The organism is Streptomyces sp. NPDC006435 (assembly GCF_040612315.1).
Classification (GTDB): domain Bacteria; phylum Actinomycetota; class Actinomycetes; order Streptomycetales; family Streptomycetaceae; genus Streptomyces.
This window is the reverse complement of sequence record NZ_JBEXPY010000006.1, coordinates 170,400-227,187: the sequence shown is the minus strand read 5'-3', so window position 1 is coordinate 227,187 and position 56,788 is coordinate 170,400. Positions and strand designations below refer to the sequence as shown.

Annotated in this window: 51 protein-coding genes and 1 tRNA gene (2 of these 52 only partly in view); 37 read left to right on the top strand and 15 right to left on the bottom strand. The window is 71.1% G+C overall.

The annotated features are described in order from the left end of the window. A protein-coding gene (locus ABZZ04_RS10045) for a DUF3631 domain-containing protein (protein WP_356931775.1) crosses the window boundary here: on the bottom strand, positions 1 to 482 show its beginning. The gene continues 883 nt to the left of window position 1, outside the view; 482 of the gene's 1,365 nt are visible here — the first part of the coding sequence; it begins with the start codon at positions 480 to 482; its stop codon lies off the left edge, out of view. A gap of 270 nt (positions 483 to 752) precedes the next feature. On the opposite strand from ABZZ04_RS10045, the gene ABZZ04_RS10040 reads away from it, so the two are divergent. From ABZZ04_RS10040 to ABZZ04_RS10030, 3 genes are all read left to right on the top strand, one after another. Beyond that, positions 753 to 1,265 carry a helix-turn-helix transcriptional regulator gene (locus ABZZ04_RS10040; protein WP_356931699.1) on the top strand — a complete coding sequence of 171 codons (513 nt, stop codon included), beginning with the start codon at positions 753 to 755 and terminating at the stop codon, positions 1,263 to 1,265. 134 nt (positions 1,266 to 1,399) lie between these two features. Further along, complete coding sequence (locus tag ABZZ04_RS10035; protein WP_356931698.1) at positions 1,400 to 1,672, top strand: excisionase family DNA-binding protein; 273 nt, start codon at positions 1,400 to 1,402, stop codon at positions 1,670 to 1,672. Beyond that, positions 1,672 to 2,856, top strand: coding sequence for a site-specific integrase (locus tag ABZZ04_RS10030; RefSeq protein WP_356931697.1), 1,185 nt, complete (start codon positions 1,672 to 1,674; stop codon positions 2,854 to 2,856). The genes ABZZ04_RS10035 and ABZZ04_RS10030 overlap by 1 nt, the downstream gene beginning before the upstream one ends. 72 nt (positions 2,857 to 2,928) lie before the next feature. Here the strand turns inward: ABZZ04_RS10030 and ABZZ04_RS10025 are convergent, their stop codons facing one another. Continuing rightward, a complete protein-coding gene (locus tag ABZZ04_RS10025; RefSeq protein WP_356931696.1) occupies positions 2,929 to 4,584 on the bottom strand; it encodes a hypothetical protein in 1,656 nt (551 codons plus the stop codon). A gap of 170 nt (positions 4,585 to 4,754) precedes the next feature. After that, positions 4,755 to 4,828: transfer RNA gene (locus ABZZ04_RS10020), tRNA-Gly, on the bottom strand. A gap of 465 nt (positions 4,829 to 5,293) precedes the next feature. Between ABZZ04_RS10020 and dcd the strand changes: the two genes are divergently transcribed. Together dcd and ABZZ04_RS10010 are read left to right on the top strand one after the other, a co-directional pair. Further along, the gene (dcd, locus tag ABZZ04_RS10015; RefSeq protein ID WP_283852536.1) at positions 5,294 to 5,869 is read left to right on the top strand and encodes a dCTP deaminase; all 576 of its coding nucleotides are present in this window, start codon (positions 5,294 to 5,296) and stop codon (positions 5,867 to 5,869) included. Between the two features lie 6 nt (positions 5,870 to 5,875). Then, entirely contained in the window at positions 5,876 to 6,391 is a 516-nt protein-coding gene (locus tag ABZZ04_RS10010) for a phosphoribosyltransferase (RefSeq protein WP_356931695.1), read from the top strand. 169 nt (positions 6,392 to 6,560) lie between these two features. Here ABZZ04_RS10010 and ABZZ04_RS10005 read toward each other — a convergent pair whose 3' ends face one another. The 3 genes from ABZZ04_RS10005 to ABZZ04_RS09995 form a co-directional block, all read right to left on the bottom strand. Then, positions 6,561 to 7,550, bottom strand: a complete 990-nt coding sequence (locus tag ABZZ04_RS10005) for a Yip1 family protein (protein ID WP_356931694.1) — start codon at positions 7,548 to 7,550, stop codon at positions 6,561 to 6,563. Positions 7,551 to 7,733: 183 nt separating this feature from the next. After that, positions 7,734 to 10,001: a (Fe-S)-binding protein gene (locus tag ABZZ04_RS10000; RefSeq protein WP_356931693.1), complete on the bottom strand. Its 2,268-nt coding sequence runs from the start codon at positions 9,999 to 10,001 to the stop codon at positions 7,734 to 7,736. Between the two features lie 88 nt (positions 10,002 to 10,089). Further along, complete coding sequence (locus ABZZ04_RS09995) at positions 10,090 to 10,815, bottom strand: sugar transferase (protein WP_356931692.1); 726 nt, start codon at positions 10,813 to 10,815, stop codon at positions 10,090 to 10,092. Between the two features lie 365 nt (positions 10,816 to 11,180). On the opposite strand from ABZZ04_RS09995, the gene dnaK reads away from it, so the two are divergent. From dnaK to ABZZ04_RS09970, 5 genes are all read left to right on the top strand, one after another. Continuing rightward, positions 11,181 to 13,034, top strand: a complete 1,854-nt coding sequence (gene dnaK, locus ABZZ04_RS09990) for a molecular chaperone DnaK (protein ID WP_148836358.1) — start codon at positions 11,181 to 11,183, stop codon at positions 13,032 to 13,034. Beyond that, positions 13,031 to 13,681 carry a nucleotide exchange factor GrpE gene (gene grpE / locus ABZZ04_RS09985; RefSeq protein WP_356931691.1) on the top strand — a complete coding sequence of 217 codons (651 nt, stop codon included), beginning with the start codon at positions 13,031 to 13,033 and terminating at the stop codon, positions 13,679 to 13,681. Before dnaK ends, grpE begins: the two co-directional genes overlap by 4 nt. A gap of 93 nt (positions 13,682 to 13,774) precedes the next feature. Next, positions 13,775 to 14,956, top strand: coding sequence for a molecular chaperone DnaJ (gene dnaJ, locus ABZZ04_RS09980; protein WP_356931690.1), 1,182 nt, complete (start codon positions 13,775 to 13,777; stop codon positions 14,954 to 14,956). A gap of 1 nt (position 14,957) precedes the next feature. After that, positions 14,958 to 15,404, top strand: a complete 447-nt coding sequence (locus tag ABZZ04_RS09975; RefSeq protein ID WP_148836355.1) for a helix-turn-helix domain-containing protein — start codon at positions 14,958 to 14,960, stop codon at positions 15,402 to 15,404. 342 nt (positions 15,405 to 15,746) lie between these two features. After that, positions 15,747 to 16,250, top strand: a complete 504-nt coding sequence (locus ABZZ04_RS09970) for a hypothetical protein (protein WP_356931689.1) — start codon at positions 15,747 to 15,749, stop codon at positions 16,248 to 16,250. Positions 16,251 to 16,487: 237 nt separating this feature from the next. Here the strand turns inward: ABZZ04_RS09970 and ABZZ04_RS09965 are convergent, their stop codons facing one another. Then, on the bottom strand, positions 16,488 to 17,477 hold the full coding sequence (locus ABZZ04_RS09965; RefSeq protein ID WP_356931688.1) for a helix-turn-helix transcriptional regulator: 990 nt from the start codon (positions 17,475 to 17,477) through the stop codon (positions 16,488 to 16,490). Between the two features lie 128 nt (positions 17,478 to 17,605). Between ABZZ04_RS09965 and ABZZ04_RS09960 the strand changes: the two genes are divergently transcribed. Beyond that, positions 17,606 to 17,935 carry a hypothetical protein gene (locus ABZZ04_RS09960; protein WP_356931687.1) on the top strand — a complete coding sequence of 110 codons (330 nt, stop codon included), beginning with the start codon at positions 17,606 to 17,608 and terminating at the stop codon, positions 17,933 to 17,935. After that, positions 17,932 to 18,252: a (2Fe-2S)-binding protein gene (locus tag ABZZ04_RS09955; protein WP_148836352.1), complete on the top strand. Its 321-nt coding sequence runs from the start codon at positions 17,932 to 17,934 to the stop codon at positions 18,250 to 18,252. Before ABZZ04_RS09960 ends, ABZZ04_RS09955 begins: the two co-directional genes overlap by 4 nt. A 187-nt stretch (positions 18,253 to 18,439) precedes the next feature. Here the strand turns inward: ABZZ04_RS09955 and ABZZ04_RS09950 are convergent, their stop codons facing one another. Then, the gene (locus ABZZ04_RS09950; RefSeq protein ID WP_356931686.1) at positions 18,440 to 18,844 is read right to left on the bottom strand and encodes a TIGR03618 family F420-dependent PPOX class oxidoreductase; all 405 of its coding nucleotides are present in this window, start codon (positions 18,842 to 18,844) and stop codon (positions 18,440 to 18,442) included. 387 nt (positions 18,845 to 19,231) lie between these two features. Here ABZZ04_RS09950 and clpB point away from each other — a divergent pair, with 387 nt between their 5' ends. From clpB to ABZZ04_RS09930, 4 genes are all read left to right on the top strand, one after another. Beyond that, positions 19,232 to 21,844 carry an ATP-dependent chaperone ClpB gene (gene clpB, locus ABZZ04_RS09945; protein ID WP_356931685.1) on the top strand — a complete coding sequence of 871 codons (2,613 nt, stop codon included), beginning with the start codon at positions 19,232 to 19,234 and terminating at the stop codon, positions 21,842 to 21,844. Positions 21,845 to 22,268: 424 nt separating this feature from the next. Further along, positions 22,269 to 23,534: an MFS transporter gene (locus tag ABZZ04_RS09940; RefSeq protein WP_356931684.1), complete on the top strand. Its 1,266-nt coding sequence runs from the start codon at positions 22,269 to 22,271 to the stop codon at positions 23,532 to 23,534. 83 nt (positions 23,535 to 23,617) lie between these two features. Then, positions 23,618 to 24,178, top strand: a complete 561-nt coding sequence (locus tag ABZZ04_RS09935) for a YbjN domain-containing protein (RefSeq protein ID WP_356931683.1) — start codon at positions 23,618 to 23,620, stop codon at positions 24,176 to 24,178. 309 nt (positions 24,179 to 24,487) lie between these two features. Further along, complete coding sequence (locus ABZZ04_RS09930; protein ID WP_356931682.1) at positions 24,488 to 24,973, top strand: prevent-host-death family protein; 486 nt, start codon at positions 24,488 to 24,490, stop codon at positions 24,971 to 24,973. Positions 24,974 to 25,398: 425 nt separating this feature from the next. Here the strand turns inward: ABZZ04_RS09930 and ABZZ04_RS09925 are convergent, their stop codons facing one another. Beyond that, on the bottom strand, positions 25,399 to 26,580 hold the full coding sequence (locus tag ABZZ04_RS09925) for a pyridoxal phosphate-dependent aminotransferase (RefSeq protein ID WP_356931681.1): 1,182 nt from the start codon (positions 26,578 to 26,580) through the stop codon (positions 25,399 to 25,401). Between the two features lie 155 nt (positions 26,581 to 26,735). Here ABZZ04_RS09925 and ABZZ04_RS09920 point away from each other — a divergent pair, with 155 nt between their 5' ends. The 17 genes from ABZZ04_RS09920 (at position 26,736) to ABZZ04_RS09840 (ending at position 45,414) form a co-directional block, all read left to right on the top strand. Next, positions 26,736 to 27,020, top strand: a complete 285-nt coding sequence (locus ABZZ04_RS09920; RefSeq protein ID WP_356931680.1) for a hypothetical protein — start codon at positions 26,736 to 26,738, stop codon at positions 27,018 to 27,020. Positions 27,021 to 27,485: 465 nt separating this feature from the next. Then, positions 27,486 to 28,007 (top strand): DUF2617 family protein, encoded by a 522-nt coding sequence (locus ABZZ04_RS09915; RefSeq protein WP_356931679.1) that lies wholly within the window; start codon positions 27,486 to 27,488, stop codon positions 28,005 to 28,007. Between the two features lie 84 nt (positions 28,008 to 28,091). After that, the gene (locus ABZZ04_RS09910; RefSeq protein ID WP_356931678.1) at positions 28,092 to 29,690 is read left to right on the top strand and encodes a polyamine aminopropyltransferase; all 1,599 of its coding nucleotides are present in this window, start codon (positions 28,092 to 28,094) and stop codon (positions 29,688 to 29,690) included. Between the two features lie 132 nt (positions 29,691 to 29,822). Continuing rightward, on the top strand, positions 29,823 to 31,025 hold the full coding sequence (locus ABZZ04_RS09905) for a hypothetical protein (RefSeq protein ID WP_356931677.1): 1,203 nt from the start codon (positions 29,823 to 29,825) through the stop codon (positions 31,023 to 31,025). Between the two features lie 25 nt (positions 31,026 to 31,050). Further along, entirely contained in the window at positions 31,051 to 31,851 is an 801-nt protein-coding gene (locus ABZZ04_RS09900; RefSeq protein ID WP_356931676.1) for an aldose 1-epimerase, read from the top strand. 53 nt (positions 31,852 to 31,904) lie between these two features. Continuing rightward, on the top strand, positions 31,905 to 32,444 hold the full coding sequence (gene pyrE, locus ABZZ04_RS09895) for an orotate phosphoribosyltransferase (protein WP_356931675.1): 540 nt from the start codon (positions 31,905 to 31,907) through the stop codon (positions 32,442 to 32,444). Between the two features lie 223 nt (positions 32,445 to 32,667). After that, positions 32,668 to 33,699, top strand: a complete 1,032-nt coding sequence (gene fbaA / locus ABZZ04_RS09890) for a class II fructose-bisphosphate aldolase (protein WP_356931674.1) — start codon at positions 32,668 to 32,670, stop codon at positions 33,697 to 33,699. A 168-nt stretch (positions 33,700 to 33,867) separates the two neighbouring features. Further along, positions 33,868 to 35,040 (top strand): MalY/PatB family protein, encoded by a 1,173-nt coding sequence (locus ABZZ04_RS09885; RefSeq protein ID WP_356931673.1) that lies wholly within the window; start codon positions 33,868 to 33,870, stop codon positions 35,038 to 35,040. A 31-nt stretch (positions 35,041 to 35,071) separates the two neighbouring features. Next, positions 35,072 to 35,899 carry an ankyrin repeat domain-containing protein gene (locus tag ABZZ04_RS09880; RefSeq protein ID WP_356931672.1) on the top strand — a complete coding sequence of 276 codons (828 nt, stop codon included), beginning with the start codon at positions 35,072 to 35,074 and terminating at the stop codon, positions 35,897 to 35,899. A 107-nt stretch (positions 35,900 to 36,006) separates the two neighbouring features. Continuing rightward, on the top strand, positions 36,007 to 37,659 hold the full coding sequence (locus ABZZ04_RS09875) for an MFS transporter (protein ID WP_356931671.1): 1,653 nt from the start codon (positions 36,007 to 36,009) through the stop codon (positions 37,657 to 37,659). Positions 37,660 to 37,781: 122 nt separating this feature from the next. Next, on the top strand, positions 37,782 to 38,195 hold the full coding sequence (locus ABZZ04_RS09870) for a DUF3151 domain-containing protein (RefSeq protein ID WP_356931670.1): 414 nt from the start codon (positions 37,782 to 37,784) through the stop codon (positions 38,193 to 38,195). Positions 38,196 to 38,419: 224 nt separating this feature from the next. Continuing rightward, on the top strand, positions 38,420 to 39,268 hold the full coding sequence (locus ABZZ04_RS09865; RefSeq protein WP_356931669.1) for a tryptophan 2,3-dioxygenase family protein: 849 nt from the start codon (positions 38,420 to 38,422) through the stop codon (positions 39,266 to 39,268). Beyond that, positions 39,261 to 40,553: a kynureninase gene (gene kynU / locus ABZZ04_RS09860; protein WP_356931668.1), complete on the top strand. Its 1,293-nt coding sequence runs from the start codon at positions 39,261 to 39,263 to the stop codon at positions 40,551 to 40,553. The genes ABZZ04_RS09865 and kynU overlap by 8 nt, the downstream gene beginning before the upstream one ends. A gap of 229 nt (positions 40,554 to 40,782) precedes the next feature. Then, positions 40,783 to 41,724, top strand: coding sequence for an alpha/beta hydrolase (locus tag ABZZ04_RS09855; protein WP_356931667.1), 942 nt, complete (start codon positions 40,783 to 40,785; stop codon positions 41,722 to 41,724). 214 nt (positions 41,725 to 41,938) lie between these two features. After that, positions 41,939 to 43,285: a histidine kinase gene (locus ABZZ04_RS09850; protein ID WP_356931774.1), complete on the top strand. Its 1,347-nt coding sequence runs from the start codon at positions 41,939 to 41,941 to the stop codon at positions 43,283 to 43,285. Continuing rightward, complete coding sequence (locus ABZZ04_RS09845) at positions 43,282 to 43,959, top strand: response regulator transcription factor (protein ID WP_356931666.1); 678 nt, start codon at positions 43,282 to 43,284, stop codon at positions 43,957 to 43,959. The genes ABZZ04_RS09850 and ABZZ04_RS09845 overlap by 4 nt, the downstream gene beginning before the upstream one ends. Before the next feature lie 225 nt (positions 43,960 to 44,184). Beyond that, entirely contained in the window at positions 44,185 to 45,414 is a 1,230-nt protein-coding gene (locus ABZZ04_RS09840; RefSeq protein ID WP_356931665.1) for a cytochrome P450, read from the top strand. A gap of 131 nt (positions 45,415 to 45,545) precedes the next feature. Here ABZZ04_RS09840 and ABZZ04_RS09835 read toward each other — a convergent pair whose 3' ends face one another. The 3 genes from ABZZ04_RS09835 to ABZZ04_RS09825 all read right to left on the bottom strand — a co-directional run bounded on the left by ABZZ04_RS09835 (position 45,546) and on the right by ABZZ04_RS09825 (position 48,594). Continuing rightward, complete coding sequence (locus ABZZ04_RS09835) at positions 45,546 to 45,833, bottom strand: hypothetical protein (protein ID WP_356931664.1); 288 nt, start codon at positions 45,831 to 45,833, stop codon at positions 45,546 to 45,548. Positions 45,834 to 46,039: 206 nt separating this feature from the next. Further along, entirely contained in the window at positions 46,040 to 47,674 is a 1,635-nt protein-coding gene (locus tag ABZZ04_RS09830) for an ABC transporter permease (protein WP_356931663.1), read from the bottom strand. After that, positions 47,671 to 48,594 (bottom strand): ABC transporter ATP-binding protein, encoded by a 924-nt coding sequence (locus ABZZ04_RS09825; protein WP_356931662.1) that lies wholly within the window; start codon positions 48,592 to 48,594, stop codon positions 47,671 to 47,673. Before ABZZ04_RS09825 ends, ABZZ04_RS09830 begins: the two co-directional genes overlap by 4 nt. A 100-nt stretch (positions 48,595 to 48,694) precedes the next feature. On the opposite strand from ABZZ04_RS09825, the gene ABZZ04_RS09820 reads away from it, so the two are divergent. Next, entirely contained in the window at positions 48,695 to 49,225 is a 531-nt protein-coding gene (locus ABZZ04_RS09820; protein ID WP_356931661.1) for a MarR family transcriptional regulator, read from the top strand. 322 nt (positions 49,226 to 49,547) lie between these two features. Here the strand turns inward: ABZZ04_RS09820 and ABZZ04_RS09815 are convergent, their stop codons facing one another. Next, on the bottom strand, positions 49,548 to 50,408 hold the full coding sequence (locus tag ABZZ04_RS09815; RefSeq protein ID WP_356931660.1) for a diacylglycerol kinase: 861 nt from the start codon (positions 50,406 to 50,408) through the stop codon (positions 49,548 to 49,550). Between the two features lie 186 nt (positions 50,409 to 50,594). Here ABZZ04_RS09815 and ABZZ04_RS09810 point away from each other — a divergent pair, with 186 nt between their 5' ends. From ABZZ04_RS09810 to ABZZ04_RS09800, 3 genes are all read left to right on the top strand, one after another. Then, positions 50,595 to 51,878, top strand: a complete 1,284-nt coding sequence (locus tag ABZZ04_RS09810) for an adenylosuccinate synthase (protein ID WP_148840609.1) — start codon at positions 50,595 to 50,597, stop codon at positions 51,876 to 51,878. 265 nt (positions 51,879 to 52,143) lie between these two features. Next, on the top strand, positions 52,144 to 53,010 hold the full coding sequence (locus ABZZ04_RS09805) for a glycoside hydrolase family 19 protein (RefSeq protein ID WP_356931659.1): 867 nt from the start codon (positions 52,144 to 52,146) through the stop codon (positions 53,008 to 53,010). Between the two features lie 211 nt (positions 53,011 to 53,221). Next, positions 53,222 to 54,112 carry a glycoside hydrolase family 19 protein gene (locus ABZZ04_RS09800; protein ID WP_356931658.1) on the top strand — a complete coding sequence of 297 codons (891 nt, stop codon included), beginning with the start codon at positions 53,222 to 53,224 and terminating at the stop codon, positions 54,110 to 54,112. 118 nt (positions 54,113 to 54,230) lie between these two features. Here ABZZ04_RS09800 and ABZZ04_RS09795 read toward each other — a convergent pair whose 3' ends face one another. Next, positions 54,231 to 55,784, bottom strand: a complete 1,554-nt coding sequence (locus tag ABZZ04_RS09795; protein WP_356931773.1) for a helix-turn-helix domain-containing protein — start codon at positions 55,782 to 55,784, stop codon at positions 54,231 to 54,233. Positions 55,785 to 56,077: 293 nt separating this feature from the next. Then, positions 56,078 to 56,788 carry the 3' end of a protein kinase gene (locus tag ABZZ04_RS09790; RefSeq protein WP_356931657.1) on the bottom strand. 1,266 nt of this gene lie beyond the right edge of the window, so only the last 711 of its 1,977 coding nucleotides appear in the window; the start codon falls outside the window, past its right edge — the gene reads right to left on this strand; its stop codon occupies positions 56,078 to 56,080.

Below are 56,788 nucleotides of genomic sequence, written 5' to 3'. Positions count from 1 at the left end.
TTGAGCAGGCCGCGCATCTCCTCGTTCTTCTCCGCGACCTTGGCCGACCCGAAGAGGGTGTCGGCCTCGTCGACGAGCAGGGTCGGCGGGTTCTCGGTGATCGACCGGAAGACCGCGGCGGCCGAGGCGTTGACCGTGATCAGCGGGTCGTGGACGGTCTCGGTGACCACGTCCAGGAGCCGCGACTTCCCGCACCTCTTCGCGGGTCCGACGACCGCGAGGCGAGGGGCGTGCTGCCACGCGGTCTGCAGGTGCGTGGCCGCGACCCACAGCGTCACCGCCGTGAGGGCGTCCTCGCTCGGCAGGACGACGTAGCGGCGGAACTGCGCTTGGAGGTCGGACAGCGCCTGGTCGCCCTCGGAGGGCGGTACGGGACCGGGCTCGGGCGACGGCTTCGGCTCGGGTGTGGCGGGTCGACCGGGTATGGCCACCGGAGGCCACGCGGCGCGAAGCGATGGCGCGTGGGGTGCGGCTTCGTCCATACTGGACATTGAGCTCCTCGATCTGCGGGCCATACGGGACGGCAATCCCGGCCATGCAGGTAGTCATTCAGGGATGGGTGGCGTGAGGTTTGCGCTTGAGCCCCTCGGTGTCGCTAGCACCGGGGGGCTTTTTGCATGCCGGAGCGCAGGGAACCGGCATGTTCATCACTATGCACCACGCAGTGGTGCTTTGCAAATCGCAGCATGTGGTGTACTGTTTCACTGGCCCTGCAAGGTGCAGCGGCGCGCTGCGAGAGGAAGGGGGGATCGATGTCGGACGACGAGCGCGTGCAGGAGCGCGAGCAAGAGCCGGAAGGTGTCCTGCTCCAGGGCGAGGAGAACGCCGCCAAGCGCATCAAGTTCGAGCGCGAGCGGCGCGGCTGGAGCACCACGACGCTCTCCGACCGCCTCAACGAGGCCGGCTACGAGATGAACCCGTCGGGCGTCTGGCGTATCGAGAACGGCAAGCGCCGCATCAACCTCGACGAGGCCATCGGCTTCGCCGACGTCTTCGGGGTCTCTCTGTCCAACCTCGTCGGCCCGCCGGGCCTCGCTGCCGCTGGCCGTGCCGTGGAGCTGATCGACACCGTGGTGGCCGCCAACGCCGCTGCCCAGAGAGCCCAGCACGCGTACCGCAGGGCGAACAACGAGCTCATCGCCTACCTCGATGAGCACCCGGAAATCCGCCGGGAGGCCGACGTGATGGTCAGCAACGCCATCGCCGAGAACATCAACAAGATCAATATCGAGGAGTTCGGGACCCCGAACCCGCTCCTGCCGTAGCCACTTCTAGTGGCCGCCCTGGCCCGCAAACCCCAGGACCCGGCCTCATTCGCAAACCCAGCCCATCCCATCCCTGAACGACCGGCCCGGCCGGGGTTGCCGCCCCACACGCCGAGGCCAGCAGAGGACCCCACTTGCGCCACACCGCGATACCCCACGCCTCCGCCCAGCCCCGCACGGCGGGGGAGGCGAACACCACTGACCGCCTGCTCACGGTCGACGAAGCCGCCGCACGTCTCGGCACCGGAGTCCGCTTCGTCCGCCGGCTGATCCAGGAACGCCGGATCCGGTACGTGAAACTCGGCAAGCACGTCCGCATCGCCGACAGCGTTCTGACCGCCTACATCGTGGAACGGACCGTCGAACCCGTCCGCGCCCGGCGCTCCCGCTATGGGGTGGCCGCCTGATGCCCCCTTCCCGCAAGCGAGCCCCTCGTCGCACCTTCGGGGCGATCCGCAAACTGCCCTCGGGCCGCTGGCAGGCGCGCTACCCCGGCACCGACGGCGTCCTGCGGCCCGCCCCCGAGCCGTACGAGACGAAGCGCGAGGCCGAGGTGTTCCTCGCCCAGGTCCAGGCCGACCAGTCGCGCGGCGACTGGATCGACCCGACCGCCGGTGAAGTGCTGTTCGCCGAGTACGCCGCGCGCTGGATCGACGAGCGCGGGGTCGCGGCCACGACCGAGGAGCTGTACCGGCGGCTGCTCCGCCTCCACCTAGAGCCGACCTTCGGGGAGCAGTACGTCAACGCCGTCAGCCCTGCCAAGGTCAGGACCTGGCGCGCGGAACGGCGGAAGGCGACCGGCGCCACCACGGTCGCTAAGTCGTACCGCCTGCTCAAGTCCATCATGCAGACGGCGGTCGAGGACGACCTGCTCCGTCGGAACCCCTGCTTCATTCGCGGGGCTGGCCGCGAGGATGCGGACGAGCGGCCGGTGGCCACGGTCGAGGAGGTCTTTGCGCTCGCCGAGGCCATCGGCATCCGCTGGCGGCTGATGGTCCTTCTCGGGGCCTTCGCCTCCATGCGCCCGGAGGAACTGGCCGAGCTGCGCCGCTCGGACGTCGACCTCGACGCCGGTTCGGTACGGGTACGGCGCGCGGCCCCGGAACTGAACACGGGCCGGCGGGTCATCGGCGACCCCAAGTCCCGAGCGGGCAAACGGGAGATCATGCTCCCTTCCTTCATCCTCCTCGACGTCCGCCGGCACCTGGAATGGTTCGCCCAGGACGGTCCCGACGGCCTCGTCTTCGTGGGGGAGCGGGGAGCCGCCCATCGGGGCACCACCTTCGGCCGCAAATGGCGCAAGGCCCGCGACACGGTCGGCCTACCGAAGGAGTTCCGCTTCTACGACCTCCGGCACACCGGCAACACCCTCGCTGCCGACACCGGCGCAAAGCTGAAGGACCTGATGGTCCGCGCCGGCCAGTCCTCGGAGCGCGCCCAGCTGATCTACCAGCACTCCACCAAGGCCCACCAGCGCAAGCTCGCAGACGACATCGACGCCGACGTCCGCCGCCAGCGGGCAGAGATCAAGCGCAGTACTGCGGGCAACGCGTCTGCGCACGTGCCTCGTGGTGCGCGCCTAGAAAGGTGATGTGAGGGCTCCAGCTCGTCGGCCCGCCGTCTTGGCCGGCTTGACGAGCTGGCTGCCTGTTGGAGGCGTCGGTCAGGTACTTTCCGGTTCGGCATTGAGCAGCCGTACCGTCCTGCGTGTGCGAGAAGTGAACGGCCGTGCGGTGATGATGTCCGCACCGCCGTCCTCAGCCGGGGTGACAGCCGTGATCTGAGCAGCTGGCATTGTTACTTCAGCCGTTCCGAGAGGCACCGGCTGGCCGAAGATCTCCAGACTGAACTCGCGCTCTTGCACCGCGAACTCGAGGCACTCACCGACCACCAAGAGCTGGTTGGCGGCCTCCGGGAGATCGGCAGGTCGTGCGAGGTTCCAATGAGCCAGGGACGGTGGCACTTCGACGCTCATCCCGCAGAGAAGCTGATGAGCTTGTCGGATGGCTGCCACGTCTGCCGGAGAGATGGATCGCGGCACGTCAAAAGGAGTGCTTGTACGCCGCTGGACCTCGCTGAGGTCCTCCATGAGTGTGATCTCCTCGTCCAGGACGTGGTCACTGATCGTGTCGTTCTTCACCTCTCCGCAGGGGACGGAAGGCCCCACGGCCTTGTTGTTCAGGTGGAGCTGGAATCGGTGTGGCGCGCGTGCCTGTCGTGCGAACCGGAGCAGAGACAACCGGTCGTGAGGCTGAAGTCCAGGCACCGGCGACATGGACAGGGAAGTCTCTGCGGTCTGATTCTGCACGTCCAGCCGCAAGACGATCTTCAGTGAGCCCGTGCGGTCGGTACCAGTGGCAACCGCGCCTCGCCTGCCTCTGTGGCGTACCTGGAGATCCACGGGCAGTGATGCCAGCCGACGCCCGTCCGCGTCCTCGATCAGAGCCCGCGCAAGGATGACCGGGCCTGATTGCTGGTTTGCTCCCAGGCGAAGGAGCGTGGAAGGGGTCGGAGGATCGCTGTGAACGCCGAGGCCGGCGGGGAGGTCAAGGACCAACCGCGAGAGGTGGTCGCCGGTGAGCTCGACAGGGTCGCCGAAATCTGTGAAGCGCTCCCACGCCTCACGCGCGTCGCGCCCAGCGGGAGTGTCAGGGAATGACGCCTGGAAACTGAGGGTTGTCGGGCGGTCTACTTCGGCGCCTCGGTAGGCGGGCTCCATAGAGATGCTCTCCCCGGTCGGTCCCGCGGTCACGGTGAACCGGTAATGCGGCTCGATTCTGTTGAGCTGCTCCACGGTTTCTCTTACGCGGGCGAGCGCGGCCGGCCCGTCTGCCACGCTGACGAGTTCCCCGTCGGCGAGGCGGCGCATGACCTCCTGCGTGGTCCAGTGGCCCTCGTGGAGGTAGTAGTGCGCGAATGCCGGCTGTTCGATCTCTCGTGCCTTCAGCCAGTTCAACCCGCACCAGGACAGCGGGAACTGGGAGCGGGAACGAAGCCCGTCGAACCAGTCCAGTTCCTTTGGGTTGGGGTCGATCGGGACCACAAGCGTCCAGCACGTGGGCCGGTGCTGGGCGGCACGGGCCAGCGATCGCTCGACCTTCGTGCGCCGGGCGGGAGTCATCCTGCCCGTAAACGACTTCATCTCGTAGATGGCCAGCGTGCTGCCGTCGCGGAAGAGAGCGTCCCTCCCGCCGTCTCCGCCGACGCCGTCGACGCGGAGCACCTCAGGGTTGAGCAGGTTGAGGAGCACGGCGACTGCTGTCTCGTAGTCGTCTGCTCGCTGTGCCACGAGCTCCCAGCGTGATGTGGCGCTTGCCATGTAGCCCTCCTCCCGCCAGTTTGTCGTGCGCGCCGTCGCAGAGGGAGGGGAATCAGGCACGGGCTCAGGCTGATGGATTCCCGAGGTCTCGAATGGCACGCGAATGGCACGCGACCCCCGACAGGTCTAAACAACAAAGAGGCCCTGGTCTCCGACCAGGGCCTTCGTCATGGAGCGGGTGACGAGAATCGAACTCGCGCTCTGAGCTTGGGAAGCTCATGTTCTACCATTAAACTACACCCGCGAAGCGTGCCGCCCGAGCGGCTCGTATCGCTCGATACTGTACCCCATGCCAGGTCCCCGGCGTTTGAGCCGTGGGGCTTTTTTGTTGTGGGGGAGGGTGGACGCGGGTTCTGTGGGCGGGAGTTGAGGGCGTAGCGTGAGGGGCGGAGTGCCGAATGGAGCGACGTCCCGTTCATCCCCTAATGTGGCGGTCTTGTCCAAGGCTTGTTGGGGAAGGGACTTGATGGACTCCATGGATCGCACCGTCGTCCGCTGTGCCGAAGGGCACGTTTTCGCTACCTCCTCGTTCCCGATGCAGCAGCTCGGGGCCGGGCGGATCGGGCCCGGGCGGCTCATTCGCTGTCCGCGCTGTGCGCGGTTGCGGCATGCCGTGCCGGTGGTGTTCGAGCGGCGGTAGGAGCGGGTGGCAGGCGCGCGGGCGGTCCCTGGGTGGGGAGGGCCCGCGCGTTTTGCGTATCCTCGGGACGTGCTTCTCTCAGACAAGGACATCCGGGCCGAGATCGACGCCGGACGTGTTCGCATTGATCCATTCGACGCGTCGATGGTGCAGCCCTCCAGCATCGATGTGCGGCTCGACCGCTACTTCCGGGTGTTCGAGAACCACCGCTATCCCCACATCGACCCGGCCGTCGAGCAGGCGGATCTGACCCGCATGGTCGAGCCGGACGGGGACGAGGCGTTCATTCTGCATCCCGGTGAGTTCGTGCTCGCCTCCACGTACGAGGTCATCTCGCTGCCCGACGATCTCGCGTCGCGGCTGGAGGGAAAGAGTTCGCTGGGGCGGCTCGGGCTGGTGACGCATTCGACCGCGGGGTTCATCGACCCCGGTTTCTCCGGGCACGTGACCCTGGAGCTCTCGAATCTCGCGACGCTGCCGATAAAGCTGTGGCCGGGAATGAAGATCGGCCAGCTGTGCATGTTCCGGCTGAGCTCGCCCGCGGAGTTCCCGTACGGCTCGGAGCGGTACGGGTCGCGGTACCAGGGCCAGCGCGGGCCGACCGCGTCGCGGTCGTTCATGAATTTCCATCGGACCCAGGTGTGATGCCCCATGACCAGCAGCAATGACGTGGACGACGTGCGGGAGAACCTGACCTACGAGGGGTTCGGCCATGCCGTGCGGGAGCTGGCGCAGACCATCGCGGACGACGGGTTCGAGCCCGATGTCGTGCTGAGCATCGCCCGCGGCGGGGTGTTCGTCGCCGGTGGGCTGGCCTACGCGCTGGACTGCAAGAACATCCATCTGGTGAACGTCGAGTTCTACACCGGCGTGGGCACCACCCTGGAAATGCCGGTCATGCTGGCGCCCGTTCCGAACGCGATCGACTTCTCGGACAAGAAGGTCCTGATCGCCGACGACGTCGCCGATACCGGGAAGACGCTGAAGCTCGTGCATGATTTCTGCATCGATCATGTCGCCGAGGTGCGCAGCGCGGTCATCTACGAGAAGTCGCATTCGCTCGTGAAGTGCGAATACGTGTGGAAGAAGACCGACCGCTGGATCAATTTCCCGTGGAGCGTGGAGAAGCCCGTGGTGCGGCGCAGCGGGCAGGTTCTCGACGCCTGACCGGGCGGAGGATCCGAAGGAAAGCATCGGTGGGGAAGCCAGGGCCCCCGGCACATTTCGTGTCGGGGGCCTCTTCGGTGCCGGTGCGGCGGAATTCCGTGCGGTGCGGTTCCGCGGATGCGGTTCCGCGCGGTGGGGGTTCCGTGCGGTGCGGTGGTGGCCGCGTGCGTCAGAGCGTGCCGAGCTTGAGGATCGACAGCAGGGCGATCAGCTGGATCGCGGACGCGCCCAGCGCCTTCGGCCACGGCAGGTCGTGCGACTTGCTCACCATCGTGGTGAACAGCGCGGCCGAGGCCAGCCAGGTGACCCAGCCGAGGATCTGGACCAGGGAGTTCTCGCCGCCGAGGAAGAGCGCGAAGATCAGCCGGGGCGCGTCCGTGATCGACATGATCAGCATGGACAGGCCCACGGTCGGCTGCCAGGCGCCGTCACCGCCCAGCTGGCGGGCGAGCGTGTGGGTGACCGCGCCCATGACCAGACCGCCGATGACGAAGCCGACGCCCGTGAGGACGACGTAGGGCACCGCCGAGGAGATCGTCGCGTTGATCGCGTCGTCCCGGGCCTGGTCGAAGCCGAAGAGGGCGAGCAGGCCGTACAGGAACGTGACGATCAGCGCCGGGCCCCAGACGGGGTAGTCGCGCATCTGCAGGAACGTCGGCCCCGGGCGCAGCACGATCCCGGAGAGCAGTTCCTTCCAGGGCAGCCGCGGGCCCGTGGGCTGGGCGGGTGCCTGGCCGGCGCGGTAGGTGTCGCCGTCGTTGTAGTTGTAGGGGTCCTCACCGATGCTGAACGCCCGGGTGTGACCGGGGGCGTCGGCGGCGAAGGGGTCGTCCTGCCGGGGGGCGCCGTGGGGGTGCTGGGGCGGGTTGTACGGGTCGCCGAAGTACTCCGGCTCCCCGTGGCCGCCCTGGCCGTGACCGCCCTGGCCGTGACCGGGCTGAGGAGCGCCGGGATAGCCGTTCCCGTGGTTGCCGTAGCCGCCGTTGCCCGGGGCGCCGTTGTTGTACGGGGGCGGGGCGGCGTTGCCTCCTGCCGGAGGCCAGGGCTGCTGCCCGTACGGCGGTGGTGCCTGCGTGCCGTACGGCTGCTGCCGCGGTTGTTGTTGCCCTTGCTGCGGGGTGCGGTTGTCCCGGCCGCGTCCGATCCTGAATCCAGCCACTCGTCGAACGTACCTGGTCCGCGCGGGTGCGGTCAGAGGGCCTGGGGCCACTGCCCGCCATTGCGGCCGAGCTGTGACATCCCCTAGGGGGAACCCCGGGCGCCCCGGCGGGGGTTGCCGGAACGCGGAAGCGGCCGGTCCGCCGGGTGGCGGGCCGGCCGCTTCACGCGTACCGCGGTCGGGTCACTTCGCCGGTTCGGGCTCCGGAGCGTCCTCCGCCTCGGCCTCCCCGGCCGGGTCGACCGGGGTCTTGACCGAGTCCAGCAGGAGCTGCGAGACGTCGACGACCTGGATCGATTCCTTGGCCTTGCCGTCGTTCTTCTTGCCGTTGACCGAGTCGGTCAGCATGACGAGGCAGAACGGGCAGGCGGTGGAGACGATGTCGGGGTTGAGGGAGAGGGCCTCGTCGACGCGCTCGTTGTTGATGCGCTTGCCGATCCGCTCCTCCATCCACATCCGGGCGCCGCCGGCGCCGCAGCAGAAGCCGCGCTCCTTGTGGCGGTGCATCTCCTGCTGGCGCAGACCGGGGACCTTGTCCATGATCTCGCGCGGCGGGGTGTAGATCTTGTTGTGACGGCCCAGGTAGCAGGGGTCGTGGTACGTGATCAGGCCCTCGACCGGGGTCACCGGGATCAGCTTGCCCTCGTCGATGAGGTGCTGGAGCAGCTGGGTGTGGTGGATGACCTCGAACTCGCCGCCGAGCTGCGGGTACTCGTTGGCGATGGTGTTGAAGCAGTGCGGGCAGGTCGCGACGATCTTCTTGGCCGACTTGGCCTTCTTCGTGGAGTCGTCCTCGTCGTCCTCGCCGAACGCCATGTTCAGCATCGCGACGTTCTCCTGGCCGAGCTGCTGGAACAGCGGCTCGTTGCCGAGGCGGCGGGCCGAGTCACCGGTGCACTTCTCGTCGCCGCCCATGATCGCGAACTTGACGCCCGCGATGTGCAGGAGCTCCGCGAAGGCCTTGGTGGTCTTCTTGGCCCGGTCCTCCAGGGCGCCGGCGCAGCCGACCCAGTAGAGGTAGTCGACCTCGGTGAGGTCCTCGACGTCCTTGCCGACGATCGGGACCTCGAAGTCGACCTCCTTGGTCCACTCCACGCGCTGCTTCTTGGCGAGGCCCCAGGGGTTGCCCTTCTTCTCCAGGTTCTTGAGCATCGTGCCCGCCTCGGACGGGAACGCGGACTCGATCATCACCTGGTAGCGGCGCATGTCGACGATGTGGTCGATGTGCTCGATGTCGACCGGGCACTGCTCGACGCAGGCGCCGCAGGTGGTGCAGGACCACAGGACGTCCGGGTCGATGACGCCGTTCTCCTCGACGGTGCCGATCAGCGGGCGCTCGGCCTCGGCCAGGGCGGCCGCGGGGACGTCCTTGAGCTGCTCCTCGGTGGCCTTCTCCTCGCCCTCCATGGTCTTGCCGCCGCCGGCCAGCAGGTACGGGGCCTTGGCGTGCGCGTGGTCGCGCAGCGACATGATCAGGAGCTTGGGGGAGAGCGGCTTGCCGGTGTTCCAGGCGGGGCACTGCGACTGGCAGCGGCCGCACTCGGTGCAGGTGGAGAAGTCGAGGAGGCCCTTCCAGGAGAACTGCTCGATCTGCGGGACACCGAAGACGGCGTCCTCGGCCGGGTCCTCCCAGTCGATCTCCTTGCCGCCCGAGGTCATCGGGAGCAGCGCGCCGAGCGCGGTCCCGCCGTCGGCGTTCCGCTTGAACCAGATGTTCGGGAAGGCCAGGAAGCGGTGCCAGGCGACACCCATGTCCTGCTTCAGGGCGACCGTGATCATCCAGATGAAGGAGGTCGCGATCTTCAGGCCGGCGAAGAAGTAGGTGAGGTTCTGGAGGGTGGAGACGTCCATGTCCCCCAGCCAGCTGACGACCGGGTACGAGATGAAGAACGAGGCCTCGTAGCTGTCGACGTGGTGCTGGGCGCCTTCGAGGGCGTGCAGCATGAAGATGCAGACGCCGACGATGAGGATGACGGCCTCGACGAAGTACGCCTGGCCGAAGTTGGACCCGGCGAAGCGGGACTTGCGGCCCGGCTTGCGCGGATGGGCCAGCTGGCGGATGACGATCAGGGTCAGGATGCCGAGCACGGTCATGGTGCCGATGAACTCGACGAAGACGTTGTACGGCGCCCAGTCGCCGATGATCGGCAGGATCCAGTCGGCCTTGAAGAGCTGGCCGATGGCGTTGACGATCGTCAGCAGCAGCGAGAAGAAGCCCACCGCCACGAACCAGTGCGCGACACCGACGACGCCCCAGCTGTTCATCCGGGTGTGGCCGAGGAACTCCCTGACCACGGTGACGGTGCGCTGTGCGGGCTCGTCCGTGCGGGTGCCCGCGGGCACGTTCTGGCCGAGCCGCATGAAGTTGAAGATCTGCAGGAGGGCGCGGAGGAACAGTGCCACGCCTACCACGATCAGAACCAGCGACACGATGATCGCGGCGAGTTGCATTTGGGGGCTCCTCGGGCCTGCGAGGGTGGAATCCAGTGTCAATGAGCGAGTACTGGCAATTATCTGGTCTTACTAAGCAGTAACTTAATCAGTCCGTGCTGACACTATCCACTTCTTCCGGTGGGCTGTAGCCGCACCGGCGGTGATCTGTGTCGCTCAGGCGTGCCTTGCCGCGCCGGGTCAGTGCTCGGACCGTCCGGTGCAGCGGGGCGTGGGCGGCCCTCGCCAGAATGGCCAGGTCCATTCCCACGTGGTGATGCTCGGCGTAGTGCTGGTCGAGCAGGTCCGGCTCGTCCCAGGGCATTCCGGAGCGGGAGCGCACCTGCGCCAGGCCGGTGAGGCCCGGTTTCAGTTCCTGCCGCCAGTGTCTCGCGGCGGGGGATCCGCCGGGACCCGGGGTGCAGGTTCCGCCCTGTACGGGTGACCCGTCCCCCTGGTGCGGGGGCAGGGGTTCGGGGCCGACCAGGGAGAGGTCGCCCCGCACGACGTGCGGCAGCCGGGAGAGCGTGTCCAGTCGCAGCCGCCGGGTGCGCAGCGAGTACAGGACGAAGACGCGACCGCCGGGGCCGGTCCGGGGCGAGCGGTCCAGTACGCCGCCCGGGGGCCGGCGGGCGGCGAGCGCGAGGGCGCCCGCGGCGAGCAGGGGTGCGGCCAGGACCAGCAGGACCGAGCCGAGGGTCAGGTCCAGTACGCGCTTGGCCGAGGGGCGCTCCCGCCGCCGTCCCGGCCGGGACGGTGCTTCTGTCCCCTCCGCTCCCGCCCCTGCCCGTGTCCACCGCCGTCCCCGCGGTCGCCTCTGCCTCTGCGTCTGCATCGTTCGCACCTGCCTGGGGTCACGGCCCTGTCGGGGGCGGGGGTCACGGCGGATCGATTGCCGGTTTTGCGTGGCTCACAGCATTTTGTGACAGAACGATCCCATGGGCCGATGATGAGAAGGGGTTGCGCCGCCCGGGGGACGGGGGAGTGTCGTCCGCGATCGCCCCGTATGCGCCGTTGTGAGGGTGGAGGTGCGGGGGTGTGGGTGCGGGGGTGCGAGGGGTACGGGGTCGGGAGTGCGTGGATGGCGCGAGGCGCGTGCACGATAGTTGAGTCGACTCGACTCAGGTCTGTTGACAGTGTGGCGGGGGTCGTGCATCCTTGAGTCAGATCCACTCAAGTAGTCAAGCTGGAGGAACTGAAATGGCACGTGCGGTCGGCATCGACCTGGGCACGACTAACTCCGTCGTCAGCGTTCTCGAAGGCGGCGAGCCCACCGTCATCACCAACGCAGAGGGCGCCAGGACCACGCCGTCCGTCGTCGCCTTCGCGAAGAACGGCGAGGTTCTCGTCGGAGAGGTCGCCAAGCGCCAGGCGGTCACGAACGTCGACAGGACGATCCGTTCGGTCAAGCGCCACATGGGCACGGACTGGAAGATCGAGCTCGACGGCAAGAACTTCAACCCGCAGCAGATGAGCGCCTTCATCCTGCAGAAGCTGAAGCGGGACGCCGAGTCGTACCTGGGCGAGAAGGTGACCGACGCGGTCATCACCGTCCCCGCGTACTTCAACGACTCCGAGCGCCAGGCCACCAAGGAGGCCGGCGAGATCGCGGGCCTGAACGTCCTGCGCATCGTCAACGAGCCGACCGCCGCCGCGCTGGCGTACGGGCTCGACAAGGACGACCAGACGATCCTCGTCTTCGACCTCGGTGGCGGCACCTTCGACGTGTCGCTCCTGGAGATCGGTGACGGCGTCGTCGAGGTGAAGGCCACCAACGGTGACAACCACCTCGGTGGTGACGACTGGGACCAGCGCGTCGTCGACTACCTGGTGAAGCAGTTCGCCAACGGGCACGGCGTGGACCTGTCCAAGGACAAGATGGCCCTCCAGCGTCTGCGCGAGGCCGCCGAGAAGGCGAAGATCGAGCTCTCGTCCTCGACCGAGACCACGATCAACCTGCCCTACATCACGGCCTCCGCCGAGGGCCCGCTGCACCTGGACGAGAAGCTCACGCGCTCGCAGTTCCAGCAGCTGACCGCGGACCTGCTGGAGCGGTGCAAGACCCCGTTCCACAACGTCGTCAAGGACGCGGGCATCCAGCTCTCCGAGATCGACCACGTCGTTCTCGTCGGTGGCTCGACCCGTATGCCGGCCGTCGCCGAGCTCGTCAAGGAGCTGACCGGTGGCCAGGAGGCCAACAAGGGCGTGAACCCGGACGAGGTCGTCGCCATCGGCGCCTCGCTCCAGGCCGGTGTCCTCAAGGGCGAGGTCAAGGACGTCCTGCTCCTCGACGTCACCCCGCTGTCCCTCGGCATCGAGACCAAGGGCGGCATCATGACCAAGCTCATCGAGCGCAACACCACGATCCCGACCAAGCGGTCCGAGATCTTCACGACGGCCGAGGACAACCAGCCGTCCGTGCAGATCCAGGTCTACCAGGGCGAGCGCGAGATCGCGGCGTACAACAAGAAGCTCGGCATGTTCGAGCTGACCGGTCTGCCGCCGGCCCCGCGCGGCGTCCCGCAGATCGAGGTCGCCTTCGACATCGACGCCAACGGCATCATGCACGTGGCCGCGAAGGACCTCGGTACCGGCAAGGAGCAGAAGATGACCGTCACCGGCGGCTCCTCGCTGCCGAAGGACGAGGTCAACCGGATGCGCGAGGAGGCCGAGAAGTACGCGGAGGAGGACCACGCCCGCCGCGAGGCCGCCGAGTCCCGCAACCAGGGCGAGCAGCTCGTCTACCAGACGGAGAAGTTCCTCAAGGACAACGAGGACAAGGTCCCCGGCGACGTGAAGACGGAGGTGGAGACCGCGCTCACCGAGCTGAAGGAGAAGCTCAAGGGCGAGGACACCGCCGAGATCCGTACCGCCACCGAGAAGGTCGCGGCCGTCTCCCAGAAGCTCGGCCAGGCGATGTACGCCAACGCCCAGGCCGACGGTGCCCCGCAGGACGCCCCGCAGGCGGGTGCCCAGCAGGCCAAGGCCGATGACGACGTCGTCGACGCCGAGATCGTGGACGACGAGAAGGACACCAAGGGCGGTGCGGTGTGACCGAGGAGACTCCGGGCTTCGAGGAGAAGCCCGACGTCCCCTCCGACGCCACCCCTGACGGAGCTGAGCCGAAGGACGCCCCCTCCTCCTCGGAGAAGGAGGCGTCCCCGGCCGGGGACGCAGCACAGAACGTCGGCCTGACGGCCCAGCTGGACCAGGCGCGCAGCGCGCTCAACGAGCGCACCGGCGACCTCCAGCGGCTCCAGGCCGAGTACCAGAACTACCGCCGTCGCGTCGAGCGGGACCGGACCACGGTCAAGGAGATCGCAGTCGCGGGTCTCCTCTCCGAGCTCCTGCCCGTGCTCGACGACGTCGGCCGGGCCAGGGAACACGGCGAGCTCGTGGGCGGGTTCAAGTCGGTGGCCGAGTCCCTGGAGACGGTCGTCGCCAAGCTGGGCCTGCAGCAGTTCGGCAAGGAGGGCGAGCCCTTCGACCCGACGATCCACGAGGCCCTGATGCACTCGTACGCGCCGGACGTCACGGAGACGACCTGCGTGGCGATCCTGCAGCCGGGGTATCGGATCGGCGAGCGCACCATCCGCCCCGCGCGGGTGGCGGTGGCCGAACCGCAGCCGGGTGCGACCCCGGCCGCGGCCAAGGAAGAGAAGGCAACCGACGAGGAGAGCGGTGGCACCGAGGAGGTCTGACAAACCGTCTGACCACCTCGCGGCCCACCGCCCGGCCGTGCGGAAGGCCCACGGGCCGGCCGCACGGCCGATCGTCCGGAAGGAGGGACGTCGATGAGCACGAAGGACTTCGTCGAGAAGGACTACTACAAGGTCCTCGGCGTCCCCAAGGACGCCACCGACGCCGAGATCAAGAAGGCGTACCGGAAGCTCGCCCGCGAGTTCCACCCGGACGCCAACAAGGGCGACGACAAGGCGGAGGAGCGCTTCAAGGAGATCTCCGAGGCGAACGACGTCCTCGGCGACGCCAAGAAGCGCAAGGAGTACGACGAGGCGCGCGCCCTCTTCGGCAACGGCGGCTTCAGGGCCGGACCCGGGGGTGCCGGGGGCAACTTCAACTTCGACCTGGGCGACCTCTTCGGGGGCTCCCAGGGCGGTGGCCAGGGCGGCACCGGCGGATTCGGCGGCGGCGGTCTGGGCGATGTCTTCGGCGGCCTGTTCAACCGGGGCGGTACGGGGACGAGGGTCCAGCCGCGGCGCGGCCAGGACATCGAGTCCGAGGTGACGCTCAGCTTCATCGAGGCGGTCGAGGGGGCCACGGTCCCGCTGCGGATGTCCAGCCAGGCGCCCTGCAAGGCGTGTTCCGGCACCGGTGACAAGAACGGCACCCCCAGGGTCTGCCAGACCTGTCTCGGCACCGGCCAGGTGTCGCGCGGCACCGGCGGCGGCTTCTCGCTCACCGACCCCTGCGTGGACTGCAAGGGCCGGGGCCTGATCGCCCAGGACCCCTGCGACGTCTGCAAGGGCAGCGGGCGGGCGAAGTCCTCCCGGACCATGCAGGTCAGGATCCCGGCGGGCGTCTCGGACGGCCAGCGGATCCGGCTGCGCGGCAAGGGCGGACCGGGCGAGCGGGGCGGCCCGGCCGGCGACCTGTACGTCGTCGTCCACGTCGACGCCCACCCGGTCTTCGGCCGCAGGGACGACAACCTCACGGTCACCGTGCCCGTCGACTTCACGGAGGCGGCGCTCGGCGGCGAGGTGAAGGTCCCCACGCTCGGCGGGCCCCCGGTCACGCTGAAGCTGCCGGCCGGCACGCCCAACGGGCGCACGATGCGTGCTCGGGGCAAGGGTGCCGTGCGCAAGGACGGCACCCGGGGCGACCTGCTGGTCACCGTCGAGGTGGCGGTGCCCAAGGACCTCGGCGACGAGGCCAGGGAAGCCCTGGAGGCCTACCGCAAGGCGACCGCGGGCCACGACCCGCGGGCGGCACTGTTCCAGGCGGCGAAGGGAGCTTGAGGTGGACGGCCGACGACGCAATCCGTACGAACTGACCGATGAGACACCGGTGTACGTGATCTCGATCGCGGCCCAGCTCTCGGGTCTCCATCCACAGACACTGCGCCAGTACGACCGGTTGGGCCTGGTCTCGCCGGACCGCACGGCCGGGCGCGGCAGGCGCTACTCGGCCCGCGACATCGAGCTGCTGCGCACCGTGCAGCAGCTGTCGCAGGACGAGGGCATCAACCTCGCCGGCATCAAGCGCATCATCGAGCTGGAGAACCAGGTCGCCGCGCTCCAGCAGCGCGTCGCCGAGCTCTCGGCGGCCGTGGACGGCGCGGCGCAGGCGATGCAGCAGCGCGAGGCGCAGGTGCACGCCTCGTACCGGCGCGACCTGGTGCCGTACCAGGACGTGCAGCAGACCAGCGCACTGGTGGTCTGGCGGCCGAAGCGGTCCAAGGACTGAACCGGGGGACGGCCCGGCGCCGCACACCGGGCGCCGGGCCGGTCCCGACGGGCGAAGGGGCGGGGAACGAACCACGGTTCGTTCCCCGCCCCTTCGGCGTGTCCCGGTCCCCTGCTGCGGGGGCGCGGTGGTCGTGGTGACCGGTGAGAGCGGCCGGTACGGGCGGTCGGCACAGGTGGCCGGTACGGGCGGTCGGCACAGGTGTTGTCGGGATGTTCGACCGAAATCGGATCACTGATCCGATCGTGCCTCGCCACAATGGGCAGGGGCCCGTCGGCGCCTTCTTTCGTCCACCACCGGCGCCGGACCCGTGCGGTCCGGCGGCGGAGTCGGGAGTCACGCATGTCCATGGTCGGCCTCTTCTGGATCACCGGATCGACGGTCCACATAGGCGCCCCGCCGAACGAGCCCCACGCCGGTGTCCTGGTCACCGAGGAGGGGCTGACGGGGATCGGCGAGGAGCAGAGCGGCCAGTGGGCGTGGGAGGACGTCCGGAACATCGAAGTCCTTGCCGCGCCCGTGCGTTCCACGGTGGGGAAGACGGCCGGAATTCTCCTGGACATGGTGATCACATCGGCGCTGGGCGGGGTCGACGACGGCCCCGCGATGTTCGTGCACTTCGAAACCCCGCAGGGAAAAGTGAAGTTGACCGCCTTCGCTGCCGCCCTCTCCTACGGCACCGAGGAGTTCGGCCTGTCGAGTGCCCTCCTCGAAGCCTTCGCCGACGGCCGGGCCACCCCCGCCGCCCTGTTCGCCTGGGGGCGCGACCACCAGGACGGCACCCCTCAGCGCGCGGAGCGCGAGAGGCTGCTGGCGGAGTGGGGCGGGGACGCGAAGAAGGCGTGAGGGCCCGTGGGAGCCCGTGGGGCCCGTGGGGCGCGTCGAGCGGGAACCGCCGCCTCCCCCGGGGCGGCAGGCGGCGGGAAACGGGCTGCCGGCGGGCACACGGGGCCGGAGCGGGCGATGCACGGGCCCCGTGGGGCCGGAACGGGTGATGTGCGGGCCCGCGGGGCGGGTTCGTCCCGCCGCCCGGTCCGGTCCGCCGTCCCGGGCGTTCTCCGTCGTGCCGCGGGCGCGGCCCGGTCAGCCCTGTCCCTCTTCCTCCAGGATTCCCGACCGGGCTATCAGATAGCCGAGCTGGGCCCGGCTGTTGCTGCCGAGGGCGGCGGCGAGCTTGGCGACGTGGGCCCGGCAGGTGCGGACGTTCATGCCGAGGCGGCGGGCGATGGAGTCGTCCACGTGCCCCTCCACGAGGAGTTGGGCGATGGAGCGCTGCACCCCGCTGATGCCCAGGGAGGTCGGTTCGTACTTGACCTCCTCGCGCAGGGGAGCCGCTCTGGTCCACAGCTGCTCGAACACGTTGGCCAGGTACTCGACCAGCCCGGGATGACGGAGTTCCAGGGCGACCTGGTCGTCGTCGCTGGCCGGGATGAAGGCGACGGTCCGGTCGAACACGATCAGACGGCCGATGAGCTCTTCGAGGGTGCGTATCTCCATGTTGTCGTCGGCCATGCGTTCCGCGTACGCGAGCGTGCTGGGGCTGTGGCGCGCGGTGTGCTGGTAGAGGGTGCGGATGCCGATGCCGCGGTGGACGACGGACAGGCCGCGCTCCAGCGACTTGCTGAGACGGTCCTCGCTGCGGCCTCCGCCGGGCTGGACGGTGAGCACTTCGGTGCGGCACTCTGCGGTGGCGAGATCCAGGGCGGCGTTGATCCGGTTCACACCCTCCAGCACGGTGATGGCGTGCGTGGTCGGTGGTCCCAGGGTGCTGATGTCCATGAACGGCTCGAACGATTCCGTCAGCTCGACCGAGTGCCGACGGCGTTCCAGGATCTCGCGCTCGATGGGGTGCAGATGTTGCGCAAGGGCGGTGGACGGCGGAACGGGCCGGAGCCAGGCCGGGTCGTCCGGATCGGGATGCAACAGCGCGAATTCCATCAGGCAGGGCGCCGGCCCTACTTCGGCGCGAGCGATGCGTCCCAGCCGCAAAGCACTGGTGTAAAGCCGTGCTCCCGCGTCGCACAGTTCGGTGATCCCATGAGAATGTGTCGGATTTGCGTTGCTTATGGTCATATCGTCACCCCCCAGGTTCTTGCACATGCAAGAACATGATGCATCTACGCGGTGGTGCTTGCGTGCCCAGGTGAGACATCGTCTTAGGTGCGGGGGAGAAGAATCCACAAGTGAGGACGAAGCCGACTATGTATAAGCGAGTGCATCGCTCGGCGCTTGCCGTCTCGTTCGTCGCGGCCCTGGGGGTCGGGCTGGTGGGCGGCAGCGACATTGGCTGGAGCGAGGACAGCGTTGCCGGTGGCGACATCGGGTGGGCCGTCCAGGCCGCAGCCGACGGTGACATCGGTTGGCCGGTCGCGCCCGCCAAGTCGTCCGACATCGGGTGGGTCGTCCAGGCCTCGGCCGAGGGTGACATCGGCTGGGTCTCGCCCACCGACATCGGCTGGGTCTCGCCCACCGACATCGGTTGGGTCTCGCCCACCGGCACCGGCTCCGCCACGGCCCGCACAAGCGCATGACCATCCCGCCGGACGACCGGACCTTCCGGCGTGAGATGGCTACGGCCTACCGATCAGGCTGGCATTTCATCGATCTCGTCACAGCCCTTCCCCGCCGTGGCGACTCGCTGATGGTCACTCTGTTCGGCGACCCCATCGTTGTTGCACGTGAAGAAGACGACGAAGTACGCGCCTACCGGTGCCTCCGCAAGCCGCGTGGAGCTCCGCAGCCCGTCCGCTGCGCGATCCGGTACGACATGATCTTCGTCAACCTCGACCGGCGTGACCACCAGCTGTTCGAGCCAGAGACTATTTCCGCCACCCCCCGCAGTGCCTGAGCGATCCCCCGTCGTTCCATGTCGCTCAGTCACTCCCCCACACAACGGCGCCATCGTGACCTGAACACGATGGCGCCGTTGTGCTTTTCCCGTGCGCTTTTCCTGCCGGGTGCCCGAGGTGCCCGGCCGGCCCGGTCGGACGGGCCGGATCCGGTCGGACGGGCCGGATCCTGTCGGGCGGGGGCGGTCAGGCCCTGCCGAGCGCCCGGTCCACGGCGATCTCTATGACGATCCGGTCCGGGTTCGGCCGCGGCGTGCGCCCGTAGCGTTCCGTGTAGCGGCGTACGGCGTCGGCCACCGCCTCCGGTTCCGTGCGCACCGTCGCACGCCCCTCCAGCGTCGCCCAGTGGCGCCCGTCGATCTGGCAGACGGCGACCCGTGCCCCCTCCGGCCCGGCGGCCAGGACGTTGGTGGCCTTGCGGGTGTTCCTGCCGGTGATGACCCGCGCCAGCCGGGTCTCCGGGTCGTACGTCACGCCCACCGGCACCACGTGCGGAGTGCCGTCGGGGCGGGGCGTGGTCAGGGTGCACACGTGCCGCGCGCGCCAGAAGGCGAGGTATTCGGGGCCGGGGTTCGTCACGTCGACTGCCATGGGGACAGCGTAGGCAGTGCGCTCGCGGCCCTGCCCCCGCCCCTGCCCCCGCCCTCCCCTCGCCCCCGCCCTCGCCCCCGCCCTCCCCTCGCCCTCGCCCCCGCCCTCCCCTCGCCCGGCTCCGGCTTTGCCCGCCCGGTCCCCGCTCCGGTCCCGGGCGCCGGGTTCCGCTGCGGTGGCGGAGGGGCGGGTCGGCCGGTTCACTCGACATGTCGGGCCGGGGCGCGGGGGCGGGTGCCGGACGAGGGGAGGGCGGTACGGGAGGGCGGCAACAAGTTGAGCGGAGTGGACTCAACATTGCCATGAGTGAGGTAGACTCAACTTTGTGCACGTTGACTAAGTCAGTGTTGTGGAGAGGGCAGTCACCGCAAGGAGGAGAAAGCGCACGTGGACGCCGAGCTGACCAACAAGAGCCGGGACGCCATCAACGCGGCCACCAACAGGGCCGTGAAGGACGGGCACCCCGATCTGACCCCCGGGCACCTGCTGCTCGCGCTGCTCGCGGGCGAGGACAACGAGAACATCACCGATCTGCTCGCCGCCGTCGAGGCCGACCAGATCGCCGTACGCACCGAGACCGAACGACTCCTGGGCGCGGAGCCCAGCGTCACGGGCTCGACGGTCGCCCCGCCGCAGCCCAACCGCGAGCTGCTCGCCGTCATCGCGGACGCCGCGCGACGCGCGAAGGAGCTCGGCGACGACTACCTCTCCACCGAGCACCTGCTGATCGGCATCGCCGCCGAGGGCGGCCGCGCCGGTGAGATCCTCGGCGGGCAGGGCGCCAGTGCGAAGAGGCTGCTGGACGCATTCGAGAAGAGCAGGGGAGGACGCCGGGTGACCACACCCGACCCGGAGGGCCAGTACAAGGCGCTGGAGAAGTTCGGCACGGACTTCACGGCGGCCGCGCGCGAGGGCAAGCTCGACCCGGTCATCGGCCGCGACCAGGAGATCCGCCGGGTCGTCCAGGTCCTGTCCCGCCGCACCAAGAACAACCCGGTGCTCATCGGTGAGCCCGGCGTCGGCAAGACCGCCGTCGTCGAGGGCCTCGCCCAGCGCATCGTCAAGGGCGACGTCCCCGAGTCCCTGAAGAACAAGCGGCTCGTCTCGCTCGACCTCGGCGCGATGGTCGCGGGCGCCAAGTACCGCGGCGAGTTCGAGGAGCGGCTGAAGACCGTCCTCTCCGAGATCAAGGAGAGCGACGGGCAGATCATCACCTTCATCGACGAGCTGCACACCGTCGTGGGCGCGGGCGCCGGGGGCGACTCCGCCATGGACGCCGGCAACATGCTCAAGCCGATGCTGGCCCGCGGCGAGCTGCGGATGGTCGGCGCGACGACGCTCGACGAGTACCGCGAGCGCATCGAGAAGGACCCGGCCCTGGAGCGCCGCTTCCAGCAGGTGCTGGTGGCCGAGCCGAGCGTCGAGGACACCATCGCGATCCTGCGCGGGCTCAAGGGCCGGTACGAGGCGCACCACAAGGTCTCCATCGCGGACTCCGCGCTGGTGGCCGCCGCGACCCTGTCCGACCGCTACATCACCTCCCGCTTCCTGCCCGACAAGGCCATCGACCTGGTCGACGAGGCTGCGTCCCGGCTGCGCATGGAGATCGACTCCTCGCCCGTCGAGATCGACGAGCTCCAGCGCGCCGTCGACCGCCTCCACATGGAGGAGCTGGCGCTCAAGAACGAGACCGACCCGGGCTCCAGGGAGCGCCTGGAGCGGCTCCGCCGCGACCTCGCCGACAAGGAGGAGGAGCTGCGCGGCCTCAACGCCCGCTGGGAGAAGGAGAAGCAGGGCCTCAACCGCGTCGGTGAGCTGAAGGAGCGCCTCGACGGGCTGCACGGCCAGGCCGAGCGAGCCCAGCGCGACGGCGACTTCGACACCGCGTCCAAGCTGCTCTACGGGGAGATTCCCGGCCTGGAGCGGGAGCTCGCGGAGGCCAGCGAGGCCGAGCAGGAGGCCGCGAAGGACACGATGGTCAAGGAGGAGGTCGGCCCGGACGACATCGCCGACGTCGTCGGCTCCTGGACCGGCATCCCGGCCGGACGCCTGCTGGAGGGCGAGACCCAGAAGCTGCTGCGCATGGAGGACGAGCTCGGCAAGCGGCTCATCGGACAGGCGGAGGCGGTGCGGGCGGTGTCGGACGCGGTGCGTCGCACCCGCGCCGGGATCGCCGACCCCGACCGGCCCACCGGATCGTTCCTCTTCCTCGGCCCGACCGGGGTCGGCAAGACGGAGCTGGCGAAGGCGCTCGCCGACTTCCTGTTCGACGACGAGCGGGCCATGGTCCGCATCGACATGAGCGAGTACGGCGAGAAGCACAGCGTGGCGCGGCTGGTCGGCGCCCCGCCCGGATACGTCGGCTACGAGGAGGGCGGCCAGCTCACCGAGGCGGTCCGCCGCCGCCCGTACAGCGTCGTGCTGCTGGACGAGGTCGAGAAGGCCCACCCCGAGGTCTTCGACATCCTGCTCCAGGTCCTCGACGACGGCCGGCTCACCGACGGGCAGGGCCGGACGGTGGACTTCCGCAACACCATCCTGATCCTGACCTCCAACCTCGGCAGCCAGTTCCTGGTCGACCCCCTGACCAAGCCCGAGGAGAAGAAGGCGCAGGTCCTGGAGATCGTGCGGGGCTCGTTCAAGCCGGAGTTCCTCAACCGGCTCGACGACCTGGTGGTCTTCTCCGCGCTGTCCGGCGACGAGCTGGGGCACATCGCGCGGCTCCAGATCGACCGGCTCGCCAAGCGGCTGGCCGATCGCCGGCTCACCCTCGACGTCACGCCCGAGGCCCTGGCCTGGCTGGCGGAGGAGGGCAACGACCCGGCGTACGGGGCACGGCCGCTGCGCCGCCTCATCCAGACGTCCATCGGCGACCGGCTGGCGAAGGAGATCCTCGCGGGCGAGGTCAGGGACGGGGACACCGTCCGGGTGGACCGGGTCGGGGACGACCTGCTCGTCGGGCCCGCGACCTCGGGCGGGGCGTCGGGCGCGACCGCGTAGGAGGGCGCACGGCCTGCCGATGACGGGCCCCGGCCCGAGGACCGCACGGTTCTCGGACCGGGGCCCGTCGTTCGCGCCGTCGGTCCCCCGTGGGCCCGCCCCCATTCCTTCGGCATTCCCCCGCCAGGCAGGGGGCGAGGAATTGAGGTGATTTCGGGAGAAAGGCGAAAACGGTCACCGCCATCGGTGATCCATCGTTCAACATCGATATCGAGCCAAACGCCTTGCTCCGCGCCGATGGGCGGGATCTTCCGCCCCGCCCCCGTTCCACTCGCATCTCCAGCCCCTGATAAGGGACTTCTGTTCGGGCGCGGGCGGCTTCCGTCCGGTGTCGCGCGAATAATCAGGACACCTCGCGGCGTCCGTCGTGGCCTGCTCGCAGGCATGGTTGGGGGACGAATTCGGCAGTCTGTAGCGTGCGCGCATGAACGAGCGGACAGGCGATGAGATAAATTCGGGGCCCAAAAAGCCCAGATCTGACAATCTCTTTCACCTCGGCGAATTCCGTACTCTTTGGGCTGCTTATGCCCAGTCGATCCTGGGTGATCAGCTGGCGCGCGTGGCCCTGTCGTTGCTCGTGTTCGAGCGCACCGAATCGCCGGGGTGGACCGCGGCGACGTATGCGCTGACGACCTTGCCCGCGCTGCTGTCCGGGGTGCTCCTGTCCGGCCTGGCGGACCGGTTCCCCCGGCGTACGGTCATGATCGGCTGCGACCTCGTGCGGATGGTGCTGGTCGGGCTGATGGCTCTGCCCGGGATGCCCCTGCCGCTGCTCGCGGGGCTGCTGGTGCTGGCGCAGCTGGCCGAGGCGCCCTTCGGCGCCGCCCAGGGCGCGCTGCTGCCCACCGTGCTCGGTGCCGAGCGGTACGAACGCGGCCAGCGGGTCATGCAGATCACCCACCAGACCGGACAGCTGGCCGGTTTCGCCGGCGGAGGTCTGCTGGCCGCGTGGCTGGGCAGCAACCTCTCGCTGGGCGTGAACGCGTTGACCTTCCTCCTCTCGGCGATGCTGATCAGGTTCGGTGTGAAGGCCCGTCCCGCGGCGAGTGCCGATGCCCGCAAGAAGCGGCTCGGCGCACAGGTCGGGGGCGCGGCGGGGCTGATCTGGTCGGACCGCAGACTCCGGTCGCTGATCGCGCTGGGGTGGCTCGCGGGGTTCGTCGTCCTGCCGGAGGGGCTGGCCGCCCCGTTCGCGGACGAGGCCGGCGGTGGCGCGTACTCGGTGGGACTCCTGCTCGCCTCGCATCCGGCGGGAATGGTGCTGGGGGCGGCCCTGCTGGGGCGGGCCGGGGTCGGCGACGAGTCGCGGCGCCGGCTGCTCGGGCCACTGGCGATCGGTGCGAATCTGCCGCTGGTCGCGTACTGGCTCGATCCCGGCGTCGGCGCGGCCATGTTCCTGCTGATGGTGGCCGGGGTGTGCTCCGCCTACCAGATCACCGCCGGAGCCACCTTCGTACTCCTGACACCGGTCGACCAGCGCGGCCAGGCGCTGGGGCTGGCCAGGTCGGGGGTGACCGCCATGCAGGGGATCGGCGTCGCACTCGGAGGTGTCGCGACGGAGCTGACCGGCTCGTCGGCGAACACCATCGGCGCGTCCGGACTTCTCGGGGTGCTCTGCGCGATCCTTGCCGCCGTCGCCTGGTCACGGGCGCGGGCAGGCGATGCGCAGATGATTCCCGGGAAGGCATAGGAAGACCCTGGACCCCCCTGGCGGCGAAACGCGGCTAGGGTCGTCGGCAGGAAACCGCGAGCGATCCACAGGAGTACCCAGCGATGTCTATCGATCCGTCCTCGATTCCTAACTTCGGGGGCCAGCCCGAACCGCAGGCCGCAGGACCGGAGGGCCCCGTCGTTCCTGACCAGGACCTCGTCAAGCAGCTCCTGGACCAGATGGAGCTGAAGTACGTCGTCGACGACGAGGGCGACCTCGCGGCACCGTGGGAGGACTTCCGCACGTACTTCATGTTCCGCGGCGAGGACGAGCAGCAGGTCTTCTCGGTCCGTACGTTCTACGACTTCCCGCACGCCGCGGACCAGCGCCCGGTCCTGCTCGACGCGATCGACGACTGGAACCGCCGCACCCTGTGGCCCAAGGTCTACACGCACACCCACGAGCCCGAGGAGGGCGCCGAGGACACCGAGGTCTCGGTCCGCCTGATCGGCGAGGCGCAGATGCTCATCGGTACGGGCGTCAGCCTGGAGCACTTCGTCTCGTCGACGGTCAGCTGGGTGCGCGCCTCGATCGAGTTCGACAAGTGGCTGAAGGACCGGCTGGGCCTGACGCCGGCCGAGGAGAAGGCGGACGGCACGGAGCAGGCCGCTCCCGACGCCTGAGCCCGGCCCGGCCCACGAGAGCCCGGCCCGGACGGCGGTCCCCGCGACCACCGCCCGGACCGGGCTCCTCGCGTTCCCGGCGCCTTCCCCGACCCTTCCCGGAACCTTTTCCCCAGCCCTTCCCGGTGCCCGGAAACCCGCTCCGGCCCCGCACGCCGCGTGGGGCCGTCGCGGGGCCGCTCGGCTGCTACAGCCGGTTGAGGCGGTCCACCGCCTCTTCCGGCACACCCTTCCGCTTGCAGAGGGCGAAGGCGCGCCGACAGCCAGGCCGCACTAGAAATCAGATCACGATCTGAGTAATCTCTGATCATGTCTACCGTGCGCCTGCAAGCAGAAACGGAATCCGTCTCCTTCACCGACCTCTCCCGCAACCCCAAGGGTGTCGCGGCCAGAGCGGCCGCCCTGGGGCGTCTCCGCGTCACACACCGGGACGCGCCGGACATGGTCCTGACCACGGCTGTACAGGCGGAGAACGCCGAGGAGAACCTGACCACGGCCTCACGGCTCTTCCTCGCACTGATGAAGCAGGACGACGGCGCCAAGTCGCTCCTTCTCGCACTCCCCGAGGTGTTCCCCTGGGTGCGACACCTGGACGCGGAAGAGGTCCGGGCCTTCACCGTCGAGCTCCTTGAAGCGCTGTCGGATGCCGCCGAACTGGGGGCAGGAGAGGCCGTGCATCGCGCGATCGTCTCCTGGCGCGCCACGGCTCGCATCAACGCTGATCCCGACCAGCTCAGGCAGTCGTCGCGTCCGATCGATGGTGATGACCTCGGCCCGGTCGAGGTGTGTGGGTGAGCCCGAAGAAAGGGGATCGGGTCAGCGTTCCGCCCCTCGACGGGTGGAATGTCGTCTTCGGGACCACGGAGGCGGTGACCGGCTGGGAGGAACTGTGCCGTGTCGCACTGCCGAGTACGCATCGATGCCTGGACGCCCTCCGGAGCGACCCCCTGTCCCGGTCCAACTGGGGCCGCCAGCATCAGCTACGAGGCAGGCACGCAACCAAAGTATGGAAGGGATCCGACCTCGAACAGTGGGAGTACGAGGTCACCAGCGGTGGTCGAGTGCGCTACCTGGTCAGCGCGGAGACTTCCACCGTGATCCTCGTGTACGCCTCCCCGCGGCATCCGAAAGACACCGAGTGAGCCTGTGCCATTTCCGGGTCGGGGCCCGCGAACAGGCCCCGACATCGCCCCCTGGTGGGACTTCTTCCACGCGCTCCGTCAGGCCGCCAGCCGCTTGAGGCGGTCCACCGCCTCCTCCAGCACGGCCTTCCGCTTGCAGAAGGCGAACCGTACGAACGGCGCGCCCTCCTCCCGGTGGTCGTAGAAGACCGCGTTCGGGATGGCGACGACCCCGCAGCGCTCGGGCAGCGCCCGGCAGAAGGCGAAGCCGTCGCTCTCGCCGAGCGGGCGGATGTCGGTGGTGACGAAGTACGTCCCGGCCGGGCGGTACACCTCGAAGCCCGCCTCGGTGAGCCCGTCGCTCAGCAGGTCCCGCCCGGCACGCAGTTCGGCGCGCAGCGCGTCGTAGTAGCTGTCGGGCAGGCGCAGGGCCTCGGCGACCGCGTACTGGAACGGACCGGCCGACACGTACGTCAGGAACTGCTTCGCCGAGCGGACCGCACTCACCAGTTCGGGGCTCGCGGTGATCCAGCCGACCTTCCAGCCGGTGAACGAATAGGTCTTGCCGGCCGAACCGATGGTGACGGTGCGTCCGCGCATGCCGGGGAACGAGGCGAGCGGGAGGTGTTCGCCCTCGAAGACCAGGTGCTCGTAGACCTCGTCGGTGACGACGAGGAGGTCGCGCTCGACGGCGAGTGCGGCGATCGCGCCGAGTTCCTCGCGGGTGAGGACGGTGCCGGTGGGGTTGTGCGGGGTGTTGAGCAGGATCAGCCGGGTGCGGGGGGTGATGGCGGCGCGCAGCTCGTCGAGGTCGAGCCGGTAGGTGCGCGTGGACGGCTCGGGGCGCAGGGTCACGGGGACGCGGGTGGCGCCCGCCATGGCGATGCAGGCGGCGTACGAGTCGTAGTACGGCTCCAGGGCGATGACCTCGTCGCCGGGTTCCAGCAGGGCCAGCAGGGAGGCGGCGATGGCCTCGGTGGCACCGGCGGTGACCAGGACCTCGGTGTCGGGGTCGTGGGCCAGGCCGTAGCGCCGCTGCTGGTGGTCGGCGATCGCGGTGCGCAGTTCGGGGATGCCGGGGCCGGGCGGGTACTGGTTGCCGCGCCCGTCGCGCAGGGCACGGACGGCGGCCTCCCGGATCTCCTCGGGGCCGTCGGTGTCGGGGAAGCCCTGGCCGAGGTTGATGGAACCGGTCCGTACGGCGAGCGCCGACATCTCCGCGAAGATCGTCGTACCGAACTCCGCGAGGCGGCGGTTGAGCAGCGGTCGTCCCTGTGTCATGGCGGTCATCCTGCGCTCAAGCTCTGGAGTTGCTCAAGTCTGCTTTGGCCGTTCGGCGGCGGGGGAATCCCCCGGTCACGCAGGAAGCGAAGAACGCGCGTGCGAGCGTGCGGAAGCGGGGGACCTCGCTTCGGGGGAAGAAAGGCGTCGGGCCGGTGAAGGAATTCGTCGAAGCAGTCATCGTGATCGCTCTGATCGGGACGGTCGTCTCGATCGTGGCGAAGGGGAGGAAGAAGCCGAAGGCGGCCGTCCGGTCGGGTGCGCGGGGGCGCAACAAGCGGCGCCGTTCGAGCGGGGACAGCTGGTGGGCCGGCGGCAACAACGGGAGTTCGTCCTGCGGGAGCGGAGGCGGCTCCTCGTGCGGCGGTGGTTCCTCGTGCGGCGGCGGCTCGTCCTGCGGCGGCGGTGGCGGCGGTGGGGGCTGCGGCGGCGGCAGCTGACCGGGGCGGGACCGTTCTCCGGTACGGGACTGCTCTCCGGTACGGGGTGGTGTCACCCCTGGGGCCGAGGAGCACCCAGGGGGTTGACGTCGGGAAGTTGACGGCGGGAAGTTGACGGCGGGGGCCGGGCGGCGGAGCCGGACGGTCCGGATCCGCACGGTCGACGTGTGGCGGGTGTTCGGTTTGTGACAGGTGTCCGGTGGGTGAACTCCCGCCGGACACCTTTTTGTTGGGCTTTTCGCGAGTCATCGGTGAACACGTATCCGAAGGGCCCCCGAGGGGAGGGAAACCGCAGCAAGTTGGGTAAAAACGCTGTGCATACGGCTTATCCGTGATTCCCTCGTTTGAGAGAACATCCAGCCCTCGGACCCCAGTTGGACCTGATCGGGCGCTATAAACCCCGCGTGCATCGCGTCGAGGCGTCCCCCTGTCCATGTGTCCATGCCTGCTTTGCGGAGCCGACCCATGCTCACGACCCTCCAGACGGCTTACTCCGACACCCGTGCTGCCGACCTGGCCTGGGCGCTGGGGCGCGAACCGCTCCCCGCCCTGGCGGTGCTCGACCTCGAACTCGCGGGCGCCAGATTGCAGATGCGCCTGCTCGGCGCCTCCCATCAGGTGCTTCTGGAGGAGGAGAGCGGCGCCTGTTCCGAAACCGTGGCGTGCATCCCCGGCAGCAGGACCCCGCTGCCGCTCGGCGTGTCCAAACGCCTGGGCGAGTGGGAGTACGAATTCGCGGCGCGCGTCGAGACGCTCTCGGAGGGCTCGTTCGCCGGTCGTGCGCAGGAGCTCCTCGCGCTGGTGGCCGACCATCCCCACGGCCTCGCCGGCACGTTCCCCGGCAGCCCGCACGCCTTCACCGCCATGCTCGCCCAGCGGACGGAGGGCCAGGTGCGCTGGCGCACCTGGCACGCGTACCCCCAGGAGGGGCAGCTGGTGGTGACGCGCACCAGGATGGGTGTGCGGAAGCCCGCCGCGGCGCTCTGAAACGCCCCAACTCCGTTACGGGTAAGCCACTTACACCCTTGTGGGTGACAGGCTGCCACGCTTTCGTGACGTAGCGTTCGCATCATGATCGACCAGCAGGTTTCGCTGCGAGGGGGCGCGGCACGTCTTCCCGTGCGACCGAGAACCGGTCGGTTCCTCGTGCTGGCCGCCGTCTTCGTCTGCGCGGCCTGCGGTCTGGTGTACGAACTCGAACTGGTGGCGCTCGCCTCCTACTTGATCGGCGATTCGGTCACCCAGGCCTCCATCGTGCTCTCCGTGATGGTGTTCGCGATGGGGGTCGGCTCGCTTCTCGCGAAACGTTTGCGCAGTCATGCCGCGGTGGGGTTCGGGCTGATCGAGACGGCACTCGCGCTCATCGGCGGCTCCTCGGCGCTCGTGCTGTACGCCTCGTTCGCCTGGATCGGGGAGTCGCGGCTCGCGCTCATCGTCTTCTCGTTCACGATCGGCGTCCTGATCGGCGCGGAGATCCCGCTGCTGATGACCCTGATCCAGCGCGTCGACCGGCAGGACGCGGGCGGCACCGTGGCGGACCTGTTCGCCGCCGACTACGTGGGCGCGCTGGTCGGCGGGCTCGCCTTCCCCTTCCTGCTGCTGCCGGTGCTGGGCCAGCTGACCGGGGCGCTGCTCACCGGTGTGGTCAACGCGGCGGCGGGCGGGGCGCTGGTGCTGTGGGTGTTCCGGCGGGACCTCACCCCGGGCTCCCGGCTGCTGCTGATCGTGGCCAACGCGGCGGTGATCGCCGTCCTGGCCCTCACCACAGCGCTGGTCGACGACTTCGAGCGGGCGGCGCGGCGCGCGGTGTACGGGGACGGGGTGCGGGTCGCGGTGCAGACCGAGGTGCAGGAGGTCGTGCTGACGGGGTCGGGCCGCGGTTCCCTGCATCTGTACCTGGACGGGCGGTTGCGGGTCAGCGCGCGCGACGAGCACCGCTACCACGAGGCGCTGGTCCACCCGGCGATGAACGGGCCGCACGCCCGGGTCCTGATCCTGGGCGGGGGCGACGGCCTCGCCGCCCGGGAGGTGCTGCGTCACCGGGACGTGCGCGACGTCACCCTGGTCGAGCTCGACTCCGGCGTCACCCGGTTGGCCCGGACCGACCCGGCGCTCTCGGAGCTGAACGGCCACGTGTACCGCGATCCGCGGCTCACGGTCGTCACCGCCGACGCCTTCACCTGGCTGCGGGCGGCACGCGGCAGCTACGACGTGGTGGTCTCGGACCTGCCCGACCCCGGGATCTCCGCCAGCACGAAGCTGTACTCGGCGGAGTTCTACGGCCTGGTCGGGAGGGTCCTCGCGCCCGGTGGCCGGGTGGTGGTGCACGGCGGTCCGGCGGCGTCCCGGCCGCGCACGTACTGGACGGTGGAGGCGTCGATGCGGGAGGCGGGGCTGCACACCCGCCCGTACCTGATCGGCGGCCGGCTCTCCGACTTCGCGGCCGGTCCCGACCGGGCCACCCGCCGGACCCAGGCTGTGCGCGACTGGGGTTTCGTCCTCGCCGGGGCGGGGCGCGCACCGGAGCTGGGCCTGGCCCCGGGGGCGCCGGAGCCGCACTCGTTGACGGCGCGGGCGCTGACGGACGCGGGGCGGGAGGCGGAGGACGCACGGCTCCCGGGCCTGCCGCCGTCGACGCTGGTGCACCCGAGGTACTGGGAGGACCGGTGAGGGCGTGGTCTTCCGGAACCTTCCGGGTCCGTTCCGGGCCCCGGAACGGACCCGGTCCGGGGCCCGGGTGGAGGTCGGTCCCGCGGGCGGAACCGCTGACGTGAGGGCCGGGGCTGAGTAGGCTCGGTTTTCATGGAGCATGAGGTGTTCGTTCCGGTTCCGGCCCCGTCCCTCCGGCGGACGCTGGGCGACCCCGCCCGCGTCGCGCGCTGCGTGCCGGGGCTGCAGCAGGACGCCGAGGCGTCCGCGGGTCCGCTGTCCGGCCGGCTCAAGGTCAGGGTCGACGGCCACACGATCACGTACCGCGGCACCCTGAGACTCACGGACGCCCCGCAGGACGGCGGTTCGGAGGGTGCGCGCGGGGCCGCCGAGATCCTGGTGACGGGCGAGGGCTCCGAGGCCAGGGGTGGCGGCTCGGCGAAGCTGACCCTGACGATCGACCTGACCGAGCGGGACGGCGGCACGGCGATCGGCTTCACGGGCACGGTCGGCGGCGACGGCCGTCTCCTGGAACTGGACGCGGCGGCGGCGCTCGCCGCGGGCCGCCGCCTGCTGGACCGCTTCGCCCAGCAACTCGTGACGGAGACGCTGGCATCCGGGGAGCCGGACGGCGAAGAGGGGCCCGCCGATGCCGAGGAGGCGTCCGGCGGAGAAGCATCCGGCGGAGAGGCGTCCGGCGGAGAGGCGTTCGACGATCGGGCGTCCGGCAGCACGCGGGGCGGGGCGCCCGGGGAGGTCGAGCGGTCCGTCGGCGAGGCCGTGGAACAGGCCATCGAGGAGGGGGCCGAGGAGGCCGACACGACCGGGGCGGACCTCGCCCGGGACATCGCGCCCGAGGTCGACGACGACATCCCGCCCACGCACGACGCCACCGCGGACGAGGCACCCTCGACCGGGAGTCCCGAGAACGCCGGAGGATCGGGGAGCCCGGAGGACACCGGGAGCACCAGGGGCATGGAGAAGGCGGAGAACGCGGAGGACGCGGGGGACGCAGAGGACGCGGGGGACGAGAGAGGCGCCGGTGGCGCGGGGAACCCCCCGGGCACCGGTTCGGTCTTCGACGCGCCCGTTCCCCCGCCCTCGCTCGACCCCGACGCGGAGGCGGAGTTCCCCGAGCCCGAAGCTCCCCCGGCGGAGGCCGCGCACGCCAGGCGCACGATGATCGGCCGCAGCGCCGAGGAGGTCGACCACGCGCCGCCGCGCGGCCGGTACGCCCCCGTGCCGTCACCCGACTCGACCACCAGGAGCGCCACGCTCCGCTGGGTCGCCCCGGCCGCCGCGCTCGCGCTGGCGTCCGCCGTGGTGGTCGGCCGTGCGCTGCGGCGGCGGAGGTAGCCGCAGCGCCAGTAATCTCGGGCGGGTGAGTAGCAGCGAGAAGGACGTCCGGCTGTCCGTCGGCGACGCAGAGTTGACCGTGAATCCCGCCAACGGCTGTCGTGTCGACAGCCTGCGCATCGGCGGCACCGAACTGCTGCGGCAGGGGGAGCGGTACGGCTGCTTCCCGATGGTGCCGTGGTGCGGGCGCACCGGATACGGGCTGTTCCACAACGGCGACGTCCCGCACCGGCTGCCGCTGAACTCCCCGCCGCACGCCATCCACGGCACCGGCCGGGAGACCGCCTGGCGCACCGCCCGGGTCGGCGAGCGGGACGCCTCGTTCTACTACGACCTCGCCGACCCCTGGCCGTATCCGGGCCGGGTCACCCAGACCTTCGAACTGGCCGAGGACTCCCTCACGCTGGCCTTCGGCATCGAGACGTACGGGGACTCCTTCCCGGCGCAGGCCGGCTGGCACCCCTGGTTCCTGCGCAACCTCGGCGACGGGGGCGAGGACGTGCGGCTGAGCTTCGACGCGCAGTGGCAGGAGGAGCGGGGCGACGACCACCTGCCGACCGGCCGCCGCATCCCGCCCCTGCCGGGTCCGTGGGACGACTGCTTCGGGATGCCGGACGGCGTCGAGGTGACGCTCACCTGGCCGGAGCAGCTGGAGCTGACCGTGAAGAGCCGGTCCGAGTGGGTCGTGGTCTACGACGAGCAGGACGAGGCGGTCTGCGTGGAGCCGCAGTCCGGACCGCCGAACGGGCTGAACACCATGCCCCGCCTCGTCACCCCGATCGACCCGCTGGAGATCGCGACGACCTGGAGCTGGCGCAGGCTCTGACCCGGTACGGCGGTGGGCGTGGGGTGCGACAGGGGCGGCTTAAGCTCGTAGCCATGACTGACGTACGTGCTGAGCTGCTCCAGCAGATCAAGGACAAGGCCGTGGTACACGGCAAGGTGACCCTCTCCTCGGGTCTTGAGGCCGACTGGTACATCGACCTGCGCCGCATCACGCTGGACGGCAAGGCCGCCCCGATGGTCGGTCAGGTCATGCTCGACGCCACCGCCGACCTGGACTACGACTGCGTGGGCGGGCTGACGCTGGGCGCCGACCCGGTCGCCACGTCGATGCTGCACGCCTCCGCCGCGCGCGGGCAGGAGCTGGACGCGTTCGTCGTCCGCAAGGCTCAGAAGGCGCACGGGATGCAGCGCCGCATCGAGGGCACGGACGTGAAGGGCCGCCGCTGCCTGGTGGTCGAGGACACCTCGACCACCGGCGGTTCGCCGCTGACCGCCGTCGAGGCGGTGCGTGAGGCCGGCGGCGAGGTCGTCGCCGTGGCCGTGATCGTGGAGCGGGGTGCGGCCCCGGCCATCGCCGAGGCGGGCCTCCCCTATGTCCACGTCTACTCGGTGGCCGACCTCGATCTCGCCTGATACTTGGCCTGACCTGCGGCTTCTTTCGGGGGTGGGCGGTTTCACGTGAAACCGCCCACCCCTTTCGCATGCCCGCCGAGCGCCTGCCGCCCGGCTGCCGGAGCAGTCGGGCGACGGGTCGGGTGGAGCCGCGGCGAGAGTCTGGGAAGATGGGGGCGACGATGATGTCGCCCCCAGGTCAGGGAACCAGCACGCACACCCGCATATCCCAAGGAGCGGACACATGCCCATCGCAACCCCCGAGGTCTACGCCGAGATGCTCGACCGGGCGAAGGCAGGGAAGTTCGCCTACCCGGCCATCAACGTGACGTCGACCCAGACCCTGCACGCTGCACTGCGCGGCTTCGCGGAGGCGGAGAGCGACGGCATCGTCCAGATCTCCACCGGCGGTGCGGAATTCCTGGGCGGCCAGCACAACAAGGACATGGTCACGGGCGCCGTCGCCCTGGCCGAGTTCGCGCACATCGTCGCCGCCAAGTACGACATCTCGGTCGCGCTGCACACCGACCACTGCCCGAAGGACAAGCTGGACGGCTACGTGCGTCCGCTGCTCGACATCTCCGCCGAGCGCGTCGCCCGCGGCGAGAACCCGCTGTTCCAGTCCCACATGTGGGACGGCTCGGCCGAGACCCTCGCCGACAACCTGGCCATCGGCCAGGAGCTGCTGGCCAAGGCCGCCGCCGCCAAGATCATCCTTGAGGTCGAGATCACCCCGACCGGCGGCGAGGAGGACGGCGTCTCGCACGAGATCAACGACGAGCTGTACACCACCGTCGACGACGCGCTGCGCACCGCCGAGGCACTCGGCCTGGGCGAGAAGGGCCGCTACCTGCTGGCCGCCTCCTTCGGCAACGTCCACGGCGTCTACAAGCCGGGCAACGTCGTGCTCCGCCCCGAGCTCCTGAAGGACCTCCAGGAGGGCGTCGCCGCCAAGTACGGCAAGCCCGCCGGCAGCCAGCCCTTCGACTTCGTCTTCCACGGCGGTTCCGGCTCCACCGAGCAGGAGATCGCCACCGCGCTGGAGAACGGCGTCGTGAAGATGAACCTCGACACCGACACCCAGTACGCCTTCACCCGCCCGATCGTGGACCACGTGTTCCGCAACTACGACGGTGTGCTGAAGGTCGACGGCGAGGTCGGCAACAAGAAGGTCTACGACCCGCGCAGCTGGGGCAAGTCCGCCGAGGCGGGCATGGCGAAGCGCGTCACGGAGGCCTGCGCCAACCTGCGTTCCACCGGCACCCGGCTGAAGTAGGCACGACCGGTACGAGGCGTGGCCGCGGGCCCGGTACCCCCTCGGGGTGCCGGGCCCGCGGTGTGTTTCCGGGAAGGTGTTCCCGGGGATCCGACGGGCCCGGGGTCCGACCGGTCCGGGGACCGTGTTCCGAATGAGTGTGTGTGAGGGAGTGCTGTGAGTTCCGGTGTGCGCCATGACTATGACTTCGACACCGTCGTCGACCGCAGGGGCACCTGGTGCGTCCAGTGGGACGGGGTCGCGGACCGTTTCGGGGTGGACGGGCTGCTGCCGTTCACCATCTCCGACATGGACTTCGAGACCGCCCCGGAGGTGCTGGGCGCGCTGCGGGACCGCATCGGCCACGGGGTGTTCGGCTACACGGACTGGCGGCTGGGCGACTTCCGCGCGGCGATAGCCCACTGGTACGCGACCCGGCACGGGACGGAGGTGGACACCGACCTGCTGGTGTACGGGCCCTCCGTGCTCAGCCAGCTCTCGCAACTGCTCCAGATGTGGTCGGCCGAGGGCGACGGCGTGGTCGTCCACACCCCCACGTACGACGGTTTCCGCAAGGCGGTCACCGGGCTCGGGCGGGAGCTGCGGGGCGTGCCGGTGGGGGACCGGGCCGCGCTGGAACGCGAACTGGCCCGCCCCGACAGCAAGGTCCTGGTCCTGTGCTCGCCGCACAACCCGACGGGCCGGGTGTGGACCGAGGACGAGCTGGGGGAGATGGCGTCGCTCGCCGCACGGCACGGGGTCGCGGTGATCAGCGACGAGATACACGCGGACTTCGTGCACGAGGGACATGTGCACGTGCCGTGGACGAGGGTCGCCGGCGAGGGCCGCTGGGCGCTGGTCACCTCCGCGTCGAAGGCGTTCAACTTCCCCGCGCTGACCGGTTCGTACGGGCTGATCGGCGATCCCGCCGACCGGGCGGAGTTCCTGCGCCGGATGGAGACTGCCGAGGGGCTCGCCTCCCCGGCGGTGCTGTCGCTGACCGCGCACATAGCCGCCTACCGGGAGGGCGGGGCGTGGCTGGACGCGGCCCGCGCCTACGCCGCGGAGAACCTGGCGATGATCGCGCGGCGGCTGGACGAGGCGCTCCCGGAGCTGGGCTGGGAGCCGCCGCAGGCCGGCTACCTGGCATGGATCGATCTGCGGCCCGCGGGCATCGACGGCGACGAGGAGTTGCAGCGGGTGCTGATCGAGCAGGAGAAGGTCGCGGTGATGCCGGGCGGGGTGTACGGGGCGGAGGGCTTCGTACGACTGAACGTGGGCTGTCCGCGGTCCAAGGCGGAGGCCGGGGTGGAGGCCCTGATCCGCGGCGTCCGCCGGGTGCGCGGGAGCGCGGAGCGGTGACGCGCCCATGGACGTGCCCGCGGATGCGCCCGTGAACGCGGCCTCGGACGTGCCCACGGACGTGTTCGGGGCCGCCCGTGACGGTGACGCCGCCGTGGTACGGGCCGCCCTGGAGGCCGGTACGGAGCCCGCCGCGACCGACGAGCACGGCTGGACCCTCCTGCACCGGGCCGCGATGGGGGCGGAGGCGGACCCGGTCCGTGCGGCCGCCCTCCTCGCGGTCCTGATCGACGCGGGGGCGCCCGTCGAGCACCGCGGCAGGGACGGGCGCACGGCCCTCCACCTCGCCGCCGAGTTCTCGCAGTCCCCCGAGGCGGTCGAACTGCTGCTGGCCCGGGGCGCGGACCCGGACGTCCGCGACGACCACGGGGTCCACGTCACCGTCAACGCCTGGGTCCCGGAGGTCGCCGCGCTCCTGGCGGACGCCGCCGGGGTCGAGCTCCCGGCACCGGACGGGGCGGACGCGCCGCGGGGGCGCAAGCCGTCGCGCACCGAGTGGCGTACGGCGCGGAAGCGGGTCGGGAAGGTCCTGGCGGGGCTGGAGGCGGCGGGGTTCGTGACGCTCGCCGACGCGGGCACCACCCAGTCGGACGGCTTCGAGGACTGCTCCGGGGCCGCCGCCGACCGGGGCCGCGGCCCCGGGGACCTCGTCGGGTTCTGCTACTACACGGGCCAGGACGCCGGGCGCGCCCGGGACACGGGTCTCCTCCTCCTGGCGTTCTGGGGCGCGCCGGACGGCAGTCCGCGGAAGATGGAACAGGCCGGTGAAATCGTCGTCCGGGCGTTCCGCGACGCCGGGTTCCACGTGGAGTGGAACGGCGACGGGGGCAGTCGCCCGTGCGTGACGCTGGTCGGCTGAACGCCGGACAGGGGAGCAGGGGGAAGGGAAGGGAGGCCGGGAAGGGGGCCGGGACAGGGGCCGGTTCTCCGATGGCCCTCCCGGCGCGGAGCGGCGATGCTGCTCGTATGCCCGACGCAGCAGGGACAGGAGCCATCCGGGTCGCCTCCGCCACCGGACGCCGGGTCGTCCTCACGACCGTCCTCGGGTCCAGCATGGCCATGCTGGACTCCACCGTCATCAACGTCGCCCTGCCCCGCATCGGCGAGGACCTCGGCACCGGCCTGGCCGCGCTCCAGTGGACCGTGAACGCCTACATGCTGACGCTCGCCGGACTGATCCTGCTCGGCGGCGCCCTCGGCGACCGGTACGGGCGGCGGCGGGTGTTCGTCGTCGGGGTGGTCTGGTTCGCCGCCGCGTCCGTGCTCTGCGGGCTCGCGCCGAACTCCGCCGTCCTGATCGCGTCCCGGGCCCTCCAGGGCGTCGGCGGAGCCCTGCTCACCCCCGGTTCGCTGGCCCTGATCCAGGCCAGTTTCCACCCCGACGACCGGGCCCGCGCGGTCGGCCTGTGGTCGGGGTTCGGCGGGGTCGGGGCGGCCGTCGGGCCGTTCGTCGGCGGCTGGCTCGTCGACGGGCCCGGCTGGCGCTGGGTGTTCCTGCTCAACGTGCCGATCGCCGCGGTCTGCGTGCCGGTGGCGCTGCGTCACGTACCGGAATCGCGGGACCCGGACGCCCACGGGCGGTTCGACGTGCTGGGGGCGGTGCTCGGCGCGGCGGCCCTTGCCCTGGTGACGTACGCGCTGATCGAGGCGCCGGGGCAGGGGGCGTCCGGCGCGGTGGTCGGGGCGGCCGTCGGCGGGGTCCTGCTCGGGGTGCTGTTCGTGCGGGTGGAGCGCGGGCGGGAGAACCCGATGCTGCCGTCGTCGGTGTTCGAGTCCCGGCAGTTCACCGCCGTCAACGTCATCACCCTCTGCGTGTACGCGGCGCTCGGCGGGTTCTTCTTCCTCTCCGCGATCCAGCTCCAGGTGGTCGCCGGGTACTCGGCGCTCGGCGCGGGCACGGCGCTGCTGCCGACGACCGTGCTGATGCTGCTCTTCTCGGCAGCCTCGGGAGAGCTGGGCCGGCGCATCGGGCCCCGGATCCCGCTCACCGTCGGCCCGCTGGTCGCCGCCGCCGGGATGCTGCTGATGACCCGGGTCGGGCCGGGGTCGGCCTCCGTCTCCGGCTACCTCACCGACGTGCTCCCCGCGGTCGCCCTGCTCGGCGTCGGACTCGTCACCCTGGTCGCGCCGCTCACCGCGACGGTCCTGGCCTCCGTGGACACCGCACGGGCCGGTCTCGCCAGCGGGATCAACAACGCGGCCGCCCGTGCCGCCGGTCTGATCGCGGTGGCCGCGCTGCCGCTGCTCACCGGCATGGGGCCGGAGGCGTACCGGGACGCCGACGAGTTCGCCGCGACCTTCCGCCGGGCCATGCCGATGTGCGCCGGGCTGCTCGTGCTGGGCGCGGTGATCGCCTGGGCGGCGGTGAGCGGGGCGCCGGTCCCGGCCGACGAGGAGGAACACGCACGGCCCGAGTGCACGGTGCACTGCGGCGTCACCGCCCCGCCGCTGGAACCCGAGCGGGAGGGGGCCGGGCGGGAAGGGGCCGAGCGGGGAGGGGCCGGGCGGGAAGGGGCCGAGCGGGGAGGGGCCGGGGATCCGCGCGCGGACGGGGACGGCGGGGACGGAGGGAGCGGCGGACACGGCGGGGACGGCAGGGGCGGCAGGGGCGGGGTGTGAACCGGTCGGTGTGCCGGGCCGTCACCGTGCCCGTACCACCGGCGCGGGCGGTGGTGCGAGCGGCGGCTCGGGCGCGTTGCCCGGCTACCCCCGGCGCACATGCGCCAGGCACACTTGAACCCATGTCGATCCACGAGAACCTGCTCGGGGGCCCGCCCCCGACCCACCTGCCCGACGACCCGGAGCCGCGCGAGCTGCTCGCGAGCGGCACGGCCCCCGCCGACGTCGCCGCGAAGTACCCGACCTCCTCCCTGGCCTGGGCACAGCTCGCCGACGAGGCGTTCGAGGGCGGTCGCGTCATCGAGTCGTACGCCTACGCCCGCACCGGCTACCACCGCGGCCTCGACGCGCTGCGCAGGGCCGGCTGGAAGGGCCACGGCCCCGTGCCGTTCGAGCACGAGCCGAACCGCGGCTTCCTGCGCGCCCTGCACGCCCTGGCGCGGGCCGCCCGGGAGATCGGCGAGCAGGACGAGTACGAGCGCTGCTCGACGTTCCTGCGCGACTCCTCGCCGACCGCCGCCGAGACCCTCGGCTAGCCGAACAAACCCGGGACGTACCCGTACGGGGGCGTGATCGCCCCAGGACGTACCCGTACGCACCCGTATGGTCAGGACCCCGCGACGTGCCTCCCGGAAGGGACGCGTCCGCGGGGTCCGCGTGCTTTTCGGGCTCCGTTTAGTATGCGAGCAGGGGACCGGAGCTCCATCACCTCACGGAAGGGGCGGACCGCTACCCGGAAGCTTGTGTCGAGGAGACAGCGATGTCGACGATCCACCCCGACCCCGAAGCCACCGGTGCGCAGACCCCGCACCTCGACTTCGCGGGAACGACCCCGTACGAGGACTACGTCCAGGCGGACGTCCTGACCCACCTCCAGCACCCTCTCTCCGATGATCCGGGCGAGATGGTCTTCCTGGTCACCACCCAGGTCATGGAGCTGTGGTTCACCGTCATCGTCCACGAATGGGAAACCGCCGCGCACGCCCTGCGCGGCGACCGGCTGACCGTCGCGCGCGACGCGCTCAAGCGGTCGGTGCGCGAACTGGAGGCGCTCAACGCCTCCTGGAACCCGCTCTCCCAGCTCACCCCCGGACAGTTCAACTCCTACCGGTCCGCCCTCGGCGAGGGTTCCGGTTTCCAGTCGGCGATGTACCGGCGGATGGAGTTCCTGCTCGGCGACAAGTCCGCGTCCATGCTCGTGCCGCACCGGGGCGCGCCCCGCGTCCACGCCGAGCTGGAGAAGGCGCTCGCCGAGCCGGGGCTGTACGACGAGACGCTCGCCCTGCTCGCCCGGCGCGGCCACGCCGTGCCGCGGTCCGTCCTCGACCGGGACCTGACGCAGAAGTACGAGCCGTCCCCCGAGGTCGAGGCCGTCTGGGCGGAGATATACGCCGACCCCGACCGGTACGAGGACCTGGTCCGGCTCGGCGAGGCGCTCACCGACGTCGGCGAGCTGGTCTGGCGCTGGCGCAACGACCACCTCGTCGCCACCCGGCGCGCGATGGGCTCGAAGACCGGCACCGGCGGTTCCGCCGGGGTCGCCTGGCTGGAGAAGCGGGCCACGAAGAACGTCTTCCCCGAGCTGTGGACGGCGCGCAGCCATGTCTGAGACCTCCACGACCACGTCCGAGGGACTCGCGGCGCCGTCCAAGGCGTCCGCGACTCCGTCCGGTGCGTCCGCGACCTCGCCCGAGGGGCTCGTCGCGCGCGCCGCGGAGCTCGACGCCGCCGACCCGCTCGCGGAACGGCGGAAGCTGTTCGCCCTCGACGACACCGTCTACCTCGACGGCAACTCGCTCGGTGCGCTGCCCGCGCACGTGCCCGCCCGGATGCAGGAGGTCCTCACCCGCGAGTGGGGCGAGCTGCGCATCCGGTCCTGGGACGAGAGCGGCTGGTGGACCGCGCCGGAACGGATCGGCGACCGGATCGCCCCGCTGGTCGGGGCCGCCGCCGGACAGATCGTCGTCGGCGACTCCACCAGCGTGAACGTCTTCAAGGCAGTCGTCGCCGCGACCCGGCTGGCGCCGGAGGGGCGCGACGAGATCCTGGTCGACGCGACGACGTTCCCGACGGACGGGTACATCGCCGCGTCCGCGGCCCGGATGACCGGCCACCGGCTCGTCCAGGTCGACCCCGCCGAGGTGCCCGGCGCGCTGGGCCCCCGTACCGCGGCCGTGCTGCTCAACCACGTCGACTACCGCACCGGCAGGCTCCACGACCTGCCCGGACTCACCGCCGCCGTGCGCGGGGCGGGCGCCGTCGCGGTCTGGGACCTGTGCCACAGCGCGGGCGCCCTGCCCGTGGGCCTCGACGAGCATGGCGTGGACCTGGCGGTCGGCTGCACGTACAAGTACCTGAACGGCGGCCCGGGTTCGCCCGCCTACCTGTACGTCGCCGAACGCCACCAGGGGGTCTTCGACTCGCCCCTGCCGGGGTGGACGTCGCACGCCGACCCGTTCGGCATGACCCCCGGCTACGCCCCGGCGGACGGTGCCGTACGGGGCCGGGTCGGCACCCCCGACATCCTGTCCATGCTGGCGCTGGAGGCGTCGCTGGACGTGTGGGACGGGGTGTCGATCGACGAGGTGCGGGCCAAGTCCCTGGCGCTGACGGACTTCTTCCTGGAGTGCGTCGCCGCATACGTGCCGGAGGGCCGGGTCACCTCGGTCACCCCGGCCGCGCACGCCGAACGCGGCAGCCAGGTCGCCCTGCGCTGCGCGGAGGCGGAGCGGGTGATGGGCGAGCTCATCTCCCGGGGCGTCGTCGGCGACCTGCGCCGGCCGGACGTGCTGCGGTTCGGGTTCACGCCGCTGTACGTCGGGTTCGCGGACGTGGCGCGGGCGGCGCGGGTGCTGGGCGAGGTGCTGGACGGGGTACCGGCGGAGCAGGGCTGAGATCTCGGGGGCGGGGGCGGGGCCGGGACGGCTCCCGGCCCCGCCCCGTGCTTTTCCGCCATGGCTCCCGCGGCACTCCCGCAGCTCTTCCCGCCGTGGTCCCGGTGGTTCTCCCGTTGTGGCCGCCGCGGCTCCTGCCGCTGCGGCTCCTCGGTCGGGACGGGGGCCGGCCGTGCTGGTACCGTCCCCGCAGATCAGGCCAGTGCACAGGACGGACGGTTGGAGCACCATGTCGGATTCTGCCGTTCCTGCCCCTGTTGCTTCTGTCTCTGCTTCTTCCTCTTCCTCTGTTTCTGATTCCGCTGGTTCCGCCGCGCGCGACCGGGAGGCGGCCGAGATCGAGTCGGCCTTCTCGCATCCGCCCGTGGCCCCCGACGCCTCCGCCGCCTACGGGGACCACCCCGACCAGCTGATCGACTTCTACGCCCCGCGCGACGGCCGGGCCGGTGCGCCGGTCGTGGTCGTCCTGCACGGCGGGGCGTGGCGGGCGCCGTACGACCGGCAGCACGTGTCGCCGTTCGCGGACTTCCTGGCCCGGCGCGGGTTCGCCGTGGCCAGCGTCGAGTACCGGCGCGGCGGGACGCCGGGGCCGGGGACGGACGGCCCGGTCGCGGGCCGCTGGCCGGACACCTTCGACGACGTCGCCGCCGCGATGGACGCGCTGCCCGGACTGCTGGCCCGGGAACTCCCGGAGGCCGACGCCCGGCGGATCGTCCTCACCGGGCACTCCGCCGGAGGGCACCTGGCCCTGTGGGCCGCCGCCCGCCACGTACTGCCCGGGGACTCGCCGTGGCGGCTGCCCGAGCCGCCGCCGCTGCGGGGCGTCGTGGCCCTCGCGCCGATCGCCGACTTCGCCGCCGCCGTGCGGCTGGACGTGTGCTCGGGAGCGGTCGGCCAGCTCCTGGGCCGCGCGGAGGACCACGAGGATCGGGCGCCGCTCGCCGACCCGGCCGTGCTGCTGCCCACCGGCATCGCGACCACCGTGGTGCAGGGCACCGCCGACCTGGACGTGCCGCAGGCGGTCTCGGAGGCGTTCGTCGACGCGGCGGCGAGGGCGGGCGAGACGGTGGGGCTGACCCTGCTGTCCGGTGTCGGCCACTTCCCCCTCATCGACCCGGCGGCGGACGCGTGCGCGGTCGTGGCGGAGGAACTCGCACAGCTGGCCTGGTGAGCGGGGGAGCACCGGCGGGCGGCGCGGCAGGGCGGCGCGGTACGGAGGCATCGCTGCACGGCGTCGCGGCGGCGCGGAGGAGCGTGTAGTACTTGCGACGGACGGCGCGGAATCCGTATCACTGCTGACGACCGGGCCGGAGGCCGCCGCCTACCGTGGTGGCGTGACCGAGACCAAGAGCAGAAGCCCGGAGTACCGGATGGCCGCGGGGGCGATGAGCGGCCTCCGGCAGGCCCTTTTCCATGATGCGTTCGCCTACCGTCCGATGCCGCCGCTGCGGACCGACGGGCCGATGGTCCGGCTGCTGCCGAAGCGGATGCAGCCGCGTGCGGTGTGGGCACCGCACGCGGTGGTGCTGCTGACCGCGGTCATGGCCTTCCTGCTGGGGATCGCCGGGTCGGACCACCCCATCGAGGAGATGGTCTCGGTGGTTCCGGCCGTCTGCGTCGCGATGACGCTGGTCAGGCCGGTCGGCGCGTTCTGGATGTCGTTCCTGACGACCCCGGCGACCGCGATACTCGGCGACCAGGGATGGCCATGGGCGGCGAGCACCTTCTTCGGGCACCTGGTCGTGCTGATCGTCGTCGCGGCCAGGACCCGGCCGCGCACCGCCGCCTGGATGTGGGTCCTCACCGCGCTCCTCGGCACGTTCATGGACAACCTGGCCGGGCATTCCACGTCGAGCACCGTGGGCATGGCCGTGGTCTCCGCGTTCGCCCTGCTCGTGGTCGCCATGGTGCAGATCCGGCGCGACGCCGAACGCGAGGTGACCGTGCAGCGCACCGTGACCGCCGTCGAACGCGACCGGCGCACGCTGCTGGAGGAGCGCACCACCATCGCCCGCGAGCTGCACGACGTGGTCGCGCACCACATGTCGGTCGTCGCGATCCAGGCCGAGGCCGCCCCGTACCGGGTGGAGAACCCGCCGCCCGAGCTGGAGCAGGCGTTCGTCACGATCCGGGAGAACGCCGTCGCCGCCCTCACCGAGCTGCGCCGGGTCCTCGGTGTCGTACGGGCCGAGGACTACCAGGCGCCGGACGCCCCGCAGCCCACCCTCGCCCAGCTCGACGGACTCCTCGCCAATGTGCGCGAGGCGGGGCTGGAGACGGAGAAGACGGTGACCGGCGCGGTGCGGGAGATGCCGCAGGGCGTCGAGCTGTCGGCGTACCGGATCATCCAGGAGGCCCTCAGCAACACGCTGCGGCACGCGCCGGGCGCCACCGCAGGGGTGGAGATCAGCTATGTGCTGGGCGGGCTCGGCCTGCGGATCGTCAACGGGCCGCCGACCGGTCCGGTGAAGCCCTCGCCGGGCGCCGGACACGGCATCACGGGGATGCGGGAGCGGGTCGCGATGCTGGACGGCGTCATGACGGCCGAGGCCACGGACGAGGGCGGTTACGAGATCACCGCGTTCATCCCCGTGCAGCCCGCCGAACCCCGGGACCGGGACCGGGACCGGGAACAGGACGGGACGCGCGGGTCCGGGCACGGGTCCGGGAGGACGAAGCTCACGAAGGACCCGGAGCAGGCGGAGCGCACGGAGCAGGCGGAACGCACATGAGCACCCCCACCGCCCCGCCCATCCGGGTGCTGATCGTCGACGACCAGATGATGGTCCGCGAGGGCTTCTCGGTGCTGCTCAACGCCATGCCGGGCATCGAGGTCGTCGGTGAGGCCGTCGACGGCAGGCAGGCCATCGCGCAGGTCGCGGCCCTGCGCCCCGACGTGGTCCTGATGGACATCCGCATGCCGGAACTCAACGGCATCGAGGCCACCCGCGAGATCGTGGCCGCCGACGCGGACGCCAAGGTGCTGGTGCTGACCACCTTCGACCTTGACGAGTACGTGTACCAGGCGCTGCGCGCCGGGGCGTCCGGCTTCCTCCTCAAGGACGCCTCCGCCCGCCAGCTCGCCGACGGGGTACGGGTGGTGGCCGCCGGTGAGGCGCTGCTCGCCCCGACCGTCACCAAGCGGCTGATCAACGAGTTCTCGAAGATCGCGGAGAGCCCGCGCCCGCCCGCCCTCGCCCGGGTCGGCGACCTCACCGAACGCGAGACGGAGGTGCTGGTGCTCATCGCACAGGGCCGGTCCAACGCCGAGATCGCCTCGCACCTGGTGGTCGCCGAGTCCACCATCAAGACGCACGTCAGCCGCATCCTGGTGAAACTGGGCCTGCGCGACCGCACCCAGGCTGCCGTCTTCGCGTACGAGGCCCGCCTGGTCACTCCCTCCTGAACCGGAGAACCGGAGAACCGGAGAACCGGAGGGACGGAGGGACGGAGGGACGGAGGGACGCGGGCGAGTACGACCCGGCCCGGCAGGCATGGCCCGGCCCGGGTGGAAGCCGGCCGGGCGCAGGCAGGCCCGGCCCGGTCCGGACAGGTACGGCCCGGCCCGGGTGGGTGCCGGGCGGGTGCGGGCGGGTGGTCGGCAGGGGCCGGGGCCGGTTAGCGTCCGACCATGCACCCGTCCTCCCCTTCTGCGGCCGATGCCCGCTTCGACCCCTGGTCCCCGGCCTTCGTCGCCGACCCGTACCCCGCCTACGCCGCTCTGCGGTCCGCCGGCCGGGTGCACCGTTTCGAGCCGACCGACCAGTGGCTCGTCCCGCACCACGCCGACGTGTCCGCGCTGCTGCGCGACCGTCGGCTGGGCCGCACGTACCTGCACCGCTTCACCCACGAGGAGTTCGGCCGCACCCCGCCGCCCGCCGAGCACGAGCCGTTCCACACCCTCAACGGGCAGGGGCTCCTCGACCTGGAGGCCCCCGACCACACCCGCATCCGGCGGCTGGTCTCCAAGGCGTTCACCCCGCGCACGGTCGAGCAGCTCGTCCCGACCGTGCGGCGGCTGGCCGCCGAACTGGTCGACTCCTTCGTCGAGGCGGGCGGCGGCGACCTGCTCACGGCCGTCGCCGAACCGCTGCCCGTGGCCGTCATCGCCGAGATGCTCGGCATCCCGGAGTCCGGCCGGGCCCCGCTGCGGCCCTGGTCCGCGGCGATCTGCGGGATGTTCGAACTGAACCCGTCCGACGAGACCGCGCGGGCCGCCGTCCGCGCCTCGCTCGACTTCTCCGCTTACCTGCGCGAACTGATCGAGGAGCGGCGCAAGAACCCCGGTACGGACCTGATCTCCGCGCTCATCGCCGCCCACGACGAGGGGGAGCGGCTGAGCGAGCAGGAGATGATCTCCACCTGCGTGCTCCTGCTGAACGCCGGTCACGAGGCGACCGTCAACACCACGGTGAACGGCTGGTGGACGCTGCTGCGCCACCCCGAGCAGCTGGCCGCCCTGCGCGCCGACCACGGGCTGCTGCCGACGGCGATCGAGGAGCTGATGCGGTACGACACCCCTCTGCAGATGTTCGAGCGCTGGGTCCTCGACGACATCGAGATCGACGGCACGGTCATTCCGCGCGGCTCGGAGGTCGCCCTGCTCTTCGGCTCCGCGAACCGGGACCCGGCCCGCTTCACCGACCCGGACACCCTCGACCTGGCCCGGCAGGACAACCCGCACATCACCTTCGGCGCGGGCATCCACTTCTGTCTGGGAGCCCCGCTGGCCCGCGTCGAACTCGCCGCCTCCTTCGGCGAACTGCTGCGCCGCGCCCCGGACATGCGGCTGGTGGCCGAACCGGAGTGGAACCCGGGTTACGTGATCAGGGGCCCGAAGGAACTCCGCGTGGAGCTGTGACGGGGCGGGGGAGGAGGGCTAGGGGCCGGGGACGGGGGAGGAAGGGCCGGGAAACCCCGCCCCGGCTCATGGCTCCGTCCCTCGTCCTCCCCGTCTCCCCGTGCCCTCCGTGCCTTCCCGCGCCCTCCGGCTCAGCACCCCGGGCCGCAGCTCAGGGGCGGGCCCTCCAGCACGTCGAAAGCGACCCCGAAACCGGCGAGTGCGGCAAGGACCGCCGCCGCCCCTAGCGCCTGCCGCCACTTGCGCCGGGCAAGGGCGAAGAGGGTGATCCCGGCCGCGACGCCACCGAACGTCATGACCGGGAGCCCGAACCAGAGCACGTTCCACTCCGACGTGCCCTCGAAGCCGCCGAAGATGCCGTGCCGTCCGTAGGGGGCCCAGGCGAGCATCCCGGCCGCCCCGCCCGCAGCGGCGGCCATGCACCCCACGGCCCCACGGATGGCTTCGTTCCGGTTCTCCGCGCGGCTTTGGCTCTCCATGAAGGAGGGGACGCGATCGATTCGCAGGAAGGTTCCCGTCCCCGCCTCGTCCGGAGCCCCACCCCGCCTCGTCCGGAGCCCCACCCCGCCACCTCGCAGCCTCGCAGCCCTGCCCAGAGCCCCGTCCGGAGCCCCGCCGCCCCGCCTCAGCTCAGCACGTCGCGCCGTCTCAGCGCGCCCAGGCCCGCCCCGGTCAGCACCACCGCGACGGCGGTGAGCGCGAACACCGGGCCCCACTCCATTCCCGTGCCCCCCGGCAGCTTGGGCAGGTGCGTGAACGGCGACACGTTCATCACCGCCTGCGGGACGTCGATGGCCGGGCCGAGCCACCCCAGCGCCAGGCAGATCCCGGCCACGCCCCAGGCCGCCGCTGCCGCCTTCGGGAGCACCCCGTACAGCAGGACCGTCACCCCGCCCAGCAGCCAGATCGCCGGGAGCTGGACCAGCGCCGCGCCCAGCACGGCCGGGAGGTCGTGTCCGTAACCGGCGGCCAGGCCGAGACCGCCGACCACCATGAGCAGGGCCGCGCCGCCGAACGCGATGACCAGATGACCGGCCGCCCACCCGATCCGGCCCACCCCGGCCGCCAGCACCGGTTCGGCGCGGCCGGTGGTCTCCTCGCCGTGCGGTCTCAGCGCCGACGCGACGATGTACAGCGCCGCGACCATCCCCAGCATCGAGACCATCGCGGCGAGGAACGCGTCGGTCAGACCGGCCTGGCCGCCCATCCGCTCGAAGATCTCCCTCGTCTTCTCGTTGTCCCCGACGAGATCGGCCGCCCCGCCGGTCAGCCCGCCGAAGACGGCCCCGACCGCGGCGAAGGACAGCGTCCACCCGATCAGCGCACCGCGCTGGAGCCGCAGCGCGAGGCCGAACGCCGTGGAGATCCGGCCCTCCGCGGGCCCCGGCCGGGTCGCCAGGAAGCTCATGCCGACATCCCGCCGCCCGGTCAGGGCGTACGCGACGGCGGCCTGGACCACGATCGCCGTCGCGACGACGAGCAGCACCCACCAGCGCTCGTCGGCGTAGGCGCGCACGTTCTCCGCCCAGCCGATGGGGGAGAGCCAGGTCAGCACGGACGAACCGTCGTCCGTCGCCGAGTCGCCCGCTGCCTTCAGTACGAACGCGGCACCGATCACCGCGGCCGTGAGCCCCTTCGCGAGCCGCGCGCTCTCGGTGAACTGCGCGGTGATCGCGGCGGTGCAGGCGAACAGCGCCCCGACCCCGGCGACCGCCAGGGCCAGCGCCACCGCCCCCGCGCCCCCCGCACCGGACCCGGCCATGCCCGCCACGATCACCAGCGCCAGCGCCGCGTCGGCGATCACCGCGGCGAGGAGCGCGGCGGTCAGCGGGGCGAGGCGCCCCACCATCGCGGAGGAGAGCATCTCCTGGCGGCCGGTCTCCTCTTCCTCCCGGGTGTGCCGGACGACGACGATCAGATTCATCACGGCCGCCAGCGCGGCGCCGAAGGCGACCATCCGCCAGCTGACGAGCCCGCCGACGGAGTCGTCGAAGACCGGCCCGTACATCGCCCGGAGCGAGCTGTTGCCGTTCATCGACGCGGCGAGCTCGGCACGTCGGCCGGCGGTGTCGTACAGCGAGGCGAGGGACTTCCCGACGGACGAGAAGGAGCCGCCGAGCACGAGCACCCAGATCGGCATGATGATCCGGTCGCGGCGCAGGGCGAGCCGCAGCAGCGTCCCCGTGCCGGCGAGCCGCCCGCTCCCGGGCCGGGTCCGGTGCCGGGCGTCGGCCGGGGACGTCATGGTCACGGCAGTCATCGCGCCGTCACCCCCGCACCCTCGTCGCCGCGGGCCGGGTCCGCCGAGTAGTGACGCAGGAACAGCTCCTCCAGCGTCGGCGGGGTGCTGGTCAGCGTCCGCACCCCCGACGCGGAGAGCGATCCGAGGACGGCGTCCAGCTTGTCCGTGTCGACCTGGAGCGTGACCCGCAGGCCCTGGACGTCGAGGTCGTGGACACCGGGCAGCTGCGCGAGCCCGTTCGGCGGGCCGGCCAGCTCGGCGCTGATGTTCGTGCGCGTCAGGTGGCGCATGTCCGCCAGCGAACCCGTCTCCACCGTCCGCCCCTGCCGGATGATGCTCACCCGGTCGCAGAGCGACTCGACCTCGCTGAGGATGTGGCTGGAGAGCAGGACCGTCCGCCCGCGCGCCCGCTCCTCGGCGACGCAGTCCTGGAAGACCTCCTCCATCAGCGGATCGAGACCGCTGGTCGGCTCGTCCAGGATCAGCAGGTCCACGTCGGAGGCGAACGCGGCGACGAGGGCGACCTTCTGACGGTTCCCCTTGGAGTACGTCCGGCCCTTCTTGGTCGGGTCCAGCTCGAACCGGTCGACGAGGTCGGCGCGCCGGGTCCGGTCGAGACCGCCGCGCAGCCGCCCGTACAGGTCGATGACCTCGCCCCCGGAGAGATTGCGCCACAGCGTGACGTCACCCGGGACGTACGCCACTCTCCGGTGCAGCTCGACCGCGTCGGCCCACGGGTCGCGGCCGAGGAGCTGGGCAGCGCCCGAGTCCGCCCGCAGCAGGCCCAGCAGCACCCGGATGGTGGTGGACTTCCCCGACCCGTTGGGCCCGAGGAAGCCATGGACCTCGCCGGTCTCGACCGCGAGGTCGAGACCGTCCAGCGCGTGTGTCCGACCGAACGACTTGTGCAGTCCGGCCACCGTGATTGCCTTCGTCATGTTTTGAACGTACGCTACTTTCATAAATTTGTGAAGTTAAGGAAGCGTATAAAGTTGGGGGCGCGGCGGAGGCCGGGGAAACAGGGGAGACGATCGGACGATGACCAGCGAGACCGAGCAGGACGTGCGCTCCGGGCGTGACGCGGAGGCCGTGTCGCGGTTCGTGGAGCGGTTCGCGTCCGAGATGACCGAGGCCGGGATGCAGCGGATGGCGGCCCGGGTGTTCGCCGCGCTCCTCGCGGACGACGACGGTTCCATGACCTCCGCCGAGCTCGCCATGGCACTGCAGATCAGCCCGGCGGCCGTGTCCGGCGCGATCAGCTACCTCACGCAGGTCAGCATGGTCGGCCGGGAGCGCGATCCGGGCTCGCGCCGCGACCGCTACCGAGTGCACGACGAGGTCTGGTACACCACCTTCGCCAGCCGCGACCAGGTGCTGACCCGTTGGGAGAACGCGCTCAGGGAAGGAGTCCGTACCCTGGGCGAGGACACCCCGGCCGGTGCCCGCCTCGCCGAGACGGTGGCGTTCTTCGAGTTCCTGCAGGCGGAGCTGAGCGGGATGATGGACCGCTGGCGCGAGCACCGCAAGACGCTCGACCTCCCGGCCCGCGACAGCCTCCCCCAGGCCTGACACCGACACCGACACCGGCACCGGCACCGGCACCGGGCCCGAAGCCCTGACACCGGGCCCGATCCCGAAGCCGGCCCCCGACGTCCGATCCCGAAGCCTGCCCCCGAGGCCCGGCCCCGAGCCCGGAACCCGAAGCCCTGACACCGGGCCCGATCCCGAAGCCCGGCCCCGGGTGCGCGGACGAAGTCAGGGGTCGGGGCCGCCCGAACGGCCGCACCGGTCGCCCCGCGCCCGATTCCGCTCCAATGGCCGAAGCGGGAACGGGACCGGGCGGGAACGGGGCCGGGCCGAAGCGGGGACGGGACCGGGGCGGCCGGAGGGGCTACCCCTCGCTCGCGGGCGGCAGCATCAGCCCCCAGGCCCCCGCCCGTACCGTCCAGGTCCTCGTCCGGACCGGGCCTCCCAGCTGTATGTCCGCCCGGTAGCGGAAGTCCGCGCCCGAGACCGTGACCGCCTTCGCCTCCGCCGTCACCGGGGCGGTGGCCGGGGGACGGACCACCACCTCGGCGAGGCCGCCCCCGCAGCCCCGCGAGGTCACGGTCACCGATTCGACCGGATGGTCCAGGTCGTTCAGCAGCACCCCGTCGGCCTCGACCCGCAGCCGGTGCGTGGGCGTCGGCCCGGCGGGCGTCGGCGGGGTGGGGCGAACCAGGGTGCGGACCAGGGAGCGGCAGGTGTCCCAGACCGCCGTGGCCCCCGTCCGGGCCGCCGCCGCGCCCGGCAGCGCGCCCAGGGCCGGGATGTGCAGCGCGCCCAGGACCACGCCGTCGCTGTCGTCGACCAGCAGGTCGAGCCTGCGTGCGGCACCGTCCAGCGCGGTGCGCGCCGCCGCCACCGCGCCCCGGGGCACACCGAGCGAATGGGCGAGTTCCAGCGCGGCCGCGGCGCCGACCGGGATCAGCGCGAGGGCGTTCTCGGCCGGCTCCCGCTCCCGGTGCAGCTGGATCACCGCCCGCCGCAGCGCCCGGTCGTCGCCGACCACCACCGGCCGCCGACTGCCCCGGCGGGCCAGGGCCCGGGCGAATTCCTCGGGCCCGTCCGGCAGGCAGATCTTGGCGTGCGAACCGGCGCTCAGCACGTCCTTCGCGATACGGACGGATTCGCCGTCGGTCCGGCGGGCGACCGGGTCGATGACCACCAGCAGCTGGTGTGCACCGTCGCCGGGGGGCTGGGCAGCCGACACCTCGGTCCTTCCTCGGGTAGCATCTTGGTGCAAGAGCCCCTTGCGCTATTGCGCCAGGGGCTTCGTCTATTCCGGGGCACCCGGTTCGACGGTTCAGGCCTTGTCGTACATCGTCGTACGGCATGTACGACGTTTACGTACGCCCCCTGACCTTGGACATGCCCCGCCCGGAAGGGGTGTACGCCTGTGCCCGCACTTGTGCTGCTCGGTGCTCAGTGGGGTGACGAGGGCAAGGGAAAGGCCACCGACCTCCTCGGTGGATCCGTGGACTATGTGGTGCGCTACCAGGGCGGCAACAACGCCGGTCACACGGTGGTCGTCGGAGACCAGAAGTACGCACTGCATCTCCTCCCCTCCGGAATCCTTTCGCCGGGGTGTACCCCGGTCATCGGAAACGGTGTCGTCGTCGACCCGGCCGTCCTGCTCTCCGAGCTGAGTGGGCTGAACGAGCGTGGCGTGGACACGTCCAAGCTGCTGATCAGCGGTAACGCCCATTTGATCACCCCGTACAACGTCACCGTCGACAAGGTGACGGAACGGTTCCTCGGGAAGCGCAAGATCGGCACGACCGGTCGCGGCATCGGCCCGACGTACGCCGACAAGATCAACCGCGTGGGCATCCGCGTCCAGGACCTCTACGACGAGTCGATCCTGGCGCAGAAGGTCGAGGCGGCCCTGGAGCAGAAGAACCAGCTCCTCGCCAAGGTCTTCAACCGCCGGGCGATCGAGGCCGACAAGATCGTCGAGGAGATGCTCCAGTACGCGGAGCAGATCAAGCCGTACGTCGCCGACACGACGCTCGTCCTGAACAACGCCATCGACGAGGGCAAGGTCGTCCTCTTCGAGGGCGGACAGGGCACGCTGCTCGACGTGGACCACGGCACGTACCCCTTCGTCACCTCCTCGAACCCGACCGCGGGCGGTGCCTGCACCGGTGCCGGTGTGGGTCCGACGAAGATCACCCGGGTCATCGGCATCCTCAAGGCGTACACCACCCGCGTCGGCGCCGGTCCGTTCCCGACGGAGCTGTTCGACGAGGACGGCGAGGCGCTGCGCCGGATCGGCGGCGAGCGCGGTGTCACCACCGGCCGCGACCGCCGCTGCGGCTGGTTCGACGCGGTGATCGCGCGGTACGCGACCCGGGTCAACGGTCTCACCGACTTCTTCCTCACCAAGCTGGACGTGCTGACCGGCTGGGAGCAGATCCCGGTGTGCGTCGCGTACGAGATCGACGGCAAGCGCGTCGAGGAACTCCCGTACAGCCAGACCGACTTCCACCACGCGAAGCCGGTCTACGAGATGCTGCCGGGCTGGTCCGAGGACATCACGAAGGCCAAGACCTTCGGTGACCTGCCGAAGAACGCGCAGGCGTACGTGAAGGCGCTGGAGGACATGTCCGGCGCCCCGATCTCCGCGATCGGCGTCGGCCCCGGCCGCACCGAGACCATCGAGATCAACTCCTTCATCTAGGGGACGGACTCCCCGGGGGACGGACTTCTCCGGGGGTACGGAACCGAACGTGGGGTGGGCCGGGACGCGCAGTCCCGGCCCACCCCACGTCTCGTTCGTAACCGGGGAGACCGTGGCCGGGGAGCTTCCGTCCGTTGGTCCATACCTTGACAGGTCCAGACCAATGCGGCTTGAGTGGCGGGACGTTCCGACGGCCCGCTGAGGTGTTCGGCGTGCCCTTCCGAAGGAGTGAGCAGCGCTGAAACGCATCAAGGGCCTTCTGTCCGTGCTGGGTGCCGTCCTCGCGACGGCCGTGTTCCTCCCCGCCCCCGCCGCGTCCGCCGCGACCCCGGCCCCGGCCGCCTCCGGGGCCATCCGGTGCGCGCCCCTCTGGAACCCCTCCACGGCCTACTCGGCGGGCGGCACCGTCTCGCACCACGGCCGCAACTGGACGGCCAGGTGGTGGACCCTGAACGAGAATCCGGGCGCCACGGGCGCCTGGGACGACCGGGGCGCCTGCACGGGCGGGGTCTCCGACTTCGTCGTCGGCGAGGCGCAGTTCGACGAGATCTTCCCGGACCGCGACCCCTTCTACACGTACCAGGGCCTGATCGACGCCCTGAACGCCTACCCGGGCTTCGCGAACACCGGAACGCCGGCCACGCGGGCCCGGGAGGCGGCGGCCTTCCTGACCCACGCCGACTTCGAGTCGGTCGGGCTGCGGTACGTGAAGGAGATCAACGAGGCCAACTACTGGCGCAAGTGCGACTACGGCAGGCCGTACGGCTGCCCGGCCGGGCGGACCGCGTACTACGGGCGCGGCCCGATCATGTTCAGCTGGAACTTCAACTACAAGACCGCCGGTGACGCCCTCGGCCTCGACCTCCTCCACAACCCCTGGCTGGTCGAGCAGGATCCGTCCGTCGCCTGGCGGACGGCGCTCTGGTACTGGAACACCCAGAACGGCCCCGGCACGATGACCTCGCACGAGGCGATGGTCGGCGGTGCGGGCTTCGGCGAGACGATCCGTTCGCTCAACGGCGCCCTGGAGTGCGACGGCGGCAATCCCGAATCGGTCGCGGCCCGGGTCGCCAAGTACGAGCGGATCACCGGCGTCCTCGGTGTGGCGCCGGGTTCCCGGCTGGGCTGCTGACCTGCTGACTCTTCCTCAGCAGGCGGTGTTGAAAGGGGAGTTCGCGAACCCGTCCCGTCGCCCGGGGTGCGGCGTGCGGCGGTTTCGGAAGAATATTCGGGGCTGGTCTAGACCTTGACAGGTCCAGACCATCGACGCTTGAGTGACGGTCAACCACCCCCCATGGCGGCGCACCGCCCAGCCCGGTGCGCCGCACCGAAGGAGTGATCACATGGTCAGGCGTGTCATGGGTCTGCTGGCCGCGCTCGGTGCGCTCGTCGCGATGCTCGTCGTCCTTCCCGCCTCCACCGCCGCCGCGGCGGAGTGCGCGGCCCCCTGGAACTCCTCGTCCGTCTACACGGGCGGCAAGTCGGCCTCCCACAACGGCCACAACTGGACCGCCAAGTGGTGGACCCAGAACGAGACCCCCGGCAGCTCCGACGTCTGGGCGGACCAGGGCAGTTGCGGTGGCGGCGGTACGGACCCGGGCGAGCCGAACCCGTCCGGCTTCGTCGTCAGCGAGGCCCAGTTCAACCAGATGTTCCCGAACCGGAATTCCTTCTACACGTACCAGGGCCTGACCGATGCCCTGAGCGCCTACCCGGGCTTCGCGAACACCGGCAGCGACACCGTCAAGCGCCAGGAGGCGGCGGCGTTCCTCGCCAACGTCAGCCACGAGACGGGCGGCCTGGTGTACGTGGTCGAGCAGAACACCTCCAACTACCCGCACTACTGCGACAGCAGCCAGCCGTACGGCTGCCCGGCCGGTCAGGCCGCGTACTACGGGCGCGGTCCGATCCAGCTCAGCTGGAACTTCAACTACAAGGCCGCCGGTGACGCGCTCGGCATCGACCTGCTGGGCAACCCGTACCTGGTCGAGCAGAACGCCTCGATCGCCTGGCAGACCGGCCTCTGGTACTGGAACACGCAGAACGGCCCCGGCACCATGACGGCCCACCAGGCCATGGTGAACGGCGCCGGCTTCGGCGAGACCATCCGCTCGATCAACGGCACCCTGGAGTGCAACGGCGGCAACCCTGCCCAGGTCCAGAGCCGCATCGACCGCTACAAGGCGTTCACTGCCATCCTCGGCACCACCCCCGGCTCCAACCTGAGCTGCTGACCGGCCCCTGCCGGACTCGGCCGATCCCGCCGATCCCGCCCGAGCCGCTGACCCGGCTGACCGCACCGGCCGTCCCGACGCACGTCGTCGGGGCGGCCGGTGCGGTCAGCCGGGCCGTTCACCCGGCCGTTCCGGCCTCCTCCGCCAGGTCCAGGGCGCGGAAGGCCAGCCACAGGTCGTAGCGGGCGCTCGGTGCCTGGAGCAGGGAGCGCCCGAGCGCCGATTCGAGCCGGGTGAGCCGCTTGCGGACCCCCGGTACGGAGATGCCCAGCGCGTCCGCGGTCGCGGCCGTCCGGGCCTCGCACTCCAGCCAGGTGCGGAGCGTCTCGCGCGGATCGGCGGTGCCCTTGGAACCGTCGGGACCGGTCAGCGGACGCAGCTGCCGGTCCGCCCATTCCCGCATGGCCGTGGTGCGCAGGATGTCGTCCAGGCGATGGGGCGCCGGGGATTCCGGCTCGTCGGCGGAGGCCGCCGGGGGAGCGGTGGGAGTGGCGTGGACGCGCAGGGCCAGGTCGAGGGCGGCCTGGTCGCCGACCCGGTTCAGATCGAGTCCGAGCAGTTCGCCGATCAGCCGGAGCCGGGCGGCCAGGGTGTTGCGGTGGATCTTCAGGTGCTGGGTCGCGTGCGAGGAGAACGCGAGCCAGGAGGCGAGGGTCGCCGCGAGTTCCTGGCTGCCCGGGTCGTGGCTGCGCCGCGGTACGTGGGTGAGCAACGGGTTCAGCAGGGCCTTCGCCCAACGGGCCCCGGCCTCCCCGACGACCAGGGCGGGCTCCTGCGCCGAGCCGAAGCGGGCGTGCCGGGCGGGCAGCCCGCGGGCCACGGCCAGTGCGTGGAACGCCTGCCGGTACCCGGTCGCGGTGTCGGACAGCGGTACGTCCTCGCTGGCCCCGACCACGCACTCGGCCACCGCGTCGGCGATCCGGGTGCCCAGCCACTGTTCGGCCCCGGCCCCCTTCCCGCCCGTGCCATCGCCCGTGCCCGTGCCACCGTCCGCGCCGGTGCCATCGCCCGTGCCCGCGTCCGCGTCCGCCGGTACGACGAGGATCACGTGGCGCGAATACACCGGGCACCGCACGATCCAGGACCGGCCGCCGGACAGCCTCGTGCAGATCCGCATCACCTCGTCCCGGCCGCCGACCGGGCACTCCACGACGTACACCCGGACGGGATCGGGCAACGTGGGCCTCAACGCCCCCGCCACCTGGTGCGCGATGGACAGTTGACCGGTCATCAGCAGGTGCAGCACCGCCTCCCGGCCCCGGGACTCCGCGAGGTCGACACGCCGCCGTCTGCGTTCCACCGACTCCGCCGCCCAGCACATGGTCAGCGGCATCGCCACATCGGCGAGCAGGATGAGGAGCCCTTCGGGCAACGGGCGCGGCGCGACCACGACCAGGGTCGGGGCGGCGGAGTCCGGCGGCCCGTCCAGCGGGAACAGCAGCACGGCGTGCGCTCCCCGGTCGAACGAGAAGGAGTGCGCGTCGAGCCCCGTCACCTCCCGCACGCACTCGCCCGCCAGCGCGGCGGCCTCGGCGCCCATGCCGTCCGTGCCCCGGACCACGCCGTGCAGGACGGTGCCGTCGCCGTCGAGCAGCCCGGCCCAGCCCGCGGCCCGGCCGGACACCCAGCGCAGGAGTTCCCGGGACCCGCCCGACCGGGCCAGCCGGTACATCCGCAGTACGTCCTCGGCCCGTTCCCGCGCGCGCACGCATCCTCCGCTTCCACCGAAAAACCGGAGTGCAGAGTACCGGTTTGACTGTGCGGGTTGTTACCCGAGACGGCTCACGCAGTGCGAAGTGAAGCTTTTGGGCTTCCGGGGCAGCGCCTAGAGTCTCGAACACGGTTGCGGAAGCCCCTGGGGGAGAGCGTTACGGGGGCATGGGGGGCGACGGCGGCAGCTCACGGGGGTGGCTGTTGCCGTCGTCCGCAACCGTCGTCCTGCCGCTGTGCCGAGCGGAGGTGCGGTCAGCCGTCCTTCGTGTACGTGAGCTTCTCGCCGCTCTCGGTGTTCTCGCGGCGCAGGGTGCCGTCCGGGAGCAGGGTGAGTGTGGTGGCCTTGCCCGCGGTGCAGGACGTCATGGGTTCGCCCACGGTGACCGTGGAGGGGCCGACCTCGACGGGGCCGCCCGGAGCCGGCTCGGAGACCAACTCGGCCTGGAAGACGCAGTGGTAGGAGTCGCCGGTGTCGAGCGGGCCGTCCGCGGTGAGGCTGAGGACGGTGTCGCCGACCTCGCCCTGCTGGATGACGAGCTTGCGGGTGGAGCGTCCCGTGGCGTTGTCGATCGAGCTCGACCAGGAGCCGAGGTAGCCGGACGGGATGGGACCGTCGCCGTTCTCCACGTCGCCGGTGGGGGTGGGGACCGCGGTGGACGGACCGTCGGAGCCGGGGGAGCGCGACGAGGTGCCGGTGGGGGACGGAGAACCGGTGGGGGACGCCTTGGTCCCCTTCCCCTTGTCGTTCATGAGGGCGTAGACGGAACCGCCCGCGCCTATGGCGACCAGCACGGCGACGAGGATGAGGGCCACGGTCGAGCCCCGGCCCCGGCGTTCCGGTTCGGGAGCGGTCTGCGGGGCGGTGGCGGGGTGCTGCGGACCGAACGGGGGCGTCCCGTTCGGGGGCACGGCGCCGAAACCATACTGCTGCTGAGGCGGCGAGGACTGCGGGTAGCCGTACCC

Coding starts and splice junctions, on each gene's coding strand:
- ABZZ04_RS09855 (WP_356931667.1), top strand. CDS start 40,783: ATGTCGGATTCTGCCGTTCCTGCCCCTGTTGCTTCTGTCTCTGCTTCT.
- ABZZ04_RS09840 (WP_356931665.1), top strand. CDS start 44,185: ATGCACCCGTCCTCCCCTTCTGCGGCCGATGCCCGCTTCGACCCCTGG.
- pyrE (WP_356931675.1), top strand. CDS start 31,905: ATGACTGACGTACGTGCTGAGCTGCTCCAGCAGATCAAGGACAAGGCC.
- ABZZ04_RS09970 (WP_356931689.1), top strand. CDS start 15,747: ATGTCCATGGTCGGCCTCTTCTGGATCACCGGATCGACGGTCCACATA.
- ABZZ04_RS09865 (WP_356931669.1), top strand. CDS start 38,420: ATGTCGACGATCCACCCCGACCCCGAAGCCACCGGTGCGCAGACCCCG.
- ABZZ04_RS10010 (WP_356931695.1), top strand. CDS start 5,876: ATGACCAGCAGCAATGACGTGGACGACGTGCGGGAGAACCTGACCTAC.
- ABZZ04_RS10000 (WP_356931693.1), bottom strand. CDS start 10,001: ATGCAACTCGCCGCGATCATCGTGTCGCTGGTTCTGATCGTGGTAGGC.
- ABZZ04_RS09800 (WP_356931658.1), top strand. CDS start 53,222: ATGGTCAGGCGTGTCATGGGTCTGCTGGCCGCGCTCGGTGCGCTCGTC.
- ABZZ04_RS09835 (WP_356931664.1), bottom strand. CDS start 45,833: ATGGCCGCCGCTGCGGGCGGGGCGGCCGGGATGCTCGCCTGGGCCCCC.
- ABZZ04_RS09870 (WP_356931670.1), top strand. CDS start 37,782: ATGTCGATCCACGAGAACCTGCTCGGGGGCCCGCCCCCGACCCACCTG.
- fbaA (WP_356931674.1), top strand. CDS start 32,668: ATGCCCATCGCAACCCCCGAGGTCTACGCCGAGATGCTCGACCGGGCG.
- ABZZ04_RS09820 (WP_356931661.1), top strand. CDS start 48,695: ATGACCAGCGAGACCGAGCAGGACGTGCGCTCCGGGCGTGACGCGGAG.
- kynU (WP_356931668.1), top strand. CDS start 39,261: ATGTCTGAGACCTCCACGACCACGTCCGAGGGACTCGCGGCGCCGTCC.
- ABZZ04_RS09795 (WP_356931773.1), bottom strand. CDS start 55,784: ATGTACCGGCTGGCCCGGTCGGGCGGGTCCCGGGAACTCCTGCGCTGG.
- ABZZ04_RS09935 (WP_356931683.1), top strand. CDS start 23,618: ATGTCTATCGATCCGTCCTCGATTCCTAACTTCGGGGGCCAGCCCGAA.
- ABZZ04_RS09950 (WP_356931686.1), bottom strand. CDS start 18,844: ATGGCAGTCGACGTGACGAACCCCGGCCCCGAATACCTCGCCTTCTGG.
- ABZZ04_RS09965 (WP_356931688.1), bottom strand. CDS start 17,477: ATGACCATAAGCAACGCAAATCCGACACATTCTCATGGGATCACCGAA.
- ABZZ04_RS09925 (WP_356931681.1), bottom strand. CDS start 26,580: ATGACACAGGGACGACCGCTGCTCAACCGCCGCCTCGCGGAGTTCGGT.
- ABZZ04_RS10040 (WP_356931699.1), top strand. CDS start 753: ATGTCGGACGACGAGCGCGTGCAGGAGCGCGAGCAAGAGCCGGAAGGT.
- ABZZ04_RS09825 (WP_356931662.1), bottom strand. CDS start 48,594: ATGACGAAGGCAATCACGGTGGCCGGACTGCACAAGTCGTTCGGTCGG.
- ABZZ04_RS09845 (WP_356931666.1), top strand. CDS start 43,282: ATGAGCACCCCCACCGCCCCGCCCATCCGGGTGCTGATCGTCGACGAC.
- ABZZ04_RS09960 (WP_356931687.1), top strand. CDS start 17,606: ATGTATAAGCGAGTGCATCGCTCGGCGCTTGCCGTCTCGTTCGTCGCG.
- ABZZ04_RS09910 (WP_356931678.1), top strand. CDS start 28,092: ATGATCGACCAGCAGGTTTCGCTGCGAGGGGGCGCGGCACGTCTTCCC.
- ABZZ04_RS10030 (WP_356931697.1), top strand. CDS start 1,672: ATGCCCCCTTCCCGCAAGCGAGCCCCTCGTCGCACCTTCGGGGCGATC.
- ABZZ04_RS09875 (WP_356931671.1), top strand. CDS start 36,007: ATGCCCGACGCAGCAGGGACAGGAGCCATCCGGGTCGCCTCCGCCACC.
- ABZZ04_RS09930 (WP_356931682.1), top strand. CDS start 24,488: ATGTCTACCGTGCGCCTGCAAGCAGAAACGGAATCCGTCTCCTTCACC.
- dnaK (WP_148836358.1), top strand. CDS start 11,181: ATGGCACGTGCGGTCGGCATCGACCTGGGCACGACTAACTCCGTCGTC.
- ABZZ04_RS09850 (WP_356931774.1), top strand. CDS start 41,939: ATGAGCGGCCTCCGGCAGGCCCTTTTCCATGATGCGTTCGCCTACCGT.
- ABZZ04_RS09905 (WP_356931677.1), top strand. CDS start 29,823: ATGGAGCATGAGGTGTTCGTTCCGGTTCCGGCCCCGTCCCTCCGGCGG.
- ABZZ04_RS09915 (WP_356931679.1), top strand. CDS start 27,486: ATGCTCACGACCCTCCAGACGGCTTACTCCGACACCCGTGCTGCCGAC.
- ABZZ04_RS09940 (WP_356931684.1), top strand. CDS start 22,269: ATGAACGAGCGGACAGGCGATGAGATAAATTCGGGGCCCAAAAAGCCC.
- ABZZ04_RS09995 (WP_356931692.1), bottom strand. CDS start 10,815: ATGCAGACGCAGAGGCAGAGGCGACCGCGGGGACGGCGGTGGACACGG.
- ABZZ04_RS10025 (WP_356931696.1), bottom strand. CDS start 4,584: ATGGCAAGCGCCACATCACGCTGGGAGCTCGTGGCACAGCGAGCAGAC.
- dnaJ (WP_356931690.1), top strand. CDS start 13,775: ATGAGCACGAAGGACTTCGTCGAGAAGGACTACTACAAGGTCCTCGGC.
- ABZZ04_RS09955 (WP_148836352.1), top strand. CDS start 17,932: ATGACCATCCCGCCGGACGACCGGACCTTCCGGCGTGAGATGGCTACG.
- ABZZ04_RS09830 (WP_356931663.1), bottom strand. CDS start 47,674: ATGACTGCCGTGACCATGACGTCCCCGGCCGACGCCCGGCACCGGACC.